Origin of the sequence: Streptomyces sp. NPDC048270, assembly GCF_040652335.1 — a bacterium.
GTDB lineage: Bacteria > Actinomycetota > Actinomycetes > Streptomycetales > Streptomycetaceae > Streptomyces.
Map to the genome: position 1 here is coordinate 1 of NZ_JBEZLV010000030.1, position 55,514 is coordinate 55,514.

At 74.3% G+C, this 55,514-nt stretch carries 53 protein-coding genes (1 of these 53 running past the window's edge); 29 read left to right on the forward strand and 24 right to left on the reverse strand.

From position 1 onward, the window contains the following. The coding region (locus AB0D66_RS24360) for a serine/threonine-protein kinase (RefSeq protein WP_362307245.1) at window positions 1-978 on the reverse strand (978 nt) is incomplete at its 3' end. Further along, window positions 978-1,766, reverse strand: a complete 789-nt coding sequence (locus AB0D66_RS24365; protein ID WP_362307248.1) for a hypothetical protein — start codon at window positions 1,764-1,766, stop codon at window positions 978-980. The genes AB0D66_RS24360 and AB0D66_RS24365, both read right to left, overlap by 1 nt. A gap of 303 nt (window positions 1,767-2,069) precedes the next feature. Here AB0D66_RS24365 and AB0D66_RS24370 point away from each other — a divergent pair, with 303 nt between their 5' ends. After that, window positions 2,070-2,753, forward strand: a complete 684-nt coding sequence (locus AB0D66_RS24370; protein WP_362307251.1) for an SH3 domain-containing protein — start codon at window positions 2,070-2,072, stop codon at window positions 2,751-2,753. A gap of 16 nt (window positions 2,754-2,769) precedes the next feature. On the opposite strand, the gene AB0D66_RS24375 is transcribed toward AB0D66_RS24370, so the two are convergent. From AB0D66_RS24375 to AB0D66_RS24390, 4 genes are all read right to left on the reverse strand, one after another. Continuing rightward, window positions 2,770-3,120 carry an NTP pyrophosphohydrolase gene (locus AB0D66_RS24375; protein WP_362307254.1) on the reverse strand — a complete coding sequence of 117 codons (351 nt, stop codon included), beginning with the start codon at window positions 3,118-3,120 and terminating at the stop codon, window positions 2,770-2,772. 10 nt (window positions 3,121-3,130) lie between these two features. Beyond that, window positions 3,131-5,401: an AAA family ATPase gene (locus AB0D66_RS24380; protein ID WP_362307257.1), complete on the reverse strand. Its 2,271-nt coding sequence runs from the start codon at window positions 5,399-5,401 to the stop codon at window positions 3,131-3,133. A gap of 132 nt (window positions 5,402-5,533) precedes the next feature. Then, window positions 5,534-5,968 (reverse strand): VOC family protein, encoded by a 435-nt coding sequence (locus tag AB0D66_RS24385; RefSeq protein ID WP_362307260.1) that lies wholly within the window; start codon window positions 5,966-5,968, stop codon window positions 5,534-5,536. Window positions 5,969-6,131: 163 nt separating this feature from the next. Continuing rightward, window positions 6,132-7,076: a hypothetical protein gene (locus AB0D66_RS24390; RefSeq protein WP_362307264.1), complete on the reverse strand. Its 945-nt coding sequence runs from the start codon at window positions 7,074-7,076 to the stop codon at window positions 6,132-6,134. Window positions 7,077-7,326: 250 nt separating this feature from the next. Here AB0D66_RS24390 and AB0D66_RS24395 point away from each other — a divergent pair, with 250 nt between their 5' ends. Together AB0D66_RS24395 and AB0D66_RS24400 are read left to right on the forward strand one after the other, a co-directional pair. Next, the gene (locus AB0D66_RS24395; RefSeq protein ID WP_362307267.1) at window positions 7,327-7,779 is read left to right on the forward strand and encodes a DoxX family protein; all 453 of its coding nucleotides are present in this window, start codon (window positions 7,327-7,329) and stop codon (window positions 7,777-7,779) included. A gap of 21 nt (window positions 7,780-7,800) precedes the next feature. Then, on the forward strand, window positions 7,801-8,376 hold the full coding sequence (locus AB0D66_RS24400; protein WP_362307270.1) for a YdeI/OmpD-associated family protein: 576 nt from the start codon (window positions 7,801-7,803) through the stop codon (window positions 8,374-8,376). 118 nt (window positions 8,377-8,494) lie between these two features. Here AB0D66_RS24400 and AB0D66_RS24405 read toward each other — a convergent pair whose 3' ends face one another. After that, window positions 8,495-8,893: a DUF5997 family protein gene (locus tag AB0D66_RS24405; RefSeq protein ID WP_362307272.1), complete on the reverse strand. Its 399-nt coding sequence runs from the start codon at window positions 8,891-8,893 to the stop codon at window positions 8,495-8,497. A gap of 58 nt (window positions 8,894-8,951) precedes the next feature. Between AB0D66_RS24405 and AB0D66_RS24410 the strand changes: the two genes are divergently transcribed. The 4 genes from AB0D66_RS24410 (at window position 8,952) to AB0D66_RS24425 (ending at window position 13,041) form a co-directional block, all read left to right on the forward strand. Beyond that, window positions 8,952-9,725: a LysR substrate-binding domain-containing protein gene (locus AB0D66_RS24410; RefSeq protein WP_362307275.1), complete on the forward strand. Its 774-nt coding sequence runs from the start codon at window positions 8,952-8,954 to the stop codon at window positions 9,723-9,725. A gap of 195 nt (window positions 9,726-9,920) precedes the next feature. Beyond that, complete coding sequence (locus AB0D66_RS24415; RefSeq protein ID WP_362307278.1) at window positions 9,921-11,015, forward strand: PP2C family protein-serine/threonine phosphatase; 1,095 nt, start codon at window positions 9,921-9,923, stop codon at window positions 11,013-11,015. Between the two features lie 24 nt (window positions 11,016-11,039). Next, window positions 11,040-11,411 carry a VOC family protein gene (locus tag AB0D66_RS24420; RefSeq protein ID WP_362307281.1) on the forward strand — a complete coding sequence of 124 codons (372 nt, stop codon included), beginning with the start codon at window positions 11,040-11,042 and terminating at the stop codon, window positions 11,409-11,411. 139 nt (window positions 11,412-11,550) lie between these two features. Further along, window positions 11,551-13,041, forward strand: coding sequence for a cellulose binding domain-containing protein (locus AB0D66_RS24425; protein WP_362307284.1), 1,491 nt, complete (start codon window positions 11,551-11,553; stop codon window positions 13,039-13,041). 10 nt (window positions 13,042-13,051) lie between these two features. On the opposite strand, the gene AB0D66_RS24430 is transcribed toward AB0D66_RS24425, so the two are convergent. Then, window positions 13,052-13,699: a hypothetical protein gene (locus tag AB0D66_RS24430; RefSeq protein ID WP_362307287.1), complete on the reverse strand. Its 648-nt coding sequence runs from the start codon at window positions 13,697-13,699 to the stop codon at window positions 13,052-13,054. Between the two features lie 175 nt (window positions 13,700-13,874). On the opposite strand from AB0D66_RS24430, the gene AB0D66_RS24435 reads away from it, so the two are divergent. Continuing rightward, on the forward strand, window positions 13,875-14,312 hold the full coding sequence (locus AB0D66_RS24435) for an ATP-binding protein (protein ID WP_362307290.1): 438 nt from the start codon (window positions 13,875-13,877) through the stop codon (window positions 14,310-14,312). Here the strand turns inward: AB0D66_RS24435 and AB0D66_RS24440 are convergent. Then, window positions 14,290-16,368, reverse strand: coding sequence for a SpoIIE family protein phosphatase (locus AB0D66_RS24440; RefSeq protein WP_362307293.1), 2,079 nt, complete (start codon window positions 16,366-16,368; stop codon window positions 14,290-14,292). The two genes, AB0D66_RS24435 and AB0D66_RS24440, sit on opposite strands and share 23 nt — an antisense overlap. Window positions 16,369-16,514: 146 nt before the next feature. Here AB0D66_RS24440 and AB0D66_RS24445 point away from each other — a divergent pair, with 146 nt between their 5' ends. Beyond that, window positions 16,515-17,747 (forward strand): serine hydrolase domain-containing protein, encoded by a 1,233-nt coding sequence (locus tag AB0D66_RS24445; RefSeq protein WP_362307296.1) that lies wholly within the window; start codon window positions 16,515-16,517, stop codon window positions 17,745-17,747. Between the two features lie 118 nt (window positions 17,748-17,865). Then, on the forward strand, window positions 17,866-19,503 hold the full coding sequence (locus AB0D66_RS24450) for an AMP-binding protein (RefSeq protein WP_362307299.1): 1,638 nt from the start codon (window positions 17,866-17,868) through the stop codon (window positions 19,501-19,503). A gap of 25 nt (window positions 19,504-19,528) precedes the next feature. On the opposite strand, the gene AB0D66_RS24455 is transcribed toward AB0D66_RS24450, so the two are convergent. The 3 genes from AB0D66_RS24455 to AB0D66_RS24465 form a co-directional block, all read right to left on the reverse strand. After that, a complete protein-coding gene (locus AB0D66_RS24455; RefSeq protein ID WP_362307302.1) occupies window positions 19,529-20,191 on the reverse strand; it encodes a DUF305 domain-containing protein in 663 nt (220 codons plus the stop codon). Window positions 20,192-20,267: 76 nt separating this feature from the next. Then, complete coding sequence (locus AB0D66_RS24460; RefSeq protein ID WP_362307305.1) at window positions 20,268-20,672, reverse strand: DUF6153 family protein; 405 nt, start codon at window positions 20,670-20,672, stop codon at window positions 20,268-20,270. Between the two features lie 113 nt (window positions 20,673-20,785). Then, complete coding sequence (locus AB0D66_RS24465) at window positions 20,786-21,892, reverse strand: glutamate--cysteine ligase (protein WP_362307429.1); 1,107 nt, start codon at window positions 21,890-21,892, stop codon at window positions 20,786-20,788. Between the two features lie 260 nt (window positions 21,893-22,152). Here AB0D66_RS24465 and AB0D66_RS24470 point away from each other — a divergent pair, with 260 nt between their 5' ends. Together AB0D66_RS24470 and AB0D66_RS24475 are read left to right on the forward strand one after the other, a co-directional pair. Further along, a complete protein-coding gene (locus AB0D66_RS24470) occupies window positions 22,153-22,944 on the forward strand; it encodes a hypothetical protein (protein ID WP_362307308.1) in 792 nt (263 codons plus the stop codon). Window positions 22,945-23,052: 108 nt separating this feature from the next. After that, window positions 23,053-24,309, forward strand: coding sequence for a Gfo/Idh/MocA family oxidoreductase (locus AB0D66_RS24475; protein WP_362307311.1), 1,257 nt, complete (start codon window positions 23,053-23,055; stop codon window positions 24,307-24,309). A 119-nt stretch (window positions 24,310-24,428) separates the two neighbouring features. Here AB0D66_RS24475 and AB0D66_RS24480 read toward each other — a convergent pair whose 3' ends face one another. Further along, a complete protein-coding gene (locus AB0D66_RS24480; RefSeq protein WP_362307314.1) occupies window positions 24,429-26,417 on the reverse strand; it encodes a heavy metal translocating P-type ATPase in 1,989 nt (662 codons plus the stop codon). Window positions 26,418-26,513: 96 nt separating this feature from the next. Between AB0D66_RS24480 and AB0D66_RS24485 the strand changes: the two genes are divergently transcribed. Beyond that, window positions 26,514-26,885 (forward strand): metalloregulator ArsR/SmtB family transcription factor, encoded by a 372-nt coding sequence (locus AB0D66_RS24485; protein WP_362307317.1) that lies wholly within the window; start codon window positions 26,514-26,516, stop codon window positions 26,883-26,885. A 140-nt stretch (window positions 26,886-27,025) separates the two neighbouring features. Here AB0D66_RS24485 and rpsN read toward each other — a convergent pair whose 3' ends face one another. Further along, entirely contained in the window at window positions 27,026-27,331 is a 306-nt protein-coding gene (gene rpsN / locus AB0D66_RS24490; RefSeq protein ID WP_362307320.1) for a 30S ribosomal protein S14, read from the reverse strand. Beyond that, entirely contained in the window at window positions 27,331-27,567 is a 237-nt protein-coding gene (gene rpmB / locus AB0D66_RS24495) for a 50S ribosomal protein L28 (RefSeq protein WP_362307323.1), read from the reverse strand. The genes rpsN and rpmB overlap by 1 nt, the downstream gene beginning before the upstream one ends. Window positions 27,568-27,636: 69 nt before the next feature. On the opposite strand from rpmB, the gene rpmG reads away from it, so the two are divergent. From rpmG to AB0D66_RS24535, 8 genes are all read left to right on the forward strand, one after another. After that, on the forward strand, window positions 27,637-27,801 hold the full coding sequence (gene rpmG, locus AB0D66_RS24500; RefSeq protein ID WP_133895600.1) for a 50S ribosomal protein L33: 165 nt from the start codon (window positions 27,637-27,639) through the stop codon (window positions 27,799-27,801). Window positions 27,802-27,845: 44 nt separating this feature from the next. After that, complete coding sequence (locus AB0D66_RS24505; protein ID WP_362307327.1) at window positions 27,846-28,094, forward strand: type B 50S ribosomal protein L31; 249 nt, start codon at window positions 27,846-27,848, stop codon at window positions 28,092-28,094. Continuing rightward, window positions 28,091-29,233, forward strand: a complete 1,143-nt coding sequence (locus AB0D66_RS24510; protein WP_362307330.1) for a GTP-binding protein — start codon at window positions 28,091-28,093, stop codon at window positions 29,231-29,233. Before AB0D66_RS24505 ends, AB0D66_RS24510 begins: the two co-directional genes overlap by 4 nt. A gap of 70 nt (window positions 29,234-29,303) precedes the next feature. Beyond that, window positions 29,304-29,540, forward strand: a complete 237-nt coding sequence (rpsR, locus tag AB0D66_RS24515) for a 30S ribosomal protein S18 (RefSeq protein ID WP_362307333.1) — start codon at window positions 29,304-29,306, stop codon at window positions 29,538-29,540. Window positions 29,541-29,739: 199 nt separating this feature from the next. Beyond that, complete coding sequence (locus tag AB0D66_RS24520; RefSeq protein ID WP_362307336.1) at window positions 29,740-31,221, forward strand: Y4yA family PLP-dependent enzyme; 1,482 nt, start codon at window positions 29,740-29,742, stop codon at window positions 31,219-31,221. Further along, on the forward strand, window positions 31,218-32,540 hold the full coding sequence (locus AB0D66_RS24525; RefSeq protein WP_362307338.1) for a pyridoxal-phosphate dependent enzyme: 1,323 nt from the start codon (window positions 31,218-31,220) through the stop codon (window positions 32,538-32,540). Before AB0D66_RS24520 ends, AB0D66_RS24525 begins: the two co-directional genes overlap by 4 nt. Window position 32,541: 1 nt before the next feature. Beyond that, a complete protein-coding gene (locus AB0D66_RS24530; protein ID WP_362307341.1) occupies window positions 32,542-33,744 on the forward strand; it encodes an aminotransferase class V-fold PLP-dependent enzyme in 1,203 nt (400 codons plus the stop codon). Between the two features lie 8 nt (window positions 33,745-33,752). After that, window positions 33,753-34,514, forward strand: a complete 762-nt coding sequence (locus AB0D66_RS24535) for a class I SAM-dependent methyltransferase (protein WP_362307343.1) — start codon at window positions 33,753-33,755, stop codon at window positions 34,512-34,514. Window positions 34,515-34,607: 93 nt separating this feature from the next. Here the strand turns inward: AB0D66_RS24535 and AB0D66_RS24540 are convergent, their stop codons facing one another. Together AB0D66_RS24540 and AB0D66_RS24545 are read right to left on the reverse strand one after the other, a co-directional pair. Next, window positions 34,608-36,398, reverse strand: coding sequence for an Ig-like domain-containing protein (locus tag AB0D66_RS24540; protein WP_362307346.1), 1,791 nt, complete (start codon window positions 36,396-36,398; stop codon window positions 34,608-34,610). Between the two features lie 50 nt (window positions 36,399-36,448). Next, window positions 36,449-37,528: a hypothetical protein gene (locus tag AB0D66_RS24545; protein WP_362307349.1), complete on the reverse strand. Its 1,080-nt coding sequence runs from the start codon at window positions 37,526-37,528 to the stop codon at window positions 36,449-36,451. 288 nt (window positions 37,529-37,816) lie between these two features. Between AB0D66_RS24545 and AB0D66_RS24550 the strand changes: the two genes are divergently transcribed. Beyond that, a complete protein-coding gene (locus AB0D66_RS24550) occupies window positions 37,817-39,142 on the forward strand; it encodes a hypothetical protein (protein WP_362307352.1) in 1,326 nt (441 codons plus the stop codon). Beyond that, entirely contained in the window at window positions 39,139-39,798 is a 660-nt protein-coding gene (locus AB0D66_RS24555; protein ID WP_362307355.1) for a hypothetical protein, read from the forward strand. Before AB0D66_RS24550 ends, AB0D66_RS24555 begins: the two co-directional genes overlap by 4 nt. Before the next feature lie 10 nt (window positions 39,799-39,808). Here the strand turns inward: AB0D66_RS24555 and AB0D66_RS24560 are convergent, their stop codons facing one another. Both AB0D66_RS24560 and AB0D66_RS24565 read right to left on the reverse strand, forming a co-directional pair. Beyond that, window positions 39,809-40,579, reverse strand: a complete 771-nt coding sequence (locus AB0D66_RS24560) for an NPP1 family protein (protein WP_362307358.1) — start codon at window positions 40,577-40,579, stop codon at window positions 39,809-39,811. A gap of 828 nt (window positions 40,580-41,407) precedes the next feature. Further along, window positions 41,408-42,058: a TetR/AcrR family transcriptional regulator gene (locus AB0D66_RS24565; RefSeq protein WP_362307361.1), complete on the reverse strand. Its 651-nt coding sequence runs from the start codon at window positions 42,056-42,058 to the stop codon at window positions 41,408-41,410. 64 nt (window positions 42,059-42,122) lie between these two features. On the opposite strand from AB0D66_RS24565, the gene AB0D66_RS24570 reads away from it, so the two are divergent. Next, window positions 42,123-43,739, forward strand: coding sequence for an FAD-binding oxidoreductase (locus AB0D66_RS24570; RefSeq protein ID WP_362307364.1), 1,617 nt, complete (start codon window positions 42,123-42,125; stop codon window positions 43,737-43,739). Between the two features lie 125 nt (window positions 43,740-43,864). Here AB0D66_RS24570 and AB0D66_RS24575 read toward each other — a convergent pair whose 3' ends face one another. Next, the gene (locus AB0D66_RS24575; RefSeq protein ID WP_362307367.1) at window positions 43,865-46,315 is read right to left on the reverse strand and encodes a tetratricopeptide repeat protein; all 2,451 of its coding nucleotides are present in this window, start codon (window positions 46,313-46,315) and stop codon (window positions 43,865-43,867) included. 195 nt (window positions 46,316-46,510) lie between these two features. Here AB0D66_RS24575 and AB0D66_RS24580 point away from each other — a divergent pair, with 195 nt between their 5' ends. The 3 genes from AB0D66_RS24580 (at window position 46,511) to AB0D66_RS24590 (ending at window position 48,579) form a co-directional block, all read left to right on the forward strand. After that, on the forward strand, window positions 46,511-46,966 hold the full coding sequence (locus AB0D66_RS24580; RefSeq protein WP_362307370.1) for a carboxymuconolactone decarboxylase family protein: 456 nt from the start codon (window positions 46,511-46,513) through the stop codon (window positions 46,964-46,966). Between the two features lie 65 nt (window positions 46,967-47,031). Then, window positions 47,032-47,511, forward strand: a complete 480-nt coding sequence (locus AB0D66_RS24585; RefSeq protein WP_362307373.1) for a DUF1801 domain-containing protein — start codon at window positions 47,032-47,034, stop codon at window positions 47,509-47,511. A 393-nt stretch (window positions 47,512-47,904) separates the two neighbouring features. Further along, the gene (locus AB0D66_RS24590) at window positions 47,905-48,579 is read left to right on the forward strand and encodes a Crp/Fnr family transcriptional regulator (protein WP_362307376.1); all 675 of its coding nucleotides are present in this window, start codon (window positions 47,905-47,907) and stop codon (window positions 48,577-48,579) included. 138 nt (window positions 48,580-48,717) lie between these two features. Here AB0D66_RS24590 and AB0D66_RS24595 read toward each other — a convergent pair whose 3' ends face one another. From AB0D66_RS24595 to AB0D66_RS24605, 3 genes are read right to left on the reverse strand one after another with little or no spacing between them, the layout of a single operon-like run. Further along, entirely contained in the window at window positions 48,718-51,309 is a 2,592-nt protein-coding gene (locus AB0D66_RS24595; RefSeq protein WP_362307379.1) for an ATP-binding cassette domain-containing protein, read from the reverse strand. Then, window positions 51,306-52,307 (reverse strand): ABC transporter permease, encoded by a 1,002-nt coding sequence (locus AB0D66_RS24600; protein WP_362307382.1) that lies wholly within the window; start codon window positions 52,305-52,307, stop codon window positions 51,306-51,308. The genes AB0D66_RS24595 and AB0D66_RS24600 overlap by 4 nt, the downstream gene beginning before the upstream one ends. Further along, on the reverse strand, window positions 52,304-53,884 hold the full coding sequence (locus AB0D66_RS24605; RefSeq protein ID WP_362307385.1) for an ABC transporter substrate-binding protein: 1,581 nt from the start codon (window positions 53,882-53,884) through the stop codon (window positions 52,304-52,306). The genes AB0D66_RS24600 and AB0D66_RS24605 overlap by 4 nt, the downstream gene beginning before the upstream one ends. Window positions 53,885-54,045: 161 nt before the next feature. On the opposite strand from AB0D66_RS24605, the gene AB0D66_RS24610 reads away from it, so the two are divergent. Together AB0D66_RS24610 and AB0D66_RS24615 are read left to right on the forward strand one after the other, a co-directional pair. Next, a complete protein-coding gene (locus tag AB0D66_RS24610) occupies window positions 54,046-54,765 on the forward strand; it encodes a PIG-L deacetylase family protein (protein ID WP_362307388.1) in 720 nt (239 codons plus the stop codon). A gap of 80 nt (window positions 54,766-54,845) precedes the next feature. After that, complete coding sequence (locus AB0D66_RS24615; protein ID WP_362307391.1) at window positions 54,846-55,229, forward strand: VOC family protein; 384 nt, start codon at window positions 54,846-54,848, stop codon at window positions 55,227-55,229. A gap of 115 nt (window positions 55,230-55,344) precedes the next feature. Here AB0D66_RS24615 and AB0D66_RS24620 read toward each other — a convergent pair whose 3' ends face one another. Further along, window positions 55,345-55,514, reverse strand: the 3' end of a protein-coding gene (locus AB0D66_RS24620; RefSeq protein ID WP_362307394.1) for a cytochrome P450. It continues 1,066 nt past the right edge of the window; only the last 170 of its 1,236 coding nucleotides appear in the window; the start codon falls outside the window, past its right edge; it ends in the stop codon at window positions 55,345-55,347.

Genomic DNA, 55,514 nt, shown 5'->3' on the forward strand with positions numbered 1-55,514 from the left:
GGAGGGACCGGCCGGGGCGGCCGGTGCGGCCGGGCCGGTCGCGATGGCCGCCGGGGCCGGGGCCGGGGCCGGGGCCGGGGCCGGCGCCAGGGTGGGTTCGATGTCAGGCAGCCGGAGCATCTGCGCGGAGCGTTCGGCGATCAGCTGGAGCAGTCCGCCGGGCAGCCAGGGGCCGGCGGTGTCCTGGGCCAGCGCGTCCCGCAGCTGCGGGGCGGTGGGGCGGTCGCCCGGCACCTTGGCCAGGCAGGCCGTGATCGCGGGCAGCAGCCCCTGCGGGACGCCCTCGGTGTCGGCGTCGTCGTGCACCGTCCGGAACAGCATGGCCTCGACCGGGCCGGAGCCGAAGGGCCGCCGCCCGGTGGCCGCGTAGGCGAGCACGCACCCCAGCGAGAAGACGTCGCTCGGCGGGCCGACGTGCCCGCCCTGGGCCTGCTCCGGCGAGAGGAAGCCGGGCGAGCCGATCACCACGTCGGTGGCGGTCAGGACGGTGTCGTCCAGGGCCCGCGCGATCCCGAAGTCGATCAGCCGGGGCCCGTCGGTGGCGAGCAGGACGTTGGCGGGCTTCACGTCCCGGTGGACCAGCCCGGCCTCGTGCACGGCGCCGAGCGCCTCGGCCAGCCGGGCCCCGAGGAAGCGGACGCTGTCCGGCGGGAGCCCGCCGGCCTGCGCCACGGCGTCGCTCAGCGGCGGCCCCGGGACGAACTCGGTCGCCAGCCAGGGCGCCGGGGCCTCCGTGTCGGCGTCGACGACCGGCACGGCCCAGGGGCTGTGGACCCGGCGGGCGACGGCCACCTCGCGGCGGAAGCGCGCCCGGAAGCCGGGGTCGTCGGCGTACTCGGCCCGGACGACCTTCACCGCGGCCAGCGCGCCGCCGGCGGAGCGCCCCAGCAGGACGACGCCCATGCCGCCCGCGCCGAGCCGGCCCAGGATCCGGTAGCCGCCGATGCGGGCGGGGTCGGTGGGGTGCGGCGGCCGCATCAGGGCTTCAGTTCCTGTTCGATCCGGTACAGCGCCTTGGCCGCGCCCTCGGCGGCCACCGGCAGCAGCTCCCTGGTCTCGTAGCCCTGGGCGCCCTTGACGGAGAGCGCCATCACCACGGGTCCGATCCGGGACTTGGTCCACACGTAGGGCTGCGGTCCGCCGGATTCGGGCGAGCTGTACTTCCCGGCCTCGAACAGCGAGGCGTCGGCGTTGAGCACCGACTCCTTCGGCTGGTGCATGGACATCAGGCCGTGCAGTGCCTGGCCGCCGCCGAGGTCCTGGTCGGGGCAGCGGAAGCTCTGGTGGACGGTGTCCTGCAGGTCGCGGTCCGCGGCCGCCGCGTCCCGGTGCACGGTGAGGGTGAGCGAGCCGAGCACCCGCCCCCTGCCCTCCCTGGCCGGTACGTCGATCTTGCGCGTGTAGCTGTCCAGCACGTCGGCCGGCAGCTCCGCGCGCGACCACGCGCAGTCGGCGGAGAGCACCGGCCAACTGCCGCCGCTCTCGTACGGATCGTGCGCCACCATGCCCGCCGACCAGGACTCCGGGTCCAGGGCAGCGGCCCGCGTCAGACGCTGGGCCTGCTGCGGGGTCCGCGGGACGCGGGCCGGGTCGGGGGTGAAGGCGTAGGCCGTCGGCAGCGTGCCGGGAGCGGTGGAGCCCGACGGCGAGGGGGCCGGCGCCGAGGCCGTCGGCGAACCCGTCGGCCCGGGCCGCGGTGTGTCCGCGGGCTTCCCGCCCGGCCCGCACCCGGTCAGGGCCAGCAGCCCCGCCAGTGTCCCGCTCAACGCCCCCGCCATCGCCGGCCCACGCCGCATGACCGCCCCCTGATCACTCACCGGATCCAACAGCTCGATTATGAACGGCAGTTGAATGAGCCGCCGAGTGAATTCGCCGGTGTCCGGCCTGCCCGGAAGCGGAGACGGGTACTCCGTACGGTGGTGGTACAGATTGGGCATATCGGGCTAAACCCCGGTGAGCCAACCCTATGAATCGCGCCGCCGTCGCCATAGTCGTCCCTGGCAACCGCCAGGTTGCCGTCCCGCGCCGCGCCCGCGGCCGGGCGGACGCTTTCATAGAGGAGCCGGCTCATGCTGAAGCCCACCAGGACCATCCTCGCTCTCGCCGCCGGAAGCCTGGTGCTCGGCCTGGTCGGGGCCGGGACCGCGGTCGCGGACGAGCAACCGATGGCCGAGGCCTCGTCGCAGAGCGCGGCCGCCGGACTGCGGCACTCGATCGGCAAGGTCGTCTCGAGGGGCGCCCTGAAGGTCCGCAGCAGGCCGACCACCCGCTCCCAGGCCGTCGGTCACGTGTACCCGAACCGCACGGTCGAGATCGAGTGCAAGCAGTACGGCGAGTCTGTCGACGGCAACCGCCTCTGGTACCGCCTGTACGACCGCAACGGTTCCGAGGAGAACGGCCCCAACGAGAACGGTTCCGACCAGAACGGCAACAACGGCAACGGGAACCCCGGGAACGGCAACCCCGGAAACGGGAACGGCAACAACGGGAACGGCAACCCCGGAAACGGCAACAACGGGAACGGCAACCCCGGGAACGGCAACGGCAACAACGGGAACGGCAACCCCGGCAACGGCAACGGGAACAACGGGAACGGCAACCCCGGCAACGGCAACACCGGCAACGGCACCTGGCCGGGCAGCGGCAACCCGAACGCCGGCAGCAGCACCAGCAACAAGGCCGCCTACGACCACGAGCGCTGGGTCGCCGCCCGCTACGTCCAGAACCTCGGCACGGTGCGCTTCTGCCGCTGACCCCGCACGCGCCGGGTCAGCGGTCCGGGCGTACGGCGCGCGGCCCCACGCAACGCGCCCCGTACGCCCGGACCCGCTCGCGCAGCTCGCGGTCGGCCGTGACCACCACGCAGCCGCGGTCCGCATGGGCCGCGGCCAGCTCCACGATGCGGTCGTCGCCGCTGCCGGGCGCCGGGTCCACCCGTACGCCCGGAACGGACTCGACCCCCCGGGCGGCCCCTTCGACGACGAGGATGATCTCCTCCCCCTCGTCCCGCTCGGCCAGCCGGTCGCGCAGCCGCTCGGCCGCGCCCCGCCGGTCCCGCCACCAGCCGTCCGGCACCGAGCCCACGACGTTCGCGCCGTCCACGATCAGCACGTGCCCCATCGCAGCGGTCCTAGAAGTCGCCGTAGTTGACCTGCCAGGTGGGCAGGCCCATCCGGCGCCAGACCGCCACCACCCGGTCCCGGTCGTCGAGGGAGACGCGGACCGCGTACCGGTCGCGCACGTGCGCGTCGAAGAGCTCCGCCTTCACCACGTCGTCGCGGCGGGTGTCGCCGGCCGCGCGCATCCACAGCTCGTCGTACGCGACCCCGTGCCGCCGCAGCCAGGACTCCGTCTGCGGGCGGTGCTCCTCGCTCCGCCCCGACAGCAGCACGATCACGTCGCCGTCGGCCCGCCGGAAGGCGTCCAGGGCGCGGCGCACCGGCTCGTTGAGCAGGTCGAGCTCGCAGCGCGAGAAGTCGTACGGGCCGCGGTCGCCGGTCAGCGCGAGCGTCCCGTCGATGTCGCACATCACCGCGGCGGGCAGGGCCGGGTCGGCGACGTACTCCCGCACCGGCGGTACGGCGACCTCGCCGGCCGTGCCGTTGAGCCATTCCGCCGTCAGCCGCCAGCCGCCCTTGCGGGCCTTGCGGTGCTTGTCGGCCAGTATCCGGATGATCTCCTCGCCGACCTGCTTCTCCCGGGCGGCGTCCCGGCGCAGGCATTCCTCCAGCGGCACGTCGGTGAAGTCGTGCACGACGAAGGTGGCGAGTCCGCCGACCGCCGCCTTGAGCCGCTTCGGGATGTGCTTGGTCAGGTGGGTGTTGTCCACGACCACGTCGAAACCGCCGTCGACGGCCGCGCGCACCGCCGCGTCCTGGACGGCCAGCACGGTCTGCTCGTGCGCGTGGGAACGGCTCCGCTCGGGGTCCGGCAGGTCGAGCATGCCGCGCAGGTCGTCCAGGTTGACGCGGCGCATCCGGCCGCCGGACTCCGCCTGGAGGGCGCGGGCCGCGGTCGTCTTGCCCGAGGCCGGCAGCCCCGTCATGACGTGCACGACGGGCAGCGCGGGCTCGTGCGGGTCGCGGTCCGCCGGGCGGGCCCGGACCTCGGACCGGGCCGGGCCGGGGACGCGCGGCGACGCGGCCGGGGGCGCGGGGGCCCGCACCTCTTCGGGCGCGGCTTCGGACACGTTCTGGTCCTCCTCGTCGGTGGCGTAGGGGTCGCCGGTCTCCGGGCGCACGTGGCGCCAGGTGGTGAGCTCGGTCGGGCGGCCGTCGAGCCGCAGGAACATCGCGGCGCGCAGGCTCCGGTCGCCGAGCTGCTTGACGGCGCGGGCGAACGCGCCCCGGTCGCCGGCCAGGTGCACGAGCCCGGCGTAGGCCTCGTCGATGGCCCGCTCGTGGCGCGCGGCCTCGCCCTCGAGGCGGTCGACCACCTCGCGGACCCAGGTGTCGAACTCGTCGGGCACCTGCTCCAGCAGCGCGTCGAGCGGCTTGCCGCCCGAGGCCTCGATCTCGGCGACCGTGCAGTTCAGGCCCTGGGCGAGCCGCTTGGCGGGCAGGGCGCCGAACCGCTGGATGCCGTGGCCGCGCCAGATGTCCCGCTCGGTGACGCCGGTGAGCACCTTGTGGAGCCGTACGTACTCGGACAGCTTGGCCTTGGCGCGCACGCCCGACGCGAAGCGCAGCACGAAGCCCTCCGCGTCGGTGCCGGTCGAGGCGGCGCCGCCGGGCAGGATGCCGGCCTCGGTGAGCGCGACCAGCTCGTCGAGGGGCATCGCGGGCCAGACGGTGACGACGGAGCCGATCCCCTCCCAGTGGGGCGCGGCCTCGGCGAGCGGAACCTCGGTGCCGTCCGCGCCGAACGCGGCGAGCAGGACGAGGTCGCGGCGGCCGCCGTAGTCGACGACGATGCGGTTCTGCGGGTACAGGATCTCGGCGAGGTAGGTGGTCCCGGGGCGCAGCGCCGCGGTGTCCCGGGTGTCGAGGAGGCGCTGGGCCCAGGTGGACTGGGCGCTGTTGAAGGAACCCTTGGAGGCGACCCGCCAGCGGCCCGCGTAGTGGAAGACCACGGCGAGGCTGCCGTCGACCTTCTCGTACACCTCGAACGGCTCGTCCGGCAGGGCGGGCGCGTAGGGCCGGCCCGCCGCGTGCTCGCCGACGTTGAAGAACTTCGGCAGCGGCAGGGCGACGACCTCGCCGGTGGCGTCGTCGGCGACGAGTCCGCGGCAGCGCGTGGTGACCTGGTTCCAGACCCCCTCGTACTGGGCCGTCCTGGTGTAGGTGTAGATGGACAGCGGCAGTTCGGGGTGCGTCTTGCGGGTCACGTACCCGGCGTCGATCGCCTCGGCCAGCGCCTGTGCGGGCAGCAGTTCATGCAGAGTCAGGCGGTCCTGGCTCATGGGTTCCTCCCGGTTTGAGATGGCTGATTCTCGCCTGCGGGAGGGTCTGCCCGGTAGTCGATTATGCCTCGTCGCGGTCCAGTGCCCCGGTGGGGGTGACGCGGTCCGGCACGATCCGGCGGGCCGGCGGGCTCAGTGGGTGACGCAGAGCTCGTTGCCCTGCGGGTCGGCGAGGGTGGTCCACTCGAAGGGGCCCTGCCGGCCGTCGTGGAGGAAGGTCGCGCCCTTGGCGAGGAGCCGGTCGACCACGCCCTTCGGGTCGTCGGATCCGGTGCGGACGTCGAGGTGCACGCGGTTCTTGACGGTCTTGGACTCGGGGACGAGCTGGAAGAGGATGCGCGGAGCGCCCTCCAGGCCGCGGGGGTGGCGGATCGCGGCGCCCACCTTCCACACGAGCGTGCCGCGGTGGGTCGTGGTGTCGTCCTCGGTCGCCTGGCCCGCGGCGATCACGCCGCGGATGAAGTCCTCGTCGCTCGGCTCCACTTCCCAGCCGAGGGCGTCGGCCCACCAGTCCGCGAGCGGGTGCGGGTCCTGGGAATCGATGACCAGCTGAAAGGTGTAGGCCATACCGGGACCCTAACCGAGCGCGGCTCCCGGCCGCCACAGGAGCGGGACGGGTCGGGGGCGTCCGGGACGGCGGGCGCGTCAAGGGCGGCGGCGGGCGGCACGGCGGGCACGCCAAAGGCGGCGGCGGGCGTCAAGGCCGGCACGCCAAAGGCGGCGGCGGGCGTCACGGCCGGCGGGCGGCACGGCGGGTGGTGAGGTAGGCGGCGCAGGTCAGCAGGCAGGCTCCCAGGGCGATCCAGAGCAGGACCTCGCCCAGCGGGCGCAGCCACGGCAGTGCGGCCGGGCCCGCCGCCGAGAGGCAGGCGGTCGCCGTCATGCCGAGCGGAAACACGGTGGCCCAGCGCCGGATGTCGTAGTGGTGGCGGGGGTGGCGCAGCTCGGCGGCGAGGAGGACGGCGTACCAGACGAGCGAGAGGGCCAGGGCCGCCAGCGTGGCGGTCCGCAGGGCCGTGTGGGCCGCGCCCGTCCATACGGGTGAGGCCGTCAGCTTGGAGCCGGCCAGGGCGGAGATGGACAGCGCGCCGCCCGCCACCCAGTGGTCGCCCGCGCCGCCGACGACCTCGTGGAGGTCGAAGTGGACCAGGGCCGCCCCGTAGAGGAGCAGCCCGAGGCAGAACGCGGCCAGCGCCGCCCACGCCAGCCAGTCGTGGTGGCCGGCGGCGGCGAGCGCCGCCGCGAGCACCGCGAGCCCCTCGGTGGCGACGCAGACGAGGAACGCCACCCCGCTCATGCGCCGCCGCCAGTGCCGTACGACGGCCACCAGCAGCCCGGGCCAGAGCGCCGCCGCCAGCGCCAGCAGCGCGGCGGCCGCGCCCTGCCAGCCGAGCGCCGAGAGCCGGGTGCCGAGCACGGTGGTGGCGGCGACGGCGGTGAGCGCGGCGGGGGTGTCCGCCTCGGCCCGGAACCTGCCGCGGTCGCCCAGCAGGCGGGCCGTGAAGTCGGCGGCGAGAACCAGCCACAGGGCCGCGGACAGGGCCAGCGCCACCAGCGACAGCACCTCGTGCCCGGTCAGGTGCAGCCCGACGGAGAGGATGCCGACGGCCATGACGGCGGCTCCCGCGGCCGGCGGGAGACCGGTCCACCAGCGGCGATCGGGCAGAGGGCTCACCCCTCCAGCGGACCCCAGCGTTCCGCGGCCCGCCAGCGGACGGTGCGCGCCTGGCCGGCTCCGCGCGCCGCCCGCGCCGTCCCGCGGCGGCCGGGTAGCGTCGCGACCGCTCGGCCGGTGGCCGGAACTCGATCTTGTCAGCGTAGTTAGGCATACCTAACCTGTGGCACACCCGCGTGGGCGTCCCCCGTTCTCCCCCGCCCCCTCGGCCACCGCTTCGGAATCCGTCCCCACCGAAGGAGCCCCCCACATGACCTCCCTCCTCGACAGAAACCAGCCGTACGCCGTCGCCCTGTTCCGGATCGTCACGGGACTGCTCTTCGCCTCGCACGGCGCCGCCTCCCTGTTCGGCGTCCTCGGCGGCGCGCACGGCGGCGGCACCGTACCGGCCGGCGCCTGGCCCGGCTGGTACGCCGCTGTCATCCAGCTGGTCGGCGGGGGCCTGGTCCTCGTGGGCCTCGGCACCCGGGCCGCCGCCTTCGTCGCATCCGGCTCGATGGCGTACGCGTACTTCAGCGCCCACCAGCCCGACGCCCTCTGGCCGTTGCAGAACGGCGGCGAGCTCTCCGCGATGTTCTGCTGGGCCTTCCTGCTGCTGGTCTTCACCGGCCCGGGCGCCCTCGCGGTGGACGGTCTGTTCGCCTCCCGCACCGCGGCGGGGCGCAGCAGCGGCGAGCGCAGCGCGGAGGCCGTGGCCGCCTGAGGCATCGTCTAGCGTGAACGCATGGACCAGCTCGACGGAGTGGAGATCATCGCCTTCCCGGACGCCGGGGCGTTCGAGGGCTGGCTGGCCGCACACCACACGCGCCACGAGGGCGTGTGGATCAAGGTGGCGAAGAAGAAGTCCGGCATCCCGTCGGTGACCGACGACGAGCTCGTCGACACCGGCCTGTGCTACGGATGGATCTCCGGGCAGCGGCGGTCCCTCGACGCGGCCCACTACCTGCAGAAGTACGTGCCGCGCCGGCCCCGGAGCCTGTGGTCGCAGGTGAACGTGGACAAGGTGGCGGTGCTGACCGCCACCGGGCGGATGCGCGAACCGGGACTGGCCGAGGTGCGCAGGGCGCAGGCGGACGGTCGGTGGGCAGGGGCCTACGCCTCGCAGAAGACGGCGGCGGTGCCGCCCGACCTGGCGGAGGCGCTCGACGCGGATCCCGCCGCCCGGGCGGCGTTCGAGACCCTCGACCGCACCGGCCGCTACCTGGTGGCGCTGCCCCTGCTCCAGGCACTCACCCCGGAGGCGAGGCAGGCCCGCCTCGAGCGGGCGGTGCACATGCTGGCGACGGGCGAGAGCGCCTAGCGCGACAGCGCGCAAGCCGGGGCCCGGGCCCTCCGGGTCCGGGCCCGGCTCCCCCAACGGCACCGGGCCCGGCTCCCCCGAGGGGGTGCCGGGCCCGGTGGCCGCAAGCGGGCGCGGGTCAGGAGTCGGCGTTCTTCGCCGCCTTCTCGGCCTGCTTCTCCTTGATCCGGACCGCTTCCTTGCGGACCTCGGCCTGGGTGTCGCGCTCGCGCTGGAGCCACTCGGGAGCTTCCTGCTTCAGCGCCTCGATCTGCTCGGTCGTGAGCGGCTCGGTGACCCCGCCGCGGGCGAGCCCGGCGATGGAGACGCCCAGCTTCGCCGCGACCACGGGGCGGGGGTGCGGGCCGTTGCGCCGCAGCTCCACCAGCCATGCGGGCGGGTCGGACTGGAGGGCGTTCAGCTCGGTGCGCGAGACGACACCCTCCTGGAACTCAGCGGGGGTGGCCTCGAGGTACACACCCAGCTTCTTCGCCGCGGTCGCGGGCTTCATCGTCTGGGTGCTCTGGTGGGACGTCATGGTGTCAAGAGTATCGAGCATGTGCGCTACCTCCGACCACGACCGGTAACCTGGCGGGGTGACAGGCTCGGAAGTACCCCATTCGTTCCGGCTCGCTTACGTCCCCGGGGTGACACCCACCAAGTGGATCCGGATCTGGAACGAGCGACTGCCCGACGTCCCGCTGACCCTGGTGTCGGTGTCCCCCACCGAGGCCTTCGGCGTACTGCGCGAGCGCGCCGCCGATGCCGGTTTCGTCCGGCTGCCGGTGGACCGGGACGACCTCAGCGCGATCCCCCTCTACACCGAGACCACGGTCGTGGTGATCCCCAAGGACCACCTCGTGGCGGCGGTCGAGGAGGTCTCCACGGCGGATCTGGCCGGGGAGATCGTGCTGCACCCCCTCGACGACACCCTCGCCTGGGAGCGGCTGCCGGGGCAGCCCGCGATCGAGCGCCCCGCGACGACCGCGGACGCCATCGAGCTGGTGGCGGCCGGGGTGGGCGTGCTCGTCGTCCCGCAGTCGCTCGCGCGCCTGCACCACCGCAAGGACCTCACCTACCGGCCGGTGACCGACGCCCCCGAGTCGCGCGTGGCGCTGTCGTGGCCGCAGGAGGAGACCACCGACCTGGTGGAGCAGTTCATCGGGATCGTCCGCGGGCGGACCGTGAACAGCACCCGGGGCCGCCCGGCCGCCGCCGCCCAGCCGAAGGCCACCGCCAAGGCGAAGGCCAAGGCGAAGGCCAAGCGTCCGGAGTCGGGCGGCGGCGCACCGCGCAAGGCCGCGCCGGGCAAGCCGGCCGGCCGCAGCCCCAAGGGCGGCAAGGGCGGCAAGCCCCGCCGCCGCTCGTAGCCGCACCGGTCCGGGCCGCCGTCGGCGGTCCGGCCCCGGCGCGCGCCGGCCGCACCCGCGTCCTCGATGCGGTGGGCCACGGCCCCCGGTCCCTGTCCCGGTCCCGGTCCCGGGGTGCGGAACCCCGCTGAGAACGGCGGCCGGGGACGGCCGGGTCTGGAGGACACCGGTCCGCTCGCGGTGTATGCAGGGAGGATGGATCTCCGGCCGCCGCCCGCCTCCCGCCCCCGGCAGGCGCGCCCCGCACAGCTGGCGGTTCCCTTCGCGCTGATCGCCCTGGTCACGGTGGTGGACGTGCTCGCACCGCCCGATGTCCACCTCGGTCCCTTCCTGGTCGCCGCTCCGGCTGTCACCGCCTCCTTCGCCGGGCCGTGGATGACCGGGTTCGTCGGCCTGGTGGCGGTGCTGGCCCAGGCCGTGGTGGCGATGGTGCGCACGACCCTCACCGATCTGAACCACACCTTCCAGATCTGCGCGCTGATCATGATCTCGGTGTTCGTGACCCTCTTCGCCCACCTGCGGGAGGTGCGCGAGCGGGAGCTGGTCCAGCTGCGCTCGGTGGCCGAGACCGCCCAGCAGGTGGTGCTCCGGCCGCTGCGGGAGCGCATCGGCCCGCTGGGCGTGGCCTCGCTGTACCTGGCCGCCGCGGCCGAGGCGCGGATCGGCGGGGACCTGTACGCCGCCGCCCGGACGGCCACGGGGACCCGGCTGATCATCGGCGATGTCCGCGGCAAGGGGCTGGAGGCCGTCGGGGACGCCGCGCTCGTCCTCGGCGCCTTCCGGGCCGCCGCCCACCAGGAGGCCGGCCTGCCCGGGCTGGTGGCGTACCTGGAGGCGGCGGTCTCCCCGGACCTGGACGACTCCGGGGACCAGGGTGAGCGCTTCATCACCGCGGCCGTCCTGGAGATCCCCGACGGCGAACCGGTCCTGCACCTCGTCAGCTGCGGACACCCGCCGCCGCTGCTGCTGCGCGACGGCCGGGCGCTCCCCCTCGACGTGGACCATCCCTCGCCGCCGCTGGGCCTGGCGGGGCTGGTGGAATCCTCCGTCACCGCGCAGACGTTCGCCTTCGCCGCCGGCGACGTCCTGCTCCTGTACACGGACGGCGTCCTGGAGGCGCGCGACGCGGCGGGGACCTTCTACCCCCTCGCCGAGCGCGCTGCCGCCCGCTCGGGCACCCACCCGCGCACCCTCCTGGACCGGCTGTGCGCCGACCTGCTGTCCCACGCGGCCGGCAGCACCCTCGGCGACGACGCCGCGATGGTGGCGATCGAGCGGCTCCCGCGCTGAGGCGCTCTTTGCCAGAATCCGATCATGCTGAGCATCGGAACGATCGTGATGGGCGCCGCGGACGTACGCAGGGCGGCGGAATTCTGGGGCCGGGCGCTGGGGTACGTCCCGCGCGACGGCGAGGTGGCGGACGACTGGGCCGTCCTGGTCCCGGCCGACGGCGCCGGCCCGGGCCTGGCCCTCGGCCGCAGCACCTCCCCCGTACAGGAGCACCCCCGGGTGCACCTCGACCTGTACGCCGCGGACGCGGCGGAGCAGGAGGCCGAGGTGGCCCGCCTGGTGTCCCTGGGAGCCCGGCGCGTGGACTGGGACTCCTACCCCGAGGACCCCGATTTCGTGGTCCTGGCCGACCCGGAGGGCAACCGCTTCTGCGTCATCGACACCAGCCGCGCCTGAGGCTTAACCCCTGCCGATCGCTTCCTTAAGCGGAACCTAAGACTCTGGATGGCCGCCCCCGAACGGACGAATGTCCGTTTCGGGGCGGCTAGCGTGCTGCCGCACCCCAACTCCCCGGTAACACAAAGGCAGGCACGTGATGAGCAGGACGATCGGGCACCGGCGCAAGGCGAGTCGTACGACGAAGGCGACGGGCGCGCTCGTCGCCGCGGTGGTGATCGGGGGCGCGGCCTTCGCGTTCACCGGTACCGCGCAGGCCGGCTCCGTCGGGGCCGTGTACACGAAGTCCAGCACGTGGAGCGGCGGTTACACCGGCCAGTACGTCATCACGAACGACTCCGGGCAGAGCCGGGCGGACTGGACGCTCCAGTTCGACCTGCCGGCGGGCGTGCGGATCGACTCGCTCTGGAACGGCGTCCACACCGTCGACGGGCAGCGGGTGACGGTGAAGCCCGCGTCCTGGAACAGCCGGCTGGCGGCGGGCGCCTCCGTCACGGTCGGTTTCGTGACGAGCGGGCCGGGCGCCCCGGGCGACCCGACCGGCTGCCGCATCGACGGGCTGAAGTGCTCGGTGGACCAGGGCGCGACGGCCGGCCCGAGCGGGCGCCCCAGCGCCCGCCCCAGCTCCGCGCCGACGGCGGGGCCCACCTCCACGGCCACCGCGGCCCCGAGCGCGAGCTCCGCCCAGCCCACCCGGCCCGCGCCGCCCGCCCCCACCGGGTCCGGCCCGGCCGCCGCCGGCGCGCGCTTCGCCCCGTACGTGGACACCTCGCTGTACCCGGCGTACGACCTGCTCGACACCGCGGCCAGGACCGGGGTGAAGGAGTTCCACCTGGCCTTCATCACCTCCGGCGGCGGCTGCGCGCCGGTGTGGGGCGGTGTCGCGGACCTCGCCGGCGACAAGGTCGCCGCCCAGATAGGCGCCCTGCGCGCCAAGGGCGGGGACGTCCGGGTGTCCTTCGGCGGGGCCGCCGGGCACGAACTGGCCCTGAACTGCGCCACCGTGGACGACCTGGCCGCCGCCTACGGGAAGGTCGTCGACCACTACCGGCTCACCAAGGTCGACTTCGACATCGAGGGCGCGGCCCTGCCGGACACCGCGGCCAACGCCCGCCGCGCCCAGGCCATCGCCCGGCTGCAGAAGTCGCACCCGGGCCTGGACGTGGCGTTCACCCTGCCGGTGATGCCCGAGGGCCTGACCCAGCCCGGCGTGGCGCTGCTGGCCGACGCGAAGAAGAACGGCGTGCGGATCGACGCCGTCAACATCATGGCGATGGACTACGGGCCCGCGTACAGCGGAGACATGGGCCAGTACGCCATCCAGGCCGCGACGGCCACTCAGGCCCAGCTCAAGGGCGTGCTCGGACTGTCCGACGCGGCGGCCTGGAAGGCGGTCGCCGTCACACCGATGATCGGCGTGAACGACGTCACCAGCGAGATCTTCACCGTGGCCGACGCCGCGCAGCTCGTGGACTTCGCGGCGTCGAAGGGGATCGGCCGGCTGGCCATGTGGTCCTCGACGCGCGACAAGCAGTGCGCGGGCGGCGCCGTCGGTCACGCCGACGCCACGTGCAGTTCGATCCTCCAGGAGCCGCTGGCCTTCACCAAGGCGTTCGCGGCGTTCAAGTAGCCGTACGGCGCTACGCGAGGATGCCCGCGCGCGCGGCCAGGGCGAGTGCCACCCCGGGCCGTGGCGCGGGCCCCTGTACGGCCTGGGCCGGCGCCAGCAGCGCCGCCACGGCGGCCTCGTCGGCCCTGCGTTCCCGCGCCGTCTCCACGAACCGCCCGACGGCCTCGGTCAGGGTCCGCCGCCGCTCGTACGGCACGTCGCGCGAGTCCACGGCCAGTTCGAGGAACTCCTCGTGCGAGCCGGCCCAGGGCGCGGCGCCGTCCAGCCCGTCCTCGGGCAGCTCGTCCGGGTACGGGATGCGGTGCCACGCGCCGTCCTGCCACCAGTAGACGAAGCCGAGGAGGTTGCCGTCGGCGTCCTCGCGCAGGAGGTCCCAGGGCAGCCAGTCGGGGCCGCCCGCGAGGAAGTCGACCTGACGGCCGCCCACATGGGTGTGGCTGCCGTCCGGGTCCTGGCCGCACAGGACGGCCCGCGGCCCGTCGAGCACGCTCAGGCGCCACCAGCCGCCGGCGCCGGTCGAGTGGCACCACACGCCGTCGTCGTCGACGGCGAACTCGGTCCGGTCGCCGCAGGCGGCGTCGAGGACGGCCAGGGTCACCGCCCTGGCCCACAGCAGTTCGGGACGGTCCAGGTCCTCGGGGCGGCTCGGCTTGTGCATGGTGCGGGTTCCCTCCCGTTCGCGCGGACCGTGCGCCGGTCCTGTGAGCCGGACAAGCCTCGCACGGACCGATTCGGCCGAATTGCCGATGGTCTCGGAGGCCTGGACGCGGGAGCCTGAGAAGTAGCGATTCGTCCTATTTCCCCTATTTCCTCCCCGCGGACAGGAGCTCACCGTGCTCGTCCTCGACTCCTCCCACTCGGACACCGCGCTGGCGCGGCGTGCCGCCGTGCGCTTCGTGCGGACCCGCTGCCCGTGGGCCGACGCGCACGACGTCGTGCTCGTCGTCAGCGAGCTCCTCGGCAACGCCGTCCGCCACACGGACGACGGCGGCTGGCGCCTGCGCATGGCCTGCCGCCGGCCGGAGGAGCTGGTGGTCGAGGTCTACGACACCAGCAGCGCCCGCCCCGTCCCCCGTCCGGGGGACCCGGACAACGGCGGCGGGTTCGGCTGGGGCATCGCGCAGCAGCTGACCTCGTCGCTGACGGTGGTGCCCCGGCAGGCCGGGAAGTCCGTACGGGCCGTCTGGCAGCGCGAGGCGCCGCCCGCCCCGGCCGGCCCGGCCCGCGACGGGCTCGTCGGCGCCGCCCTCAGCGGGCCGGCGCCCGTCTGACCTGGGCCAGGACCAGGACCGTGTCGTCGGCCGGGGTGCTGGGGAGCAGGTTCGCCAGGATGCGGTCGGCCGCCTCCTCCATCGTGCCCCGCGCCTGGCGCAGCTGGTCGCGCAGCGCCTCCATGCCCGCGTCGATGTCCCGGCCCCGGGCCTCGATGAGGCCGTCGGTGTACAGGGCGAGGGTGGCTCCCTGCGGAAGGTCCAGCTCCGTCGTCGCGAAGGGGAACCCGCCCACGCCCAGCGGCACCCCGGTCGCCTCCGCGGCCGTGGTGACGGTGCCGTCCGGGAGGCGGACCAGGAGCGGGGGGTGGCCCGCGTTGGCCACCCGGGCGCGGCCGGTCGCGGGGTCGTAGAGCAGGTAGAGGCAGGTGGCGAGCTCGATCCCGGCCTCCTGGGCGCAGGCGTCGAGTTCGGCGAGCAGTTCGCCGGGGTGCGCGTGGTGCCGGGCCAGGGCCTTCGCGGTGATGCGCAGCCTGCCCATGGCGGCGGCCGCCTGCACCCCGTGGCCCATCACGTCGCCGACCACGAGGGCCACCCGGTCGCCGGGCAGGCTGATCACGTCGTACCAGTCCCCGCCCACCTCGGTGACGTGGCCGGCCGGCAGGTACCGGTGGGCGACGCGCACGTACGGGCCGGCGCCCGTGGCACTGGGCAGCAGGGCCCGCTGCAGGGTGAGCGCGATGTCCCGGACCCGGCCGTAGAGGCGCGCGTTGTCCAGGCACAGGGCGGCCCGGGAGGCCAGCTCCCCGGCCAGCCCGAGGTCCTCGTCGGTGAAGGCCGGCCGCCCCGCGGCCCTGCCGAACATGGTGATGCCCTGGACCGTCCCCCGGGCGATGAGCGGGGCGATCAGGATGTCGCCCAGCCCGCTGTCGAGCAGCAGCCGGGCGCGCTCCTGGTGGACGACGGTGCGGGTGGCGAACTCCTCGTTGACGGGGACCGACACGGGACGCCCGGTGCGCAGCGTGGCGTGGATGCTGGAACCCGCCGGGTAGGTGACGTACTCCAGTCCGCCGACGAGCTCGTCGGCGGGCGGGGGCAGCACGGTCCCGGCGGCGATGCGGCGGGTGACCAGCGGCAGCGCCGGGTCGAACACCTCGGGATCGTCGGGCGCCCGGTCGACGAGCTCCACGACGGCGCCGTCGCAGAATCCGGGGACCACGGTCTCGACCAGCTCCCGCGCGGTGACGTGCAGGTCGAGGGTGGTGCCGATGCGGGCCGCGGCCCGGTCCAGGAGCGCGAGGCGCCCGCGGGCCGCCGTCGCCTCCAAGATGGCGTGCTCCCGGTCGGTCACGTCCACCAGCAGGCCGCCCACGCCCGGGCGGGTGTCGCCGGCCCGGCTGAGCGCGAAGAGGCTGACGGAGCGGACCTGGTCGCGGTGGGGGTGGCCGGGGGTGCGCAGGCCCACCAGGGCGCCGACCACGGGGCGTCCCCCCTCGGCCACGGCGCGTAGCGTGCGCTCGTACTCGCCCCCGTCGGAGGTCAGCATGACCTCGGTCATGGGGCGTCCGAGGTGCTCCGCGATGGACAGGCCGTCCATGTCGGCCAGCGCCTGGTTGAGGTGGACGTACCGCAGCCGTTCGTCGAGCATGACCAGGCCGATGGGGCAGGTCTCGAAGAGGGCGTCGAGGAACGCCAGGTTCGTCTTCACCCGGTCGAGGTCCTCGCCCCTGCTGGCCAGGCCCATGACCACGGAGCTGCCGTCGGGGCCGGTGACCGGGAAGACCCGGAAGCCGCAGTCGAAGACCGTCCCGTCGCGGTGCGCGGCGGGCATCCGGACCCGCCAGTAGCCCAGGGCGCGGCCGCGTTCCGTCAGCTGCGCGGCGGCGCCGGGGCGGCCCGCGGGCGGGGCCGGGAACAGGATGTCGGCCGGGCCGGAGAGCACGGCCTCGGGCGGGTACCCGAAGAGCTTCTCGGCGCCGGGTCCCCAGTAGCGGATGCGGCCCCCGCCGTCGAGGCCGAACACCGCCACGGCCACGTGTTCCAGCAGCGTGCCGGGCTCGGACCTCAGGAGGCCAGGGGACTGCTCGGGCTCGCCCCCCGGCGGATCCGTCGGCACCAGACGCCCCCTTTCGGGCTTCCCGGCTTTCCCGTCAATTCTGCCCCCACCCCGTCCCCCGGACCCACTCGCACCCGTTGAGCGGTCGGCGCGCCCGTCGACGGCCGCGCGCCCGTGCACCGCTGCCGACCGAGTCGAGGAACGACATGCCCCTGCCCCTGAACCGACGGCTGGCCCTCGGCGCCGCCCTGCTGGCCGTACTGGCCGGCGTGGCACCCGCCACCGCCTCCGCCGCCACCTCCGCCACCTCCGCCTCCTCCGCCGAGGCGCCCGCCGACCTCCAGGCCCTGGTCCGGGCCCTGCGCCAGACCACCGACGCCGGAGCACCCGGGGCCGTGGCCCGGATCACGGGCCCCGGCGGCGTCCAGTCCAGGGCGGTGGGCGTCCGCGACCGTGCCACGGGCGCGGCCATGGACGCCCACTCCCGCTTCCGCGTCGGCAGCGTCACGAAGACGTTCTCGGCCGTGGTGCTGCTGCAGCTCGTGGCCGAGAAGAAGCTCCGGCTGGACACCTCGGTCAACCACTACCTGCCCGGTCTGCTGCCCGACGACCGGATCACCGTGCGCCACCTGCTGAGCCACCGCAGCGGGCTGGCCGACTACACGGACGCCATGTTCGCCCGGACGGTGCCGGGTTTCGAGGCCGTGCGCACGCGGGTCTTCGGCTACCGGGAGCTCGTCGGCCTCTCGCTGAAGGAGCCGAGGACGACCGAACCCGGCGCGGCGTACGCGTACTCGAACACCAACTTCGTCGTCGTCGGCATGCTCATCGAGGAGGTGACCGGGCACCGGGTGGGCGAGGAGTACGAACGGCGGGTGATCAGGCCGCTGGGCCTGCGGAACACCTCGTACGTGCACCCCGGGACGCGGATCCAGGGGCGGCACGTGCGCGGCTACCTGCACCCCGACGAGGCGGGCGCGCCGCTGGTCGACTCCACCGAGCAGACCGTCTCCTGGGCGCAGTCCGCCGGGGCGGTGATCTCCGACCCGGCCGACCTGAACACCTTCACCTCGGCGCTGCTCGGCGGCCGGCTGCTGGGCGCGCGGATGCTGGACGCCATGCTGGGGATGACCCCGACCGACGCCGCCGGCACCCGCTTCTACGGGCTGGGCCTGCGCCGCTACGACCTGTCGTGCGGCACGTCGGTGTACGGCCACACGGGCACCGTGCAGGGTTTCTACACCTATGCGTTCGCCACCCGTGACGGACGCCGCAGCCTCACCGCCATGGCGAACACCTCGAACCGGGGCACCGCGAACACGGCGCTGGGCGGGACCCTCGAAGCCGCCTTCTGCGGCAAGCGGTCCGCCTCGGCCACGGCGCGCGGCTTCGCCGTCGCCCCGGCGGAGGTGGACCTGCCGGAGCGCCACGCGCGCTGAGCGGGTGTCCCTGTCCCGTCCGGGGGGTAGCCCCCGGACGGGGCTCCGTGGATCATGACAGGAGGCCTGCCGGCCGGCCCCGAGCGCCGTGCCCCGCCACCGAGCCCTGGAGATACGTGTGTCCTCCGCGTCGAGTTATGCGTCCGGTGCCAGTGAACTCGCGCTGCTGGGCGACACCATCGGCGAGAACCTGGACCGCACCGTGCGCCGCTTCCCGGGGCACGACGCCCTCGTCGACCGGGCCTCGGGGCGCCGTTGGACGTACGCGGAGCTGGCGGCCGATGTCGGCGCCCTCGCACTCGGGCTGCTCGGCCTCGGCATCGCCCGCGGCGACCGGGTCGGGATCTGGGCGCCGAACCGCGCGGAGTGGACGCTGGTCCAGTACGCGACGGCCAGGATCGGGGCGGTCCTCGTCACCGTGAACCCCGCCTACCGCTCGCACGAACTGGAGTACGTCCTGCGGCAGTCCGGAATCCGGCTGCTGGTCGCGGCGGACCGGTTCAAGGGCGCCGACTACGCGGCCGTGATCGCCGAGGTCCGGCCGCGCTGTCCGGAGCTGGAGTTCACCGTGCTCTTGGAGGGGGCCGAGTGGAACTCCCTGCTGGAGCGCGGCCGGCAGGGCGACCCGGCGGACCTGGCCCGGGCGCAGGCGGCGCTCAGCCCGGACGACCCGATCAACATCCAGTACACCTCGGGGACCACGGGCTTCCCCAAGGGGGCGACCCTCTCCCACCACAACATCCTCAACAACGCCTTCTTCGTGGGCGAGCTGTGCCACTACACGGAGCGGGACCGGGTCTGCATCCCGGTGCCCTTCTACCACTGCTTCGGCATGGTGATGGGCAACCTGGCGTGCACCAGCCACGGTGCGGCCATGGTGATCCCCGCGCCCTCCTTCGACCCCGCGGCCACCCTGGCGGCGGTCGAGGCGGAGTCGTGCACCTCGCTCTACGGCGTCCCCACCATGTTCATCGCCGAGCTGGCGGACCCGGGCTTCGACGGGTACGACCTCTCCAGCCTGCGGACGGGGATCATGGCGGGCTCGCCCTGCCCGGTCGAGGTGATGAAGGAGGTCATCGAGCGGATGGGCATGGCCGAGGTGGCCATCTGCTACGGCATGACGGAGACCTCGCCCGTGTCGGCGCAGACCCGCGCGGACGACTCCGTCGAGCGCCGGGTGTCGACGGTGGGCCGCGTCGGGCCGCACCTGGAGGTGAAGGTGGTCGATCCGCGGTCCGGCCGTACGGTGCCCCGCGGCGAGCCGGGCGAGCTGTGCACCCGCGGCTACTCGGTGATGCTCGGCTACTGGGGCGAGCCGGAGCGGACCGCCGAGGCCGTGGACGCGGCGCGCTGGATGCACACGGGCGACCTGGCGGTCATGGACGAGGACGGCTATCTGAGCATCACCGGCCGGATCAAGGACATGGTGATCCGCGGCGGGGAGAACCTCTACCCGCGCGAGATCGAGGAGTTCCTCCACACCCACCCGGACGTGCTGGACGTCCAGGTCATCGGCGTGCCCGACCCGAAGTACGGGGAGGAGCTGATGGCGTGGGTGCGGATGCGGGAGGGCGCGCAGCCGCTGACCGCCGCGGACGTACGCGCGTTCTGCGAGGGCCGGCTCGCCCATTTCAAGATCCCGCGCTACGTGCACGTCGTGGAGGAGTTCCCCATGACGGTCACCGGGAAGATCCGCAAGGTCGAGATACGCGAGGCGGCGGCCCGCCTGCTGGACCTTCCGTCCGACAGGCGCTGAGGGCCGCCGCTCCCGCGGCGGCGGATCAGTTCTTGCCGAGGAGCCCGTTCATCGTGGCGATCTCGGCGCTCTGGGAGCTGATGATGGCCTCCGCCATCGTCTTCGCCTCGGGGTGCGCGCCGTCGGCGCGCTCCGTCTTCGCCATCGCGACGGCGCCCTCGTGGTGCTTGATCATGAGCTCCATGAAGGCGGTGTCGAAGGCCTTGCCGGAGGCCTTGCCCAGCCGGTCCATCTCCTCGGCGGTCATCATCCCGCCGCCGGCCCCGTGGGCGGAGTGGTCGCCCGCGCCCGCGGCGGGCACCTGCTCGCCCCATGCGGTCAGCCATCCGGACAGGGTCCGGATCTCCGGGTCCTGGGCCTTCTTGATCGCCTCGGCGAGCTGCTTCACCTCGGCCGAGCCGGCCCGGGTGGGGGCGAGGTCGGCCATCTCCACGGCCTGCCGGTGATGGGGGATCATCCCCTGCGCGAAGGCGACGTCGGCGGCGTTGTGCCGTCCCTGCGCGGCGGGCGCCGAAACCGACGGGGTCGGAGACTGGGACGGGGACTGGGACTGGGACTGGGCCGCGTGGCCGCCGTGCCCTGCGGCGGCTCCGCCCTCGGCCCCGCCGCAGGCGGCGAGGACCAGGGAGGCCGCGAGGGCGGCGGCGACGGCGGTGGTTCGGCGGATCGGGGAACGGTTCTTGCTCATGGTGGTGCGACTCCTTGACGCGTGAGGGCAGGGCTGAGCGCGGCGTCCCCGGACCGGGGCCGCCGTGCGGGCCGCTCTAGATGCGCAGGAGTTGCAGTTCCGCGAGGTCGGGCGGGGCGCGCCCGCCGGTCGCCGGCGCCGACGCGCGGCCGGCGGACACCGCGGGCACGCAGGCGCCCGGCAGGGCGGCCGCGAGCGCGGGCGGTGCGTACGGGGTGGAGATCCCGGTCGCGGCGCAGGTGGCGTCCGCGTGGTGCGTCCGGCCCTGGCCGCCGGGGTCGTGCGAGCAGCCCTCGGCCGTCACGTGGTGGTCGGAGCCGTGCCCGGCGGCGGGGGCCGCGTGCGCCCCGGCGGGCATCACGCCCATGGCCGCGGCGCCCAGCCCGTGCATGGCCAGCACCCCGGCCAGGACCGCGAGCACCAGCAGCAGACGGCCGGGCCCGGCGGGGCGGCGGCGCGGCGGCTGCGGGGCGGGGATCATGCGGTCATCCTACGATCCCGCGCCGCCCGCGCCCCGCCGAGAGCACCCGGCGGCGCGGCGCGCTCGCCGCCGCGCGGACCGGCGGGGGCGCACCCCCTCGTGACGTCCGGGGCCTACCGCCACGCCATCTCGGGGCTGAGGTCCGGTGTGGTGGCCGCCGCCAGGTCGTCCACCACCGCGTGCAGGCTGCCCGTGCGCCGGTACACCGCGCGCTGGCGCTCCGCGCCCGTGCCACGCCTGCACAGCTCGCCGAGGAGCCACTCGGCCTCCGCGAGGTCGCCCGTGGCGGCCAGACCGGGCTCGGCGCGGCGCAGCAGGGCCGCGGTCAGGGTGTGGGCGGGCACGGTGTCGCCGGTGAGCGGGTCGATCCCGTCCCCGTGGGGCCCGTAGCGGGCCGCGAAACGGTGGGCGGCCCGCAGCCGGCCCACCGGGACGGCGGGCGGCGGGCTGCCGTCCGCCTCGGCCGTCATCGTCGTGCACAGGCCGCGGATCAGCAGGGCCAGCAGCACGGTGGTGTCCACGTCGGCGCTGACGTCCGCGATCCGGATCTCGAGCGTGGGCACGTGCTCCGACGGGCGGGCGTACCAGTAGATCATTCCCCGGTCGAGGATGACCCCCGAACTGACCAGGGCGTCCGCGGTGGACTCGTAGCCCGCCGGATCCAGCAGCGGCGCGGGCCCCACCGTCGGCCAGCGGCCGAACTCCACCGAGCGCCAGCCGGCCCAGCCGCTCTCCTGCCCGCCGGCGAACGGCGAGTTCACCGCGAGCGCCTGGAGCGCGGGGAGGTACGGGCGCACGCGGTTGGCCAGGTCCAGGGCCCGGGCGTGGTCGAGGGTGCCGATGTGGACGTGGCAGCCGCAGACCGCCCCGAGCCGGCCGTCGACGATCGCGCGGTAGGCGCCGGCCATGCGCCGGTAGCGCGGACCGTCGGTCACCGGTACGGGATGGTCCGGTGGGACCACGGCCGTGCCCGTACCCACCAGCAGGCATCCCGCCTCGCGCGCCGCGCGGCCCGCCGTGGTCCGCAGGGCGGACAGCTGGTCGCGCAGCTCGGCGCCGGTACCGACGGGCCGGGTACAGACCTCGAGCTGGGACGTGTAGAACTCGGCCTGGGCCTGATCGCCGAGATCCGGGGCGAGGGCCCCGAGTACCTGCGGTGCCCGGGGCACCGGCGTCCGCGTGTGGACGTCCACGAGGAAGAACTCCTCCTCGACTCCCATGGTGAGCACGGCTACCCGCTTCCGTCGTCGGACAAGCGACCGGATGGCACCCCGCCCGTCCGGCTCCCGCGCCTTCGTCGCCCGGCCGCCGTCGTGGGAGGCGTATGCCCTCTTCAGTCTGCTCCATACGCGGCCCGCGGGCGCTCCCGAGCCGGTGGCCTGCACGGGGTGACCCAGTGCTTCCGGACGGTCACGGTGGGGCATCACCCCTCCCCGGACGGCCCGTTCGGCGGTTCGGCGGTTCGAGTAGCGTTCGGTGGATGACCACTCCACCGCCGCAGCAGCCCCCGGGCGCCTACGGACCCCCTCAGTACCAACAGCCGTACCAGCAGCCGCAGCAGTACCCGCAGCCGCATCCCCAGCAGTACCCGTACCCGTATCCGGGGCAGCCGGCCTACCCTCCGCCGCGCAAGAGCCGGACGGGCCTGGTGGTCGGGATCATCACGGCCTCGCTGGCCGGGCTGGGCGTCCTCGCCTTCGCGGTGAGCCGGATCGCCGGGGCCGGGGCCCTGTCGGGCGGCTTCCCGGAGGCCGAGTACCGGCTCACCGTGCCGCAGACCCTGCTGGACGGCGAGTACGAGCTGGTCCAGGACCTCTCGCAGTCCGAGGGCGCGGCGGCGCTCAAGGGCGCCTACGACCCGAAGATCCGCAACCCCGAGCCGGCGGTCGGCCAGTACACCGCCGAGTCCCGCAAGGGTGTCGGCGCCCTCGTCTTCTCCGGCATGTACGGCCAGTTCAAGGATCCGGCGGAGGCCCGCGGGAAGATGCTGTCCGGCGCCGCGGACGCCAAGGGGGCGACCCTGGCGGTGCCGGCCCGGGAGATCACCCCGGCCGGCTCCGGGATCACCGTCTCCTGCCAGGTGCTGACGATGACCCAGGACGGCGCCAGGAGCACCCTGCCGATGTGCGCCTGGGCGGACGAGAACACCGGCGCGTCGGTCGGCGTCGTCGCTCCGGAGACCGTTCAGCAGGACCCGAAGGCCGTGGACCTGGCCAAGATCGCCGAGACCACCCTGAAGGTGCGCGCGGAGAGCAGGCAGCCCATCGGCTGAACCGCGCCGGCCGGAGGGCGCGGTGATGCCCGAGGGCGTCTTGTCCCGGTGATCCGCGAGCACTAGCCTCGCGCCGCAGACGTCGCCTACGTACGGAAAGCGGGACGGATGTCCGTCGGAGTCACTCTTGCCGTCATCGGTGCCGGGGACCGCGGAGCCGCTCACGCGGCCTGGGCGCTGGCCCATCCGGAGCGGGCGACGGTCGTCGCGGTGGCCGAGCCGCGGGTGGTGCGGCGGGAGCGGATCGCGGCCGCGCACGGTCTGGGCGCCGGGGCGGTGGTGGACGACTGGCGGGCGCTGGCGGCCCGCGGCCGCGTGGCGGACGCGGTGCTGATCTGCACGCTGGACCGCGACCACCTCGAGCCGGTCCTGGCGTTCGCCGCGCTCGGCTGCCACATCATGCTCGAGAAGCCGATGGCGCTGACCGAGGAGGAGTGCCGGCGGATCGTGGCCGCCGTCGAGGAGGCCGGGGTGATCCTCTCCGTCGGGCACGTCCTGCGCTACACCCCGTACACGCGGGCGCTCAAGCGCGTCCTCGACTCCGGACGGATCGGAGACGTCGTCAGCGTCCAGCACCTGGAGCCGGTCGGCTTCTGGCACCAGGCCCACTCCTTCGTGCGCGGCAACTGGCGCCGCGAGGACGAGGCCACCTCCATGCTGATGGCGAAGTCCTGCCACGACCTGGACTGGCTGCAGTACGTGCTCGGCCGGCCGCCGGTGCGCGTCTCCAGCTTCGGCCGCCTGTCCCACTTCCGGCCCGACCGCAAGCCCTCGGGCGCCGCCGACCGGTGCCTGGACTGCGCCGTGGAGGACACCTGCCCCTACTCCGCCGCCCGGGACTACGGCGACCGGCTCGCCGGGGGCCGGCACGGCTGGCCGCTGAGCGTGGTGGTCGACGAGTTCACCCCGCAGGCCCTGGAGACCGCGCTGCGCGAAGGCCCGTACGGGCGCTGCGTGTACGCCTGCGACAACGACGTGGTCGACCACCAGGTGGTCGCGATGGAGTTCGACTCGGGGGCCACGGCCACCTTCACCATGACCGCCTTCACCGAACACGCCGACCGCCAGACCCGGATCTTCGGCACGCGCGGCGAACTGCGCGGGGACGGCGGGCAGTTGCGGCTCTACGACTTCCTGACCCGCGGCGAGGAGGTCATCGGGCTCGGTGCCGGAGGGGCGATGGACGCCGCCGGCGGCCACGGAGGCGGGGACGCGGGCCTGATGGACGCCTTCGTCTCCGCCGTCGCGGCCGGGGATCCCGCCCTGGTGAAGTCCGGGCCGCGGGAGTCCCTCACCAGCCACCTGACCGTGCTGGCCGCCGAACGCGCCCGACGCGAGGGCACCGTCGTGGACGTCCAGAGGTGAATACCGGGACCGACGGGGTCACCGACGGGGTCACCGACGGGGCGACCCGCCCGGCGTGACCGCCGTCGGCCCGGTGCGCCGGCCGGCCCGCTCGGCGCCGACCGGCCGGCCGCAGTCCCTCACTCCCCCGTGGCGGCGGCCCGCTGCCACGCCGAGTCGCGCAGCAGGCGCAGGCCGTTGAGGCCGACGATGACGGTCGACCCCTCGTGGCCCAGCACGCCCAGCGGCAGCGGCAGATGGCCGACCAGGTCCCAGACGACCAGGACGGAGATGAACACCCCCGCGACGACCAGGTTCTGCGCCACCAGGCGGCGCGCGGCGCGGGAGAGCGCGATCACGGCCGGTACGGCGGCCAGTTCGTCGCGGACGACGACCGCGTCGGCGGTTTCCAGGGCGAGGTCGGATCCGGCCCGGCCCATGGCGACGCCCGTGTGGGCGGCGGCCAGCGCGGGGGCGTCGTTGACCCCGTCGCCGACCACCAGCACCCGGCGTCCGGCCGCCTCCTGCTCCCGGACCGCGGCGACCTTGTCCTGCGGCAGCAGCCCGGCGCGGACGTCGGCAATGCCGATCTCCGCGGCGAGGCGGCCGGCGGCGCGCGGGTTGTCACCGGTCAGCAGCACCGGCACGGTGCCGGTCAGCGCGTGCAGGGCCCTGACGGCGGCGGCCGCGCCGGGGCGCGGCCGGTCGGCGAGTCCGAGCACGCCGACGGGGACCCCGTCGCGCCGGACGAGCACGGCGGTACGGCCGCCGCCCTCCAGCGCGCCCGCGACCTCGGCGGCGTCCGCCGCGGCGGCGGAGTACGGGGGGCCGCCCAGCAGCCGGGCCGGGGCCCCGGCCTCCACCAGGTGGCCGCCCACGGTGGCCGTCACTCCCGATCCGGGGACGGAGCCGAAGTCCGCGGCGGCGGCCGGGCGCAGGCCCCGTTCGCGGGCGGCGGCGGTGATGGCGCGGGCGAGCGGGTGTTCGCTGGGGCGCTCGGCGGCGGCCGCCAGGGCCAGCAGGGCGTCCTCGGTCAGTCCGGCGCCGGCCAGCGGCCGGATGTCGGTGACGCGGGGGGTGCCTTCGGTGAGGGTGCCGGTCTTGTCGAGTGCCACGGCGTCGACCTGTCCGAGGCGTTCCATCACCACGGCGGACTTGACCAGGACGCCGTGGCGCCCGGCGTTGGCGATGGCCGACAGCAGGGGCGGCATGGTGGCCAGCACCACGGCGCAGGGCGAGGCGACGATCATGAAGGTCATGGCCCGCAGCAGGGAGCCGGCGAGGTCGGCGCCGAAGGCGAGCGGAACGAGGAAGACGGCCAGTGTGGCGCCGACCATGCCGATCGAATAGCGCTGTTCGACCTTCTCGATGAACAGCTGGGTGGGTGCCTTGGTCTCGGAGGCTTCGGCGACCAAGGCGACGATCCGGGCGATCACCGAGTCGGAGGCGTCGCGTTCGACGGCCACGCGCAGGGCCCCGGTGCCGTTGAGGGTGCCGGCGAACACCTCGTCGCCGGCCTCCTTCGGCGCCGGCAGGGGTTCGCCGGTGATGGTGGCCTGGTCGACCTCGCTCGCCCCTTCCAGGACCCGGCCGTCGGCCCCGATCCGCTCCCCGGGCCGGATCAGGACGATGTCGCCGATCCGGAGGTCCCCGGTGGCCACCGTCTCCTCGCGGCCGTCGCCGGCCAGCCGGGTGGCGGTGGCCGGTGCGAGGTCGAGGAGGCCGCGCACCGCGTCCTGGGTGCGGGCGGTGGCCAGCGCCTCCAGGGCGCCGGAGGTGGCGAAGATGACGATGAGCAGCGCGCCGTCCATCACCTGTCCGATCGATGCCGCGCCGAGCGCGGCGACGATCATCAGCAGGTCCACGTCCAGGGTCTTGTCCCGCAGGGCCCGCAGCCCCGCCCGGGCCGGCTCCCAGCCGCCGCAGGCGTACGCGGCGGCGTACAGCGGGCCCCACGCCCAGGCCGGGGCGCCGGTCAGCTGGAGGGGCAGCGCGGTCAGGAAGAGCAGCAGCGCGGCCGCGGCCCAGCGGGCCTCCGCCAGGGCGAACACCCGCGTACGGCGCCGCGGAGCCGCCGGGGTCTCGGCCGACGGTGCCCGTCGGGGGCGCTGGAGCAGGACTGGAGGCATGGCTGATCAACCCTTCGCGGGCATGGGGACGGCTGCCCCCTCACCGTACAGGAACATCTGAAGAGGTCTTCAGATGTCGTCGGTAAGATGGCCGCCATGGGCCACGGAACGGACGCCGAGAACACCGCCACGACGCGCGAACGCCTGGACGCCGTGGGGACCGCGGACGTGGCGGCCACCCTCCAGGCCCTGGCGACCCCCTCACGGCTGTACATCCTCGCCCGCCTCCAGGAGGGCCCCTGCGCCGTGGGCGACCTCGCCGAAGCGGTGGGCATGGAGCCCTCGGCCTGCTCCCACCAGCTGCGCCTGCTGCGCAACCTCGGACTGGTCGCCGGCGAGCGGCGGGGCCGCTCCATCGTCTACTCCCTGTACGACCACCACGTCGCCGAACTCCTCGACCAGGCCCTCTTCCACGTGGAGCACCTGCGCCTGGGCCTGCACGACAGGGTCGCCACGGAAGCGCACTGAGCCCACGGGCCACTTGGCCACTTGGCCACCCAGCCCACCCGGCCACCCGGCGACGCCGCACACCACGCCGGGAGCGACAGCGCGGCGGCCCGCATCCCGCCGGAGACGCGGGCCGCCGCACCACCGCCCGGAGCACCGTCCTACCAGGACGACTTGGCGACTCCGGGAAGGAGGCCGGCGTGCGCCTGCTCGCGCGTACGGATCCGGGAGAGCCCGAACTTCCGCAGGTGGCCGCGGGGCCGCCCGTCGACGCTGTCGCGGTTGCGCACCCGGGTCGCGCTGGCGTCGCGCGGCTGCGCGCGGAGTTCACCCAGTGCGGCGCGGCGTTCGGCCTCCGTCGAGGAGGGCCGGCGCAGCACCTCCTTCAACTCGGCGCGCCGGGCGGCGTGGTGCTCGACGGTCGCCTTGCGCTTCTCGTTGCGCGCGACCTTGCTCTTCTTCGCCATCAGACCTTTCCCCCTCGGGCCCGGATCCGGGCCACCGCCGCCTCGACGCCGATCATGTCGACGGTCTTGATCGCCCTCGCGCTGAGGACGAGGCGCACGTGCCGCCCCTCGCTCGGCAGCCAGTAGCGCTTGCGCTGCACGTTGGGGTCGAAGCGGCGCGGGGTGCGCCGGTGGGAGTGGGAGATGTTGTTGCCGAAGCCCGGCTGGGCTCCGGTCAGCTGGCAGTGGGCGGACACGGAGTCACCTGCCCCTCTCTGGTGCGGACGAGTTATTGGAAATGATTTCCATTCCCGTATAGTAGCGGCATGGCACGCAACGAAGTACGCCCGATCGTCAAGCTCCGCTCCACCGCGGGCACCGGCTACACCTATGTCACCCGCAAGAACCGGCGCAGCGACCCGGACCGCATGGTGCTGCGCAAGTTCGACCCGGTGGTCCGCCGACACGTCGACTTCCGCGAAGAACGCTGAGCCCGCCCCCTACCCCCCGCCCCCGCAACCCGGAAGGAACCGCCATGCAGCCCGGCATCCACCCCGCCTACGGCCCCGTCGTCTTCCGCGACAAGGCCGCCGACTTCGCCTTCCTCACCCGCTCCACCGCCACCAGCGAGAAGACGGTGGAATGGGAGGACGGCAACACCTACCCCGTCATCGACGTCGAGATCTCCTCGCAGAGCCACCCCTTCTACACCGGCACGGCCCGCGTCCTGGACACCGCGGGCCGCGTCGAGCGCTTCCAGCGGCGGTACGGGAGCACGGCGTGACCCTGCCCGTCGTCATCGTCGGCGGGCTGCACTCCGATGCCCGCCGCGCCACCGTGGAACGGCTGCTCGCCACCGTCCCCGGCAGCGTCGCCCTGCACCACGACCTGTCCACGGCGCCCCGGGGCACCGTCCTGCGCACCGTGCGCGACAGCTCCGGGACGCTCGGGTCGGGTGAGGCGCCGCTCGTCAACGACTGCGCCTGCTGCGCCCTGCGCGAGGACCTGGTCCCCGAGCTGTGGCGGCTCGCCGACGGCGGGCTGACCCGGCTCGCCGTCGTCGAGTTGTGGGACTCCGTCGAACCGCGGGCGATGGCCGAGGTCGTCGCAGCCCACGGCGGCGGGCGGCTGGAGCTCACCAACGTGATCACCGCCGTCGATCCCGCCCTCGTCCTGCCGTACCTGTCCAACGGGGACGACCTCGCGGAGGCGGGGCTCGCGGCGGCGGCCTCCGACCGGCGGACGGTCGGGGACACCTGGGCCCGGCAGCTCGAGTACGCACCCGTGCTGGCCCTCGTCGACGGCGCCGGCGCCGACGCGGAGGACCGGGCCCTCCTGGAGCAGCTCCACCCGACCGCTCGCCGGGTGGAGGCCGGGTCCGGCGACCTGCCGCGGCTCGCCTTCGCCGGATTCGACACCGAGGCCGCCGCCGCCGCGCAGCACCCGGCCTGCGCGCTGCTGCCGCAGGAGGCCGACGAGGCCGGGGTGGCCACCCTCGTCTGGCACCGCCACCGGCCGTTCCACCCGGAGCGGTTGTACGAGGCGCTGGAGGACCTGGCCTGCGCGGCCGCACGCAGCCGTGGCCGGTTCTGGCTCGCCGACCGCCCCGACACCCTGCTCGCCTGGGACGCCGCCGGCGGCGCGCTCTGCGTGGAGGACAGCGGGCCCTGGCTGGCCTCCCTCCCGGACGCCGCCTGGGAGATGGTGCCGCCGGTGCGCCGGGCGGCCGCCGCGCTGGGCTGGCACCCGGAGCACGGCGACTGCTGCCAGCACCTGGTCTTCACCTCGCCCGGCCTGGACCGGGAGGGGCTGGCGCGGCTCCTCGACTCCTGCCTGCTGACGGACGCCGAGTACACGGCGGGGCGCGAGGCGTGGAAGCGCCTGCCCGCCGCCTTCGACGCCCTCCTCGCCCCCGTCTCGTAGGACGCGTACACCTCCTCACAACACCCCGTCAGAAGAACGCAGTTCCACTTCACAGAGTTCAGGAATCCCCATGGCCCGACGCGTCACGCCCCGCTCGTCCCCCGCCGCCCGCCCCAACCCGCTGGACGCGGCGAAGATCACCTACATCGACTACAAGGACACCGACCTGCTGCGGAAGTTCATCTCCGACCGCGGGAAGATCCGCAGCCGCCGGGTCACCCGCGTCACGGCGCGGCAGCAGCGCCGGCTCGCCGCGGCGGTCAAGAACGCCCGCGAGATGGCCCTGCTCCCCTACGCCGCCAGGTAGCGGGGCAGCCTGCCGGGCCCGCGGCGGAACCGGAGCGGGCGCGGGCCCGGCGGGCCCCGACCGTCCTGATTCGGCCGTCGGGCGTCGCGATGCAGTCCCTCCCCCGCCGGGCCGGGCCCAAAGGGGCCCGCGCGGGTTACGGTCGTACGACCGTTTGCCGAAACCGGTACGTATTCCTCGTCGGGGAGGAACAGCTGGGATGAGCAACGCACCTCTGTACCTGGAACCACGGCTGACACCGCGGCTGACGTCCTTGCTGGATGCGGCCCCGTTCCTGCACGGGCTCGTCGACGGGCTCGGATCACCCCTGAACCTCGTACTCCCCCAGCAGTTCGCCGAGAACGTGGCGCGATTCTGCTCCGTCCTGCGCCGCCACCATCTGGGCGGCCGGGTCTGCTTCGCGCACAAGGCCAGCCGCTCCAGCGCCCTGGTCCGGCACCTCGCCACGACCGACGCCGCCCTCGACGCCGCCTCGCTCGGCGAGTTGAGGCACGCCCTGGGATCGGGATTCACCGGGGACCGCATCGTGGTCACCGGTCCCAAGGACCCCGAGACCCTCTGGCTCGCCGCGCGCAGCGGGGCCGTGGTCAACGCCGACGGCGTCGCGGAGCTGGAGGAGGCGGCCCGGATCGTGGGCGCGTTCGGCCTGCCCCGGCTGCGCGTGATCCTGCGGCTGTCCGAGTTCGAGACCTCCGGAACCCGGGTGCTGTCCCGCCGCAGCCGGTTCGGCACGGCCGTGAAGTCGCTCAGCGACCTGCTCGGCGTACTCGAACGCCACCAGGACGCGCTGGAGCCTATCGGGGTGGGCTACCACCTCGACACCACGAGCCTGGACGAGAAGGCCACGGCGCTCGAGGGGTGCCTTCGGGCGATGGAGGAGCTGCAGATCCGGGGGTTCGCGCCGCGCGTGGTCGACGTGGGCGGCGGCTTCGGCGTCAACTACCTGGCGCACGGCGAGCAGTGGGACCGCTACACCACCGAGCTCACGCACGCCGTCATGGGCCGGCGCCCGCCCCTGACCTGGGGCGGCCACGGCTACGGCCTGCGCGCGGAGAACGGCACCCTGCGGGGATCCCTGGGCCTGTATCCGGCCCACCGCCCCGTCGCCGGCGCCGCCTACCTCGACGAGCTCCTGTCCCGTCCCGCGCCGGGGCTCGGCCGCCCGTTCGGCACCCTGCTCCTGGAGAGCATGTACGACCTGTACGCCGAGCCCGGCCGCGCGCTGGCGGACCAGTGCGGGCTCACCCTCGGGAGGGTGCAGGAGGTACGGGCCGGCGGGGCCGGGGAGCACCTCGTACGGCTCGCCCTGAACGCCGGGGACGTGGGCCTGGAGGACCACGGCGTCCTCGTGGACCCCGTGCTGCTCCCCCGCGACGAGCCCCCCGGGCCGGCGGGCGGGCCGGTGGGCGTCTACCTCATGGGCAACCTCTGCCTCGAAGCGGACCTGATCACCCGCCGGATGGTGTTCCTGCCCCGGCTGCCGCGGCCCGGCGACCTGCTCGCCTTCGCCAACACCGCGGGCTACTGCATGGACTTCACCGCCACCCGGGCCCAACAGCAGCCAGTGGCGCGCAAGATCGCCGTCCGGCAGGAGGCGGCCGGGGAGGGGAGAGGGGCCTGGAGTTGGTGCCTCGACGAGGAGTACTGGCCGGTCACAGCCACGGGGGGACGGCGGACATGAGGTACGACAGCATCACCGAGGCCATCGGCGACACCCCGCTGGTCCGCATCGATCCGGCCGTGCACGGCCTGCGCCACATCGACCTCTACGCCAAGCTCGAAATGCTCAACCCCTTCGGCTCGCTGAAGGACCGGGCGGCCTGGCACATGGTCCGCTCCGCGCTGGGCGGGGCGCAGGCCGAGGCCGCGACGGTCGTCGAGCTGTCCAGCGGGAACACCGCCAAGGCACTGGCCCTGATCGCGGGGATGCACGGGCTGCCGTTCAAGAGCGTCACCAACCGGATGCGCATACCGGAGGTCAAGGACCTGCTCCTGCTGCTGGGCGCCGAGATCGAGGAGCTGCCCGGGCAGAGCGAATGCCTCGACCCGACCGACACGGAGGACCCGCTGACCCGGTTCCACCAGCGCCTCAGCCGGCCGGACAGCGCCCTCCTGCACACCGACCAGTACTTCAACCCCCTCAACGCCGAGGCGCACGAGCGCGGCACCGGGGCGGAGATCATCGCCGATCTCGACGGCCGGGCTCCGGACTGGTTCGTCGCGTGCGTGGGCACGGCCGGTTCCTCCACGGGGGTGGCCCGCGCCCTGCGCGCCCACGATCCGGCGGTGCGGGTCGTCGGACTGGTCGGGGAGAAGTCCGACTTCATCCCCGGCATCCGCACCCTCGACGAGGTGCAGGAGGTCGGCCTCTTCGACCCCGCCGCCTACGACGCGCTCGAGCCGGTGGGCTCGGACGAGGCCATCGACGGGATGGTGACGCTGATGCGCCGCTGCGGACTGCTGGCCGGTCCGACCGGCGGGGCCGCGTACCTCGGGGCGGTACGCCATCTCCGGCCGCTGGACACCCCCTCGTCCGGCGGGCGCAGGACGGCCGTGTTCATCGTCTGCGACCGGGCGGAGAGCTACCTCGGCTACGTGCGGCAGCGCCGTCCGGAGCTGTTCGGCAGGCCCCCGGCGAAGAACTCGGTGACCACGCTGACCGGGGCCGAGGTCCGCTCGGCGGCCGTCATCGAGGTCGCCGAGGCCCAGAAGTGGATCGAGGACCGGCGCCCGCTGGTGCTCGACCTGCGCGGCCCGTTCGCGTACGCCGCGCTGCACATCGACGGCGCGGTCAACATCGTCGACGAGCTCTTCGACGAACTCCTGCGCGGCGGCCTGCCCTTCGGCACCCGGCAGCCGGTGCTGCTGACCTGCCCGGTCGGCGAGAAGTCCGCCCGGTACGCGGCGCTGCTGACGCGCATGGGCCACCCGGACGCACGCAGCCTCGCCGGCGGGATCGTGGCCTGGCGGGACGCCGGCGCACCCCTGGTGCGGGACTGACGTGGCGGCCGACCCCGCCGGGGAGATCGCGGAGCTGGCCTCGTGGCAGCGGGGGCTGCGCGCCCAGTTCCCGATCATCACCGGCCATCCCCGCCTGGCCTATCTGGACAGCGCGGCCACCGCGCAGAAGCCGCAGGCCGTCCTGGACGCCGTACACGGCTACCTCACGACCTCGAACGCCAACGCCGGCCGGGGATCGTATCCCTGGGCCAACACGACCACCGCGCTGGTGGAGCGCGCCCGCGAGCGGGTCAAGGAGTTCCTCGGCGATCCGCGGCCGGACCTGTCCTCGGTGCACTTCACCACCGGGGCCACGGACGGACTGCGCACCCTCGCCCGGGAGTGGCTGCCCGGGCTGCTGGCGGACGGCGACGAGATCGTCGTCCCGTTCGCCGACCACGAGGCGAACCTGGCGCCGTGGCTGGAGGCACGGGAGCTGCTGGCCCGCCAGGGGGTGCGGATCCGGGTGCGGGAGATGCCCTGCCAGCCGGGCTCCGGGGACTACGACCCGGTGGCCCTCGCCGCGATGACCGGCCCGCGCACCCGCTTCGTGGCCGCCACGCACGTGCACCACGTGTACGGGGCGGACATGAACGTGCACCGCATCCGGCAGGCGGTCGGGCCCGACGTGCCCCTCTGCCTGGACGCCGCCCAGAGCATCGGCCACCTGCCGGTCTCGGTGGCCGCGCTCGACGTGGACTTCGTGGTCTTCTCCGGGCACAAGGCGCTCGCCCTGCCCGGTACCGGCGCGGTCTGGGCGCGCGACCGCCGCGGGCCCGCCTTCCGGCCCGGCGGATGGAGCGGCACGCCCAACACGGTGGGCGTCGCCTCCCTGGCGGCGGCCCTGGACTGGCTGGACGCCGCGGGGACCGACCGCATCGAGCGCTGGACCGTGGCGCTGACCTCCCTGCTGACCGACGGGCTCGGGCGGCTGCCCGCGTACGAGGTGCTCGGCTGCCGCTCGAGCCTGGCGACCACGTCCGAGGTGCAGCGGCGGCGCAGCATCGTGACCTTCCGGCACCGCGGGATCGGCGCCCAGGACCTCGGGTTCATCCTCTTCAGCCACGGCTTCATGGTGCGCTCCGACGGCCACTGCCAAGCGGGCGGCGGCGACCGGGAGTCATCGGTTCGGGTGAGCCTGCACGTGCACAACACGCGTGAGGAGGTGGAGGGGTTGCTCGCCGCCCTGGCTACTCTGCAATGATTTCCATTATGGAGATGAGCACGATGACGGCGCGTACGGCAGCCCGCTGGGTGGAGCGCTGGGAGAGCCAGCAGCAGCGGTACGCCGTCGACCGCGAGGAGAGGTTCACGGTCATCACCGACGTGGTCGAACAGGTGACGGCCGGCCGGGCCGCGCCCCTGGTCCTCGACCTGGGCAGCGGCCCCGGCGCCCTGGCCGCGCGGCTGGCCGGCCGGCTCCCGGACGCCGAGGTGCTGGCCGTGGACGCCGACCCCCTGCTCCTCGAACTCGGCAGGTCCCACTACGGACCGGACCTGCGCCACGTCGAGGCCGTGATCGGGAGCCCCGGCTGGCTGGACGCGCTCGCCCTGGACCGCCCGGTGGACGCGGTGGTCTCGGCGACGGCCCTGCACTACCTCGGGGAGAGCACGCTGCGGCAGGTCTATCGGGAACTCGCCGAACGGCTGCGCCCCGGCGGCGTCCTCGTCAACGGCGACCACATCCGCCCCGACGCGCCGCGCATCGCCGAACTCGCCCTCCATGTGGGCGAGCGCCACTCCGAGCGGTACCTGGACACCACCGAGGACTGGGAGTCCTGGTGGGCGGAGGCGGCCGCCGACCCCGAGCTGGCACCGCGGCTGGCCGACTGCGGGCCCGACCGGCACCCGCACTGCGAGGGCAACGACCTGACCCTCTCCGGTCATGTCGCCCTGCTGCGCGAGGCCGGGTTCCCCCAGACGGGCACGGTATGGCAGTTCGGCCACAGCCACGTGGTGGTCGCCGTCCGCTGAACGGTGACGAGTCGGGGCGCTGCCCGTACGGCCCCCGCCCCGCCCGCGCGGGGAGGCGGGGGCCACTGCCGCGCTTGCGGCGGGTCCGTCCCGTCAGAGGCGGCACTGTCCGGAGCGGGGGCCCTGGACGACCGTGCCCGTCTGCCGCAGGTCGGGGCTGTTGCCCTCGCAGCGCAGCGGTCCGGTGACCCGGTTGGCGCGGAAGGCGGGGACCGGCTCTTCGGACAGCGGTCCCGCGGCGCTGTTGCCGTCGATCCGCACCGGTCCGGTGACCGTGTTGGCCGATGCCTGCAGGCCTCCGGTGTTGCCTTCGAGGGTGAGCGGGCCGGTGATCGTGTTGCCGGGGCAGGCCGCCGCGTCCTGGTCCGAGCCGATCAGCACGTAGCCGGCGCCGGCCCTGAGGCCGACCGGGCCGGTGAGCCGGGACCGGCAGACGGTGAGGGCCAGGGCCCCGTCCGCGGACACCGGCCCGGTGACCGCGGCGTCCGAGACGGCCAGGGATCCGCCGGGCCGGACCGTGACCGGTCCCGTCTGGCTGCCGCCGGCGGCGATGCACAGGGCCCGGCCGGCGGGCACGGTGAGGGCTCCGTGGTGCGCCGTGGTGAGGCAGGGTTCGCTGAATCCAACGGTGACGGCGGCCGGTTCGGCCGTCGCGCCGGGCGTGTGGCCGGGGTCTCCGGAGTACCGCGCGGTGATCGGATGGCCGCCGGGCTGGAGCGTGCCGGTGCGGAAGCGGGCCCGGCCCGCGCCGTCCAGCGGTACGGTCGCCAGGTCGCGCGCCCCGTCGGAGAAGGTGACCGTACCTCCCGGGGTGCCCGCCGCGGGGTTCGCGGAGGCGACGGCGGCCGTGAGGGTCACCGGGTGGCCGAACAGCGGTGCGGCCGTGTCCGCGGCGACGGTGACCGCGGTCCCGTACCGGAAGGTGACGATCGCCTTCCCGTTCCCCCGGTGGACCCCGGCGAGGAGCGAGACGTCCGTGGCGGCCGCTGCGGCGAAACTGCTTCCGCCTCCGCCGCCCGCGCCGTAGAGGTTGCCGGGGTTCCCGCCGCCGGAGCCTCCTCCGCCGCCGAAGTGGCCTCCTCCGCCGCCGCCCCCGCCGTTGCCGCCCCGGGCGCCGTTGCCGCCGGGGCCGCCGCTGCCCGGGTTGGGCAGCCCGGTCTGGGGGTCGGTATCGCCTCCCGCGATCCCGGGGCCGCCGAGCGCCGAGTGGAGGCTGCCGGCCCCGTGCGCGCTCTGGGTCGCCCCGCCGCCGCCGACCCCGGAACCCTCGGGGCCGCCGCCCTGGCCTCCGGGCTCCGCGACGAGTCCGCCGCCGGCGCCCCCGCGCAGCAGGGGTCCGCCGTTGCCGGCGCCTCCGCCGCCCCCGGCGACCAGGATCCGGTCGCTGGGGGCGGCGGCGCCGGCCCGGACAGCGGAGGCGCCGCCGCCGGAACCGCCGCCGCCGTGGGCGCCGCCGCCGCCGGATCCGTGGCCGAAGCCGCCGGGGCGGGCGTACTCACCGCGCCGGGAACTGCCGGGCACTCCGGCGGCTCCGACCGTGATGCCGAGGTGCCGGCCCGCGCTGACGGCCAGGGTGGCGCGGCTGTGGCCGCCGAGGCCGCCGGGAGCCCCCTCGTTCGGGGGGTTGGGGGTGACGAAGCCGGCCGCGCTGCCGCCTTCGGCCCCGTACAGGTCGACGGTGACGGCTCCGACCCCGTCCGGGACGGTGAAGGTGTCCGTGCCCGCAGCGCTGTAGGTGCAGGTGGGAGGGGAGGTGGTGAAGACGCCTCCGGCGCCGCAGGGTGGGGCGGCGGCCGGCTGGTCGGCGGTGGCGGGCAGGGCCGTCAGCACGGCTCCCAGGAGGCCGGTGACACCGGCCAGCACCACGGACTTGGATCTGAACATGCTCAACGAGGGTCCCATCGGGGTACGGGGAGGGGGTGCGGCTTCGGCGCTCAGACGCCGTCGTCGGCGCACAGCGCCCAGACGTCCGTGTAGGTGTCGGGCGAGCTTCCGGCTCCGGTGTGGGTGAAAGCCGTCCAGTACGAGGCCGTGGTGGTCCCGTCCCCGACCGGGGTGCCGCCGGAGTTGCTGGGGTAGCTTCCGTTCAGGTGGTCGCCGACCGAGCCCGGCCCGGTGAAGTCGGCGGTGGTCACGCTGCCGCCGCTGATCGCGGCGCCGCCGCTGACCAGCCTTCCGTCCTCGCCGCCGCAGCCGACCGTCGCGGTCTGGCCGGAGGTCGCGAGGGTGGGCCCGCTGACCTCGCCGAAGCGGACCTTGACGGTGGCGCCGCTGACGTCGATGGTGCTGCCGCTGCAGATCGCGTAGGCATACGTGGTGTTGTTGCTGTTGCCGCCGCCTCCGTTCCAGCCGACCGCGGTCCAGGAGTCGGGGTTGGTCTCGCCGTCGGCCGCGGCCTTCCGGCCGAAACCGTGGGCGGAGTCGTCGAAGGTGGGGAAGCTCGCGATCGGCTTGAGGCTCCCCACGCTCGCCGGCGTGATGCGGGCGCCGCCGCCGAGCAGGCGGGTGTCGGCCGGACAGGTCGCCGTGACCAGGCCCACCGTCCCGCTGCTCGTGGGTCCGGCGACCTTGTTCATGACCACCTGGGTGTGGTTGATCAGGCTGCTGGTGAAGCACATCGCGTACGGGGTGCTGGCGAAGGAGGCGTTGACCGCGCCGCCGCTGCCGCCGATGCCGAGCCAGTACGTCACGTCGGTGCCGACCACACCGGTGGAGCCGGTGTACTCGGTGCTGCCGTCGGGGCTGGGCGAGCTGCCGTTCACCTTGTTGCCGTTGGACGAAGTGCCGGTGCCGATGGCCTGGTTGATCCCGCCGCCCGAGATGAGACCGCTGCCGCACGCCGCGCTGGTCGATATCTCGGAGAAGGGGGAGCCGGGCCCGGTGGTGGCGCCCGGGGTCTTCACGGTCACGGCGACCGTGTTGGCGTACGCCGACCCCGGCAGCGCCAGGATCAGCAGGGCGCCCAGGACCAGCGCCTGCCCGCCGACGGACCGCCGCAGAAGCATCTTCCTCATCGCGTTCTCTCTCTTTCGGAGGTGGGTTCCGTCCTGTGCGCGTGCGGAATGTATCAGCCAGATAAGCCAGCAGGTAAGGCTGATTCTGCTGATTTACCTGGCAAATGCGTACTCGTTGGTAGCGGCGCGCGGCTCAGCGCGCCGGCGCCGACGGCGGACATGGTGCCGAGCAGGCCCATCAACCCTGCCGGTCCTCTCCTGCGGGACGGCCCCGCCGACCGGGTCCGCGCCGACGAGGGGCGGGGGCCGGGCGGGCGGAGGAGAATGGAAGACAGCTCACGGAGGGTCATGTCTGCCGTTGTCCGATGGTCCGGCCGATCGCTGGCCGCGGTGCTGCTGAGCGCGGCGGTCGCGTGGGGATCACCCGTCGCCGCACCGCCCGCCCAGGCCCGGGCACCTGCCTCGGTCGTCCTCACCCCGGACACGGGCCCGTCGGGAACCCCGGTCTCCGTCAGCGGGTCCTGCGAGACGGGCCCGGAAGCCGAGACCGCGGTGGGCGAGACCACCAGCGTCGACCTGCTCTGGGACGGCAGTCCGGTGGGGAGCAGCGGCCTCGGCGACGACGGCGCGTTCGAGCTCTCCTTCTCCGTTCCGGACGATGCCGGCCCCGGAGCCCATCCCGTGACCGCCGACTGCCGGTACGGGGCCGTGGTGTCCACCGCGACCGCCACCTTCACCGTGCCGGCCTCCGTCCCGGCCGCCCTGACGCTCAGCCCCGCGCAGGGCCCGGCCGGGACGCCGGTCCGGGTCGAGGGCTCCGGGTTCGGGGGCTGTTCCGGAAAGCTCGCCGGCACGGTCTCGCTGAGCTGGGACGAGAGTCCGCTCGGGGCCGCCGACGTCCCCACGGGGGCGGACGGGTTCAGCGCGGATGTGGTGGTCCCGGCCGACACCGCCGCCGGGGAGCACACCGTGACCGCCGTCTGCGACCGGGACGACAGGATCGTGGCCACGGCGGCCTTCACGGTGGCGGACTCCGCGGCGGAGCCGGCGGTGAGCGTCGCCCCGACCGAGGGGGAAGCCGGTACGGCGCAACCCGTCGTCTCCGGTTCGGGATTCGACTGCCCGGAGGTGGAACTGCTCTGGGACGGTGCGGTGGTGGCCCTCTCCGCGGTCGCGGAGGAGGGCGCCTTCGCGACCGCGATCGAGGTCCCGGCCGAGGAGGCGGCCGGCGTCCACGCCCTGCTGGTGCAGTGCACCGGGGATCCGGGCCGGTCTGCCGAGACCGTGTTCACCGTGACGGGCTCGGGACCGTCCCCCGAGCCGTCACAGGAGCCGTCACCCACCGACACCGGCCTCGTGCCCAGCCCGAACCCGCCGACCCCCGGCCCCCCGACCCCCGGCCCGCCGACGCCGAACCCGCACTCCGGGGGCGGAACGGCCCCCGTCGGCTGGGTGGTCGGCTCCGGGCTCCTCGGCGCGGGCCTGCTGGCCGCCGCGGGCGCCGCGTTCCTGGCCCACCGTCACCGGGGGCCGCGCTGGGTGCACGAGCACGTCAGCACCCGGCCGCGCCCCTCCCCCGGGACCACCCGCGTCACCGGGCCGCCCGGGCACCGCGTACGGCTGGAGCCGCGCGCGGATCCCGGAGAGCAGACCGTGCAGGAGGAAGACCGATGACCACCGCCCCTGTCGCCGCGCCCCTGACCGTCCGCTCCTTCCTGCTGGGCACAGACGAGGAGCGGGCCGCCTCCGGCCTCGCCGCGGCGCTGCACGACCAGCACGCCGGGACGGGCCTCCTCCCCGGCCCGCGCGGCCTGACCGACGCGGCGGACCGGGCCGTCGAGGCGCAACTGGGCGCCGTCATCAGCGGGTTCCTCGACCTCGACCTCGTCGCGCTGGTCGCGGGCGGCTGGGCCGGGCACACCGCGCTCAGGGAGGCCGCCCGCCGAACCCGCCAGTACCCGGGCAGCGAGGAGGTGGTCGCCCTGGCCACCCACAGCATCACCTCCACCCACCAGCCCGCGGTGGACGTCCTGGTGGACGGGGTTCCGGCCGCCACGGTCGACGTGGGGCTCACCGTCGTCTTCCGGATCACCGGCCTGGTCGCCGCGGTCCGCGACGCCCGCCTGGTCGCCGTACGGGCGGGCGACTGCGCGGTCGAGGCGGAGCTCGCCGTCCGGCGGATCGTCGTCGCGTCGCGGGAGGGCCGCCTGGACCTGCCCGCGGAACTGCGCCTGCGCTCCCCCGTCGAGCTGCTGCCCGCAGCGCAGCGGGGGCAGACGCAGTCCTACCTGCAGGCCGGCGCCTCCGGCGGGTCGCGCGGGTCCGGATAGGGAGCCGCCGTCACGTCCGGTATGGGTCGAAGGGGATGCCCGCCGGTTTGGCCTCCGCCAGGTGGGAGGCGAAGGAACCGTCCTTCAGGCCGAAGTGCGCGCTGCCGAAATCGGCCTGGCTGAGCTTGTCCCGCAGGGTCGCGGGGTAGCCCGACCAGCCGACCAGCGCGGGGAACTGCCAGGCACGGCGGTGGTTCTCGGGCGGTTCGTCGTTGACGTTCGCCGCACGGAAGCAGTGGGTGCCGACGCCGTCCTTGTGGTAGACGATCTTGGGGTGGGTGCCGTCCCAGCGGATCTGGTCGCGTGCGTGGATGTCGAAGTCGCCGTGGGCCGAGGTCGCGACGTACTTGGCCTCGTTGCCCTGGATCCAGACCACCACGTGCTCCCAGTCGTGGCGGTGGCCGCCCAGCTCGATGCCGGGGATGGCCTGGTCCTTCTCGAAGTACAGCGCGTACACCACGGCGCACCAGCCGTTGTTGCAGGCCCAGCGGGAGTAGCCGTTGGTGTTGGCGAGGTCCGAGGCGTCCCGGCAGTTGCCGTTGAGGGCGCCGGTGGGTTTGAGTCCGCCGTTCAGAACTCCGGTCGGGCCTATGGCGGGTGTCGGGTAGCAGCCGTCGGTGTCGTAGTCGTAGGCGGGCTGGAAGGTCTGCTCGATCGCCTCGGCCTGCGCGGGCAGGGCCGGGGGCGGGGCGGCGAAGGCCGCGTGGGGTAAGCCGACGACGAGCGCGAGTGCGGCGCCGACGACCACTGACGCTCTCCGGATGTGACGGTTCGTCCGCACAACAGGCCTCCTGGCCGGTCGGGTTCGGGGGCGGGCGCATCGCGACCACCCTCGTCCGACGCGCCCGGAGCATCATTCGCGAACCGGTGCGACACGGCAAGAGTCCGGGCAGCCCATCTTCCCCGCACGGCGCCCCGCGCGAACAGCGGCTCGGGGCAAGGGAATTGAGAAGAGGTCAGCGAGGCGGTCCCGCGAGGGGGGGCGCGGCAGGCGGGGCGGAGTGACGTCGAACGGCGCGGGCCGGGCGACCGCACCCTCAGAGGGCGCGGGGCACGGGGCGTGCGACGTGCGGCGTGCGACGTGGGGTGCGGGGCGTGGGGTGCGGGGCGTGCGACGTGGGGCGCGGGGTGCGGGCGCGGGGCGGGCGACGTGGGGCACGGGGTGCGGGGTGCGGGGCACGGGGCGTGCGACGTGGGGTGCGGGGTGCGGGGTGCGGGGTGCGGGGCACGGGGCGTGCGACGTGGGGCGCCGGGTGCTGGGCCCCGGGCGGAAGGCGGCCTCGCCGGTTACGTGGGCCCGGCGGCGCGCGGGGCGGGAGTCCGGGCGGGGTGCGCGCCGGAGGGCGTCACACCGGCGGGTGTGCCGGCGAGGCCGTCACGCGGTCATCGTCCGAGCGTGTTCATCAGGACGATGGCCAAGAGGTTCAGGAGGATGACGGCGACGACGCCGCCGATCATGGCCCAGGCCGTGCGTGATTCGTCCATGCGTACGAGTCGCCTCCCGGTGTCGGGCGTGCCGCTTTGCGCGGATACGGCGGGCGCGTGCGGGCTTCGCCGTCCTCCGGCCATCATGGCCCGGTTCCCCGCGGAGCACAGGTCGGGCGCCGGGTCAGCCGGCGCCGCCGTCGCCGGTGAGCGTCGCCGCGGCCGCGAAGAGGCGGGCGCAGCGCCGGGTCATGGCCGCCGGGGTCTGTTCGGGGTGCTTGACCCACCAGCGGACGAGGGTGGCGACCAGGTCCCGCCAGACGTACGTGAGCGCGTCGGCGTCCAGCGGGTCGGTGGAGCCGGCCGCGCGCAGCAGTTCGGCGGTGCCGTCGGCGGCGAGCGCGTCGATGGCCGCCCAGTAGGCGGAGGCCCGGCGCGCGGCCTCGCCCCCGGGCGGCAGGGAGGTGTCGTACAGCACGAACCACGCCTCCCGCCGCCCCTCCAGCGCGGTGAAGATGCCGTCGAGTACGCGCAGCGGCGTGTGCGGCGTGGTCCCGTCGGGGCCCATCGCCGTGCGGATGGCCTCCAGGAGCCGGTCGCCGACGGGGACCAGGCAGGAGACGTACAGGTCTTCCTTGGTCCCGAAGTACTGGTGCAGCAGCGTCTTGGTGACGCCGACGCGGGCGGCGATCGCGGGGAGCGAGGCCGCCGCGAAACCGTGGGCGCCGAACTCCTGCGTGGCGGCCTCCAGCATCTGCCGGCGGCGGTGGTGCCGCGGGACCCCCTTGGTTCCGGCCTTCGAAGGTGGGGTCCGCGGGGCTGGTGGGGTTGCCATGCGCCGATATTATCAGTAGGTAATTTACCGCTAGGTAAATTACCTCGACCCTTGGAGCGCCCTCATGGCCGCCGCCACCCCGCAGCCCGCGTCCCGCACCCGCTCCTGGTGGGGCTGGGGCTGGACGGACGCGCATCCCGACGACGCGGAATGCGTCGCGATGGGGGCTCTGGTCCCCGGCTCCCTCAGCCGCCCGCTCCCCGTCCCGCGCGTCCGCGACCTGGGCATCGGGCGCCCGGCCGTGGAACCCCCGGCGAGCCTCGCCGGCCTGGTCGGCTCGGACCCCGCCGACCGCGCCGCCCACGCGATGGGAAAGGCGTACCGGGACGTCGTACGGGCGCTGCGCGGGCGCCCCGGCCGCATCCCCGACCTCGTCGCCCGGCCTGCCGACGAGCAGGGCGTGGCCGACCTGCTGGACTGGGCCGGCGACCGGCAGGTGGCCGTCGTCCCGTACGGCGGCGGCTCCTCGGTCACCGGCGGCGTGGAGTACCGCGGCGGCGCCCACCGGGCGGTGATGTCCCTGGACCTGACCGCCATGGGCCGGGTCCTGGAGGTCGACACCGAGGGCCGGGCCGCGCGCATCCAGGCCGGCACCCTGGGGCCGAGCCTGGAGGACCAGCTGCGGCCCCACGGCCTCACCCTGCGCCACTTCCCGCAGAGCTTCGAGTTCTCCACCCTCGGCGGCTGGCTCGCCACCCGGGCCGGCGGCCACTACGCCACCGGCCGCACGCACATCGACGAGTTCGTGCAGGCCATGCGCGTGGTCACCCCGGCGGGTACGAGCGCGTCCTGGCGGCTGCCCGCCTCCGGAGCCGGCCCCTCCCCCGACCGCCTCTTCCTGGGCTCCGAAGGGGCCCTCGGCGTCATCACCGAGGCCTGGGTCCGCCTGCAGGAGCGGCCCCGCCACAAGGCCTCCGCCGCGGTCGCCTTCGCCGACTTCCAGGCCGCGCTCCGGGCGGTGCGCGCCCTCGCGCAGTCCGACCTCGCCCCCGCCAACTGCCGCCTGCTGGACGCCGGTGAGGCCGCGCTGTCGGGCGCGGCACGGGACGGTTGCGCCGTGCTGGTGCTGGGGTTCGAGTCCGCGGACGGGCCGGTGACCGGCCGGCTGGAGCGGGCCGTCGGCCTGGCCCGCTCGTACGGCGGCCGTTACGAGGGGACCGGCCGCCCGGACGCGGCGCCGGGCGAGGCGCGGGAGGGCGACGCGGCCGTGAGAGCCTGGCGGTCGGCCTTCCTGCGGATGCCGTACCTGCGGGACGGCCTGGCCAGGATGGGCGCCGTCGCGGAGACCTTCGAGACGGCGGCCACCTGGGACCGGATCCCCGGGTTGATCGAAGCGGTGCGCACCGAGGTCGGCGCGGCGGCGCTCCAGGCGACCGGGCACCCCGCGACCGTCAACTGCCGCCTGACGCACGTCTATCCGGACGGGGCAGCACCCTATTTCACCGTGCTGGCCGCGGGGCGCGCCGGGGACGAGGTCGCGCTCTGGGACGACTTGAAGGCCGTCGCGGGCGAGGTCCTGCACCGGCACCGGGCCACGATCACCCACCACCACGCCGTCGGCCGGGACCACCGTCCGGGCTATGACCGCCAGCGCCCGGAACCCTTCGCCCTCGCGCTGCGGGCCGCGAAGGGGGCGCTCGATCCCCGGGGCATCCTCAACCCCGGCGTGCTCGTGGACTGACCGCCTCCGGGAGGAGTGGGCGGGCGGGGCACCGCGGCCTGCGCGCCTCCGGCGACCGCGGTGCCGCCGGCCAGGACCGGACCGTCACGGCGCGTGAGGGTGCGCAGCGCCGGCGCTCCGCCGGATCAGCGGGCCGCCGGGGCGAGTTCCCGCCGGACGGCCCGGCCGGCCGCGCGGTGCTCGGCGGCCGCGGCCGGGTCCGACCCGTCGAGCAGGACCGCGATCCCCTCGTGGGCCTGGGCCTCCTCGTGGCGGTAGCCGAGCCCCGGGGCCAGCTCCAGCGCCTGGCGGTGCAGCCGCAGGGCCTCCTCAGGCAGGCCAGCGAGGCGGCAGGTCTCGGCGTAACCGTTGAGGAACCGGATCTTCCAGTGCTCCTCGAACAGCTCGTCCAGCAGCACGAACGCCTCGCGGTGGCTGGCCAGCGCCTCCTCGTACCGGCCCATCTGCCGCAGTGCGACGCCCAGGCAGTTGAGACTCCACGCCTCGTTGTTCATGTGCCCGTCCTCGCGGGCCAGCGCCAGCGCGCGGTGCAGGTGCTCCGCCGCCTCCTCGGGCGCCTCGCCGGCGAGGGCCACGCCGAGGGTGATCCGGGCGGTCAGCGACGGCGGCCAGGCGGGGTCGGGGTGGGGGATCGCCAGCACCTCGCGGGCCCGCCGCGCCGCCCCGTCCCGCTGTCCCAGCTGCAGCAGCGCCCAGGCCTCCGCGGCGGCCGCGTGGGCCGCTCCGGCCGGGCAGTCCGCCTGTTCGTACAACCTGCCCGCCAGCCCGAAGAGTTCCAGCGGCTCTTCGGCATCGCCCTCGTCCCAGCGCAGATAGCCGCGGCGCATGGCCAGTTCGGCCTCGGAGCGCACGTCCCCCGTCTCGGACACCCGCAGTCCGGCGGCCTCGTACGCGGCCGCGGCCTGCGCCATCCGGCCCGCGTTGTAGCGGGCGAAGCCCAGGTCGCTGTAGGTCTCGGCCAGTTGCCTCGGATCACCCAGGCGCTCCGCCGCGGCCAGGGACCGCTCGAAGAGGTGGTTCAGGTGCGTGGTGCCGCAGCGCCGCGCGAAGTAGCCGCGCAGGAAGCGCGGCAGCTCGCACACGTGCAGGTCGGCGCCGACGGCGGCGGCCGTCTCGAAGGCGGCGATCATCGATTCGTACTCCGCGCTGAGCCAGGCGAAGGCCGCGTGCTTGTCCGCGAACCGCGGCAGTGCGGCCGGGGGCCGGCCCGCGGAGGGCGACCGGCCCGGCGACAGGACGGGCATCGCGGCGTCCGCCGCGGCGGCCGCGTGCACGTAGTAGTCGAGGAAGCGGCCCAGCGCCCGCTCCCGCTCGACGGGCGGGTCCTGCTCCGCGCAGGCCCGGCGGGCGTGCTGGTGCACCAGGTCGTGCAGCCGGTAGCGGCCGGCCGTCGGCTGCTGGACGAGGTGGGCGTCGACCAGGTCCTCCAGCATCGCCTGGGCGCTGTGCAGCGGTACGTCCGCCAGCGAGGCCGCGAGGTACTCGTCGAAGGAGCCGCCGGGAAGCAGGCCCAGCAGGCGGAACAGGCGGGCGTGGGCCCGGTCGAGCTGGCGGACGGACATGGCGAACGCGGTGTCGAACTCGCTCGCGCCCTGCGCCAGCCGCTCGACGAGGATGCCCACCGTCCAGCCCGGCCGGTGTCGCAGCCGGGCCGCGGCCAGCCGCAGGGCCAGGGGCAGGTGGCCGCACAGCCTCAGCACCTCGGCGGCGGAGTCCGGTTCGCGGGCCAGCCGGCCCTCGGGGCCGCCCGGGTCGCCGCTGGCCCGGGCGAGCAGCTCCGCGCTCTCCCGCGGGCTCAGCACGTCCAGTGACACCGGGGGCACCTCGTCCAGGCCCAGCAGCCGGTTGCGGCTCGTGACCAGCACGACGGAGGGGCCCGCACCGGGGAGCAGCGGGCGGACCTGGTCGGCGTCGGCGGCGTTGTCGAGGACCACGACGGCCCGCCGCCCGGCCAGTTCCGCCCGCCAGCAGGCGGCCAGTTGCTCGACGCCCTCCTGAGGAACCCGCTCGGACGGCACGTCGAGCGCGCCGAGGAGCATCCGCAGTGCGGAGTCGGGGTCGAGGGGGTCGCGGCCCTCGGTGAAGCCGTGCAGGTCCACGTAGAGCTGGGCGTCGGGGTAGGCGTCGGCGAGCCGGTGCGCGGCGTGCACGGCCAGGCAGGTCTTGCCGACGCCGGCCATGCCGTCGACGGCGACCGCCCGGTGGGTGTCCACCGCGGCGAGCACCGCGGCGAGCCCGGCCTCGCGGCCGGTGAAGTCGGGCACGTCGCGCGGCAGGTCGTTGCGGGGCCTCGGGTGCACCTGGCGGCTGGCCTTCGGCGGCGCGGGCAGCGGGTTCGAGGACCGCTCCCACAGGGGGCGCAGCGGGCGCGGGTCGCGCTTGACGAGGCGGCAGAGGGCCACCACCGCGGGCCAGGGCGGCACGGTCTGGCCGCTGAGGTACCGCGACAGGGAGGAGGAGCTGAGGCCGGTGTCCCGCGCGAGGGCCCGCACCCCGAGCCCGGACAGCTCCTGGATCAGGCGCAGCCGTGCGGACAGCTCGCCTTGCGGGTCGTCCTTGGCCGTCCGCTGTTCCATCTCCACCGTTCCCCCGCCCCGTGCCCGCCCCGTGTCCCGCCCCGGCTGGAGTATTCCGGCCCAAGTCGCCGCTGGTCAAGGCTGGTTCGGCTGTCCCAGGGCGTCCCACCGGCGTCGTCCCGGGAGCCCGGAACGGCTGTCATGGGGTCACGCCCCGGGAGACGGGGCGCCGCCTCCGGCAGAGAGAAGACCCCGATGCAGTCTCGTATGCAGAACCCCGCCGTCGTCCTGTCCGACGCGATGGGGCCCATCCAGCAGCTCTTCAAGGCCGTGCACTCCGGCGGGGTGGACGGGCAGACGCTGGAGCTGGTGCACCTGCGCGTCAGCCAGATCAACGGCTGCAGCGCCTGCGTCGACGGCGGCGCCAAGACGGCCCGTGCGGCCGGGGTGGGCGACGAGCGGCTGGCCACGGTCGCCGCCTGGCGCGAGGCCCCGTACTTCACCGAGGAGGAGCGGGCGGCCCTCGCCCTGGCCGAGGCGGCGACGCGGCTGGCCGACCGTCCCGACGCGGTGAGCGACGAGGTCTGGGACACGGCCGCGACCTACTTCGACGAGAAGCAGCTGGCCGCGATCGTCCTGATGGTCGGCGTCACGAACCTCTTCAACCGGCTCAACGCCACGACCCGTCAGATCGCCGGCGCCTGGGGGTGACCGGCCGGACCGGCCCCCGGTAGGAGAACGCACCCCATCCAGTCGCACCACAGGAGGAACCAGCCATGAAGGACACCCAGCAGGCCGCCCAGCGCACCACCAGGACCACCCGCGCCGCGGAGCGGTTCACGGACGAGGAGCGCGGCGCGATGAAGGAGCGCGCCCAGGAGCTGAAGGCGTCCGCGCGCCGCGGTTCGCGCGCCGCCAAGGCGGCCGAGGAGGAGGCCGCCGTGCTCGCGAAGATCGCCGAGATGTCCGAGTCGGACCGGACCATGGCGGAGCGGCTGCACGCGATCGTGAAGGCCGAGGCGCCGGGGCTCGCACCGAAGCTCTGGTACGGGATGCCCTCGTACGCCAAGGACGGCAAGGTCGTCTGCTTCTTCCAGAGCGCGCAGAAGTTCAACACCCGCTACGCCACGCTCGGCTTCAGCGACAAGGCGGACCTCGACGAGGGATCCATGTGGGCGACCACCTACGCGCTGACGCAGCTGACCGCCGGCGACGAGGCACGGATCGGCGCGCTCGTGAAGCAGGCGGCGAACTGAAGATCGGAAGTCCGGAAGATCGGCGCGACCGTTTATCGCGAGCGTCCCCCGCGGCACGCCGAAGACTCCGGGACACCGCGCGTGCGGGCGCATTGCGCGCCCGCACGCGGTGCGGGGAAGCTTTTACTGAGATTTTCCATGGAATGCTGAAGTCCGGTTGGTGGCCGAGGCCGTCCATACTGGTGCGGGTTGATGGTCAAAGTCTGTACCAGAACTCTCGAGCGACACTCTGTCAAGCCTGTAAAAACTCTTGACAGTCCGATCGTTTTTGGACAATTATTACAACTCATTGCCGCAACCGGAGGGGGGAGGGGGGTTCCGGCATTTTAGTCCCACCTTCAATGCTCGCGATCCCTCCAGATCATCATGAGCCTGCCCACTGCAATCAGCCCAATGAAGTTCACCGACCGGGTCGTCGAGTCGCTTCGGCCGATCGAGCACACGCTGCCGACCGTCGCGATCCCTCGGGGTAGCCACATCTACAACTGCACCGAAAGCGACCAGAGCCTGTATCTGGTGAAGTCGGGGCAGGTCAAGACGGTGATCGTGACGTCCACGGGAAAGCGATGTTTACTCGACCTGTACATCGCGGGCGAGATCTTCGGCGAACTGTGCATGACACAGATCAGTCGCGTCGAGACGGCTGTGGCCATGGCGGACACCCAGCTCACCAAAATCCCGTACGGCAAGTTCTTCGAAATGCTGGCCGCCGCAAGCCTGCTCGAAGAATTCGCGGAGCACCTCGCGAGTCGACTCTCGGAACGGCAGCGAGTCATCGTCGATCTCGTCACTCTGGAAAGCGAATTGCGACTGGCGGCCCGCCTGCTCCAGCTTTCACACCGTTTCGGGCAGAGTCATCAGCGGGGGCTGAAGATTGCCGCCCGGCTCACTCAGGAAGAACTCGCGGAAATGGTGGGGACCACCCGGTCAAGGGTCGGATATTTCTTGAAGAGATTCCGTGAGGCAGGACTTCTGGAATCCAGCAGCGGCTGGATCACCATCCGGGACGAGGCCAATCTCGCCGGCTACATCGAGGCCCGTCTCGGCCTGAGCGGCGCGGCCGCCTAGCGCCCGCTCGAGGATCCGGTTTCCGGCCGCGCGCTCCAGCCGGCCTCCCGGATCCCCGTCAACCTCCTCAGCGAGACCCGAGGGCCGGGAGCGGCCCCCCGAACCGGCCGGGCCGGGCCGGGTGCCGCTCCCGCATCGTCATACCGCCCGGGCAGCCGGGAGGGAGCGCAGCCGTCCGTCGGCCACCCGGGCGACGCGCCCGCCGATCCGCTCCACCACCAGCCGGTCGTGGGTCACCACCACCAGCGCCACCCCGAGCTCCCGGCAGAGCTCGTCGAGCAGCCCGAGGACCGCGAGCGCGGTCGTCCGGTCGAGGGCGCTGGTGATCTCGTCGCACAGCAGGACGTCCGGACGGGCGGCCAACGCCCTTGCCAGTGCCACCCGTTGACGCTCGCCGCCGGACAGTGCGGCCGGCCGCCGGCTCAGGTGCTCGGCCCGCAGGCCGACCCGCTCGACCAGCGCCAGGGTCTCCGCCTCCACCCGGTCCGCCGGCACGAGACCGAACTGGCGCAGCGGACGTCCGACGATCCTGGCCACGCTCTGCCGGGGGTTGAGCGAGTCGTACGGGTTCTGCGGAACGAGCTGCAGCAGCCTGCGCTGGAGCGGACTGCGCCGGCCCACCTGTCCCGCCAGTACCTCGCCGGCCAGCCGGACCTCCCCGGCGGCCGGTGCCAGCAGACCGGTGATCGCCCTGAGCAGGGTGCTCTTGCCGCTGCCCGAGGCGCCCACGATGCACAGCCGGCCCCCTGCCGGAACGGAGAGCGACACGTCGTCGAGGATCCGGCCCGCACCGGGCCGCTCCGCGCAGAGCCCCACGACGGACAGCGGCGCGGCTGCGTCCGCCCCATCGGGCCCGTCCACCCCCTGCGGCCCGTCTGTCCCCGCCGCCCCGTCCGCCGCCCCGTCCGCCGCCCCGTCCGCCGCCTCCTCGCACTCCGCCTCCTGCGCCCGACCCGGCCGCGCGGTGCCCCCGGCCTGCTCCTCGTCGGGCTCGGGCCAGGCCGGAGCCTGCGGGCCGGCCCCGCCGTCCGGGGCCGCGGCCAGCAGTGCGTCCGGGCGGCCGGCGTTCAGGATCCGGCCGCCGCCCATCACCACGACGGTGTCCGCGGCCCGTGCGACCGCGTCGAGGTCGTGGGAGATGAGCAGGACGGCCGTGCCCGCCTTGCGGCACAGGCCGACCACCTCCATCACGAGCCGCGCGGTGTTCTCCGGGTCGAGGGCGCTGGTCGGCTCGTCGAGGACCAGCAGCCGGGGCTCGCGGGCCAGCGCGACGGCGATCGACAGCCGCTGGAGCTGCCCGCCGGACAACTGGTGCGGCTTGCGCGCCAGGAACTGCGGATCGTCGGGCAGGGCCACGCGGCGCAGCGCCGACCTGGCCTTCTCCAGCCGCTCGCCGGCCGGTACGCCGAGGGCGCGCAGCTGTTCGCCGATCTGGTCGGCGACCTTCAGGTTGCCCGGCAGCGACGTGCGCGGGTCCTGGGCCACGTAGGCGACGGAGCGGGCGCGCAGGCGGGCGAGCTCCCGGCGGCCGAGTCCGTCCAGGGAGGTGCCGAAGAGGCGGGTGGCGCCGGAGGTGCGCTCCAGACCCGGGTTGGCGTGGCCGAGCAGGGCCAGCGCGGTGCTGGTCTTGCCGCTCCCGGAATCGCCGATCAGGGCGACCACCGTGGCGGCGGGGACCGTGAGGTCCACCCCCCGGACGATCTCCCGGCCGGTGGCGCTCGCCCTCAGGCGCAGGTTCCGGACGGCCGCGGCGGTGTCCGGCGCGGCCTCGGCCCCTTCCCGCGCCGCTCGTTCGAGCTCTTCGCGGGGTGCGGCCCCGGGGCCCCCGGGGGCCGGTCTGCCGTCCTTGGCGGCCGGGGTGCGCGCGCGGCGCGCCGCCGGGGCGGCCAGGCCGAGGCTGTCGGAGAGCCGGCCGACCGTGAGCAGCAGGGCGAGGAGGAGGGCGGCCGGCGCCAGTACGGCCATCGGCTGGAGGGTCAGGCCGCCCTGGTTCTCCATGATCATCAACCCCCAGTCGGGGGTGGGCGGTTGGGCTCCGAGGCCGAGGAACCCCGCGGTGGCCACCGCGTAGGCCGTACCGGCGAAGCGGACGCTGGCGTCGGCGGCGAGGGTCCTGACCAGGTTGGGGAACACCTCGCGGGCCAGGATGGCGGCGGTGGACTCGCCCCGGGCCAGGGCCACTTCCACGTAGTCGTGGGCCAGGATCTGGGTGGTGGTGGCCCGCACGATCCGGGTGATGTCCGGCAGCATCACGGCGACGACCGCGACGGCGACGCCGAGCAGGCCCGGCCCGGTGCCGGTGGCGATCACCGCGATCAGGACCAGGGGCGGCAGGCCCATCAGTACGTCGGCGCAGCGCAGGATCAGGGTCGCCGTCCAGCCGCCGCGGTACGCGGCGACCATGCCGGCCGTCACGCCGATGAGGTAGGCGACGAGCAGCACGGCGACGGAGAGCAGGACCAGGGTCCGGCCCCCCGAGAGCACCCGGCTGAGCACGTCCGCGCCCAGGTGGTCGGTGCCCAGCGGGGTGTCGGCGCTGCTCGGGGCGTACGGCATGCCGGCGCCGACCCTCGGGTCCTTGGGGGCCAGCCACGGGCCGCACAGGGTCAGCGCCACGAGCAGGCCGAAGAGGATCGCCGCGACCGGCCGGCGGCGGGCCGGGGCGTTCTGGGGCGGCGGCCCGCCGGCCGGCGCCGGCGGCTCGGTGACCGGGGCGGAAACGAGGGTCACTGCGGAATCCTCCTCAGGGGGTCGAGCACCGTGCCGAGGACGTCTCCGAGCAGGTTGGCCAGCACGGTGACCAGTCCCACCAGCAGGGCGACGGCCTGCACGGTCGGTACGTCGCGGCCGGCCGAGGCCTGCACCAGCACGGAGGCGATCCCGGGGAAGCCGAACAGGGTCTCGGCGACCAGGGCCCCGCCGACCAGCAGCGACAGGTAGCGCGCCAGCAGCGGGATCACCGGTGGGAGGGCCGCGGGCAGGACGTAGCGCAGGACCACCCGGTGCTCCGGCACGCCGTTGAGGCGGGCGGTGGTGACGGCGTCGCCGGCCGCGACCTCGACCACGCCGGCCCGGACCAGCCGGGCGTTGTGGGCCAGGCAGCCGACCAGCAGGGTGACCACGGGCAGCACCAGGATCTCGGGGCTGCCCAGGAGGCTCTGGCCGGGGCCGAGCAGGGAGACCGCGGGCAGCAGGTCCAGCTCGACGGCGAGGACCAGCACCAGGATGGTGCCGGTGACGAACTCCGGCACGGAGAGCAGGGTGAGGGTGGTCGTCGAGATCAGCCGGTCGGGCAGGCCGCCGGCCCGCAGTCCGGCCCAGATGCCCAGGCCGACGGCGAGCGGGACCAGCAGGGCGAGGGTCACCCCGGCCAGGACGAGCGAGTTGCCGACCCGGTCGGCGATCAGCTCGGAGACCGGGCTTCCGGACACGTAGGAGGTGCCCAGGTCGCCGCGCAGGACGGTGAGCAGCCAGTCGCCGTACCGGACCAGCGCGGGCCGGTCCAGGCCGAGTTCGGAGCGGCGGGCGGCCACGGACGCCGGGTCGGCGTCGGGCCCCAGGGATGCGGCCGCCGCGTCGCCGGGTGCGGCCTCGGTGGCGACGAAGACGATCGCGGAGACGGCCGCCAGCACCAGTACGCCGGTGAGCAGCCGTCTGGCCAGGAGAGACCGCAGCGACCCCTGGCCGGAGCCAGGAGTCGCTGGGGCGTCGAGCGTGGTGTCGGTCATGCCAGGAATGCGTCTCGGAAGCTCGGGAACGTCGGGTAGCCCAGCGACTTGACGCCGTGGACCTGGGGGGTGGCGGCGGCCAGTACCGGCGCCTTCGCCCAGACCAGGTCGCCGCCCTCCTCGTAGAGGTGCTGCTGGATGTCGGCCATCGAGGTCCTGCGCTGTTCGTCGGAGACCGCGGACCGGACCTTGGTGACCAGGTCGTCGATCTTCGGGCCCGCGACGCCGGTGAAGGGCAGCAGCGCGTCGGTGCCGTAGAAGAAGAGCACGTCCAGCGGCAGCGGCCGGGGCTTGCGGTTGGCGGACTGGAACTTGGCGCCGATGAACACCTTCGGGTCGGCGAAGAAGTCCCCGGCCGGCACCTTGTCGAGGCCGATGGTGATGCCGGCCTTCTTGGCCTGCTCGGCGAGCACGGCGGCGCCCTCGGCCAGCCCGTACTCGTAGTCGCTGGTACGGATGGTCAGCGACGGGTTCTCGGCGCCGGCGTCCTTCAGGAGCTTCTTGGCGCGCTCGGGGTCGTACTGGCGCTGCGGCAGGTCCTGTGCGTAGTAGGGCAGGTACTTGCCGAACAAGTCGTTGCCGACCTCGCCGAACCCGAGGGTGACCCGCTCGACCATCTGCTCGCGGTCGACCGCGTACTTGAGCGCCTGCGCGACCCGGGCGTCGGTGAACGGGTCCTGGCTGCGCTTGAGCATCGCGCCGAAGTTGGGCCATTCCCACTTCGGGGGGATGATCAACTGTACGGCGGAGTTGGCGCGTTCGGTCTTGCCGGCGACGAGCGAGATGCTCGCCGCATACTCCACCTGGCCGGCCTTGAGGGCGTTGAGCCGGGCCGTGCCGTCCGCGATGGAGACGAGTTCGAGCTCGTCCAAGTACGGGCCGGCGCTGCCCCAGTAGTCGGGGTTGCGCTTGAGCGTGGCGCCCTGTCCCACCCGGTGCTGCTGGAGGATGAAGGGACCGCTGCCGGGCACGTTGGCGAAGTCCGTGGTGCCGGCCGGGATGATGAAGATGCCCTGGGTGAACACCAGGTCGAGGAAGCCGTGCGGGCGCTTCATCACCAGGACGGCCGTGAGCTCGTCCTTGCGCTGGGACTTGGCGAGGTCGAGGTCGGCCAGCAGCGGGGCCTGGTTGGCCTTGGTGTCCACGTAGGTGTTCAGCGTGAAGAGCACGTCGTCGATGGTGAGCTTGCGTCCGTCGCTGAACTTGACGCCGCTGCGCACCTTCAGCGTCCACTGCGTGCCGTCCGCGTTGGGCGTCAGGCTCTCGGCCAGCTGCATCTCCGTACGGCCTTCGGCGTCGAGGACGCACAGCTCGTCGTAGATGGCGCGGGCCCGTACGTAGTCGATCGGGGTGTTCGCGGCCTTGAGCACGTTGGCGGTCTCGTTGCTGCCCCCGATGAAGGCGGCGCGCAGCTTGCCGCCGCGCTTGGGCTGGACCGAGGCCTTGGCGTCCGCCGCGGGGGTCTTCGCGTCCGAACCGCAGGCGGTCAGCAACCCCGCCCCCGCGGCGCCCACGGTGATGCCGGCCGCCGTCCGCAGCAGCGTCCGTCTCGACAGCGTGGGCCTTGAGTCCGTCATGGTTCCTCCTAGTTCGCTTTCTGCGCTGGGCCGGGCGCGCGAGGAAGGTATCCATGTCAAACGTCCACGCTCTGCGCAGCATTGAGCATGGGACCGGACGAACCGGAGGCACGCTCACTTCGGAGCAGACCGGCGCCGGACGGCGTGCGAACCTGCGCCGCATGACGAATCAGCTTCAGGAGATGCCGGCCGATTTCGACCGGGTGCTGTGTGTGGTCGCCCATCCCGACGACATGGAGTTCGGCGGTGCGGGCGCGGTGGCCGCGTGGACCTCGGCGGGCAAGCGGGTGGGGTACCTGCTGCTGACCCGCGGCGAGGCGGGGATCGACGGGATGGAGCCGCAGAAGGCGGCCCGGGTGCGGGAGGAGGAGCAGCGGCGCAGTGCGGGGATCGTGGGCGTGGACACGGTGGAGTTCCTGGACCATCCGGACGGCACCCTGGAGTACGGGCTGACGCTGCGGCAGGACATCGCGGCGGCGATCCGCCGGCACCGGCCGGAGCTGGTCGTCGGCTACAACCACCGGGACGCCACGCACACCCGCCGCTGGAACACGCCGGACCACCGCAACGCGGGCCGGGCGCTGCTCGACGCGGTGGGCGACGCGGGCAACCGGTGGATCTTCCCGGAGGCCGGGGAGCCGTGGGGCGGGGTGCGCTACGTGGCCATGGTGGGCTCCCCCGAGCCCACGCACGCGGTGGACGTCACCGCCTCGCTGGACCGGGCGGTGGCCTCGCTGGAGGCGCACGAGGCCTACCTGGCGGCGCTGGGCGGCGGCGCCCCGGTCGATGTCCGGGCTCCGCTGACCGGGCTGTTCCGGGCGACCGGCGAGCGGTTCGGCGGCCGGCTGTCGATCCCCTTCGAACTCGTGGTGGGCGGCTGAGCGGCGCCCGCCGCGAACGGACCCTGCGGATGCGCAACTTTGGCCAGGCGGCGCGGGCGGGACTGCCTACGCTTCCGGGCATGGCTGCTATCCCTTACACGAAGTACGAGGACGTCGCACGCGCGCTGGAGTGGCTGACCGAGGCGTTCGGGTTCACCGAGCAACAGCGGTTCGCCCACCCGGACGGCCCGGTGTTCCACGCGGAGATGCTCACGCCCGCCGGCGATCCGGTGTACCTGGCCGGACCCGGTGACGGCTACCGGTCGCCCGCCGCCACGGGCTACCGCAGCGCGATGGTGTCGGTGGACGTCGAGGACGTCGACGCCCAGTACAAGCGGGCGGAGGCGGCCGGCGCCACGCTGGTCTTCCCGCCCACCGACACCCCGCAGGGCATGCGCATCTGCAAGGTGGAGGACCACGAGGGACACGAGTGGTTCTTCAGCCAGAAGCTCGCCACCGCCTGACGCCACCGAAGGGGACGACACGGGGAAGCGGGCCGGGGGATCTCCCCCCGGCCCGCTTCCCCGTGTCCCGTACGACCGGTCCGGCCGCCCCGCCGGGGGCGGCCGGACCGGTGTGTCACCAGGTGACCGGCAGGGCCTCCAGGCTGTGGATGACCACGTTGCGCTTCCACGGCAGTTCGCTCTCCGGCACGGCCAGCCGCAGGCCCGGGAAGCGCCGGATCAGCGTGCTGATGCCGATCTGCATCTCCAACCGGGCGAGTTGGGCTCCCACGCAGTGGTGGATGC

Bases quoted from the DNA above. Each gene is read 5' to 3' on its own strand.
- AB0D66_RS24370 (WP_362307251.1), top strand. From the start codon at position 2,070: ATGCTGAAGCCCACCAGGACCATCCTCGCTCTCGCCGCCGGAAGCCTG.
- AB0D66_RS24375 (WP_362307254.1), bottom strand. From the start codon at position 3,120: ATGGGGCACGTGCTGATCGTGGACGGCGCGAACGTCGTGGGCTCGGTG.
- AB0D66_RS24380 (WP_362307257.1), bottom strand. From the start codon at position 5,401: ATGAGCCAGGACCGCCTGACTCTGCATGAACTGCTGCCCGCACAGGCG.
- AB0D66_RS24385 (WP_362307260.1), bottom strand. From the start codon at position 5,968: ATGGCCTACACCTTTCAGCTGGTCATCGATTCCCAGGACCCGCACCCG.
- AB0D66_RS24395 (WP_362307267.1), top strand. From the start codon at position 7,327: ATGACCTCCCTCCTCGACAGAAACCAGCCGTACGCCGTCGCCCTGTTC.
- AB0D66_RS24400 (WP_362307270.1), top strand. From the start codon at position 7,801: ATGGACCAGCTCGACGGAGTGGAGATCATCGCCTTCCCGGACGCCGGG.
- AB0D66_RS24405 (WP_362307272.1), bottom strand. From the start codon at position 8,893: ATGACGTCCCACCAGAGCACCCAGACGATGAAGCCCGCGACCGCGGCG.
- AB0D66_RS24415 (WP_362307278.1), top strand. From the start codon at position 9,921: ATGGATCTCCGGCCGCCGCCCGCCTCCCGCCCCCGGCAGGCGCGCCCC.
- AB0D66_RS24420 (WP_362307281.1), top strand. From the start codon at position 11,040: ATGCTGAGCATCGGAACGATCGTGATGGGCGCCGCGGACGTACGCAGG.
- AB0D66_RS24425 (WP_362307284.1), top strand. From the start codon at position 11,551: ATGAGCAGGACGATCGGGCACCGGCGCAAGGCGAGTCGTACGACGAAG.
- AB0D66_RS24430 (WP_362307287.1), bottom strand. From the start codon at position 13,699: ATGCACAAGCCGAGCCGCCCCGAGGACCTGGACCGTCCCGAACTGCTG.
- AB0D66_RS24445 (WP_362307296.1), top strand. From the start codon at position 16,515: ATGCCCCTGCCCCTGAACCGACGGCTGGCCCTCGGCGCCGCCCTGCTG.
- AB0D66_RS24455 (WP_362307302.1), bottom strand. From the start codon at position 20,191: ATGAGCAAGAACCGTTCCCCGATCCGCCGAACCACCGCCGTCGCCGCC.
- AB0D66_RS24460 (WP_362307305.1), bottom strand. From the start codon at position 20,672: ATGATCCCCGCCCCGCAGCCGCCGCGCCGCCGCCCCGCCGGGCCCGGC.
- AB0D66_RS24465 (WP_362307429.1), bottom strand. From the start codon at position 21,892: ATGGGAGTCGAGGAGGAGTTCTTCCTCGTGGACGTCCACACGCGGACG.
- AB0D66_RS24470 (WP_362307308.1), top strand. From the start codon at position 22,153: ATGACCACTCCACCGCCGCAGCAGCCCCCGGGCGCCTACGGACCCCCT.
- AB0D66_RS24475 (WP_362307311.1), top strand. From the start codon at position 23,053: ATGTCCGTCGGAGTCACTCTTGCCGTCATCGGTGCCGGGGACCGCGGA.
- AB0D66_RS24480 (WP_362307314.1), bottom strand. From the start codon at position 26,417: ATGCCTCCAGTCCTGCTCCAGCGCCCCCGACGGGCACCGTCGGCCGAG.
- AB0D66_RS24485 (WP_362307317.1), top strand. From the start codon at position 26,514: ATGGGCCACGGAACGGACGCCGAGAACACCGCCACGACGCGCGAACGC.
- rpsN (WP_362307320.1), bottom strand. From the start codon at position 27,331: ATGGCGAAGAAGAGCAAGGTCGCGCGCAACGAGAAGCGCAAGGCGACC.
- rpmG (WP_133895600.1), top strand. From the start codon at position 27,637: ATGGCACGCAACGAAGTACGCCCGATCGTCAAGCTCCGCTCCACCGCG.
- AB0D66_RS24505 (WP_362307327.1), top strand. From the start codon at position 27,846: ATGCAGCCCGGCATCCACCCCGCCTACGGCCCCGTCGTCTTCCGCGAC.
- rpsR (WP_362307333.1), top strand. From the start codon at position 29,304: ATGGCCCGACGCGTCACGCCCCGCTCGTCCCCCGCCGCCCGCCCCAAC.
- AB0D66_RS24520 (WP_362307336.1), top strand. From the start codon at position 29,740: ATGAGCAACGCACCTCTGTACCTGGAACCACGGCTGACACCGCGGCTG.
- AB0D66_RS24525 (WP_362307338.1), top strand. From the start codon at position 31,218: ATGAGGTACGACAGCATCACCGAGGCCATCGGCGACACCCCGCTGGTC.
- AB0D66_RS24535 (WP_362307343.1), top strand. From the start codon at position 33,753: ATGGAGATGAGCACGATGACGGCGCGTACGGCAGCCCGCTGGGTGGAG.
- AB0D66_RS24540 (WP_362307346.1), bottom strand. From the start codon at position 36,398: ATGTTCAGATCCAAGTCCGTGGTGCTGGCCGGTGTCACCGGCCTCCTG.
- AB0D66_RS24545 (WP_362307349.1), bottom strand. From the start codon at position 37,528: ATGAGGAAGATGCTTCTGCGGCGGTCCGTCGGCGGGCAGGCGCTGGTC.
- AB0D66_RS24550 (WP_362307352.1), top strand. From the start codon at position 37,817: ATGTCTGCCGTTGTCCGATGGTCCGGCCGATCGCTGGCCGCGGTGCTG.
- AB0D66_RS24555 (WP_362307355.1), top strand. From the start codon at position 39,139: ATGACCACCGCCCCTGTCGCCGCGCCCCTGACCGTCCGCTCCTTCCTG.
- AB0D66_RS24565 (WP_362307361.1), bottom strand. From the start codon at position 42,058: ATGGCAACCCCACCAGCCCCGCGGACCCCACCTTCGAAGGCCGGAACC.
- AB0D66_RS24570 (WP_362307364.1), top strand. From the start codon at position 42,123: ATGGCCGCCGCCACCCCGCAGCCCGCGTCCCGCACCCGCTCCTGGTGG.
- AB0D66_RS24575 (WP_362307367.1), bottom strand. From the start codon at position 46,315: ATGGAACAGCGGACGGCCAAGGACGACCCGCAAGGCGAGCTGTCCGCA.
- AB0D66_RS24580 (WP_362307370.1), top strand. From the start codon at position 46,511: ATGCAGTCTCGTATGCAGAACCCCGCCGTCGTCCTGTCCGACGCGATG.
- AB0D66_RS24585 (WP_362307373.1), top strand. From the start codon at position 47,032: ATGAAGGACACCCAGCAGGCCGCCCAGCGCACCACCAGGACCACCCGC.
- AB0D66_RS24590 (WP_362307376.1), top strand. From the start codon at position 47,905: ATGAAGTTCACCGACCGGGTCGTCGAGTCGCTTCGGCCGATCGAGCAC.
- AB0D66_RS24600 (WP_362307382.1), bottom strand. From the start codon at position 52,307: ATGACCGACACCACGCTCGACGCCCCAGCGACTCCTGGCTCCGGCCAG.
- AB0D66_RS24605 (WP_362307385.1), bottom strand. From the start codon at position 53,884: ATGACGGACTCAAGGCCCACGCTGTCGAGACGGACGCTGCTGCGGACG.
- AB0D66_RS24610 (WP_362307388.1), top strand. From the start codon at position 54,046: ATGACGAATCAGCTTCAGGAGATGCCGGCCGATTTCGACCGGGTGCTG.
- AB0D66_RS24615 (WP_362307391.1), top strand. From the start codon at position 54,846: ATGGCTGCTATCCCTTACACGAAGTACGAGGACGTCGCACGCGCGCTG.